Below are 56889 nucleotides of genomic sequence, written 5' to 3' on the forward strand. Positions count from 1 at the left end.
CCCTCGCGCCGGCTCACGTTCCTCCCGGATGCCGGGCCTCCGGCCCCTCCGCTCCCCACGCCCCCCGAAGGCTCCTTCAGCCCGGGCCTCACGCAGCAGGTCACGGCCGGGATGGCGCCTGTCCTGGCCCAGGCCCAGCAGCTCACCCGCGCCGCCGTGGCGCCGGGTGCGGCGCTCCCCGCCAACGAGGCCGCGCGCAACACGTTCAACGTCAACGTCCACCTGGAGCCGTCCAGCGCGTCCCCCGGGCTGGACCGGCACGCGCTGGAGGAGGCGCTCGTCGACCTCCTCCGCGACACCGCTCGCCGCCACGGGCTGGAGGTGTGAGCCGATGGCGGGGATCGCCTACGACGTGAGGATTGGCGCCTTCCAGGCCACCAGCCAGCCCCACCGGGGCAATGGCCAGGTGCGCTCCATCTCCTGCGCGCTGACCATGGATGGCGCCGGGGGCCACTGCTACCTGGAGCTGGTCGCCACGGGCACCTCGCAGCCCCAGCCCAGGCCCGGGGACGCGACGACCATCACCCTCGACGACGGCAACGGCGGCGCCACCGTCTTCACCGGCGAGGTGCAGGAGACCCGCGCCTCCTCCGACACCACCCTCGTCGTCGGCGTGGACGGGCTGACGAAGCTCGCCCGGCTCGACCTGGACGGGGCCTACGAGCAGATGTCGGCCGGCGCCATCGCGAAGGAGCTGGTGCAGAAGGCCGGGGCCACCGCGGGCACCATCGAGGACGGCCCCAAGTTCTCCAGCTATGTGCTCCACCGGGGGCCCCGCGCGCTCCACCACCTCCAGCGGTTGGCGGAGCAGTGCGGCTTCGACGTGTACACGGACGGCGATGGCAAGGTGCACTTCGCGGCACCGAAGCCGGGCGGAGCGGACCACGCCTTCACCTACGCGGAGCAGGTGCTGCGCACCGGGCTCCAGCAGGTCGCGACGGCCGTCGACGGCCTCCAGGTCTGGGGCGAAGGCGCGGCGAGCACCCAGGGCTCCGACAAGGCCCACTGGCTCGCCAAGGACCTGGCCCCGGTGAGCGGCAAGGCATCCATGGACGGCATGTTCACCGTGAAGCCCGCCAGCGCGGGCAAGCTCATGCGGGAGGTCCGGGACGGAGCGATGAGGACGGGCGAGGACGCGGCCACCCAGGCCCGTGCGCGGATGACGCTGCTGGCCTCCCGCCCCCTGCGGGGCTTCGTGGAGGTGCTGGGCAGTCCGAAGGTGAAGCCCGGCGACCGGGTGAAGCTCGACGCCATCCCCACCGCGCATCCGGTGAACGCGCTGGCCTCCGGCAAGGTGCTGCGCGTGCGCACGGTGCGGCACGTGCTGAGCATGAAGACGGGCTTCGTCACCCGGATGGAGTTCTGAGATGCCCGTACGCATTGGCAAGATCGAACTCGTCGGCCTGACGAACATCTACACCGAGGACACCCGCAACCTCGTGCAGCAGCGCGTCCCGGGACAGTCCGGCAGCGTCTTCCAGGACCTGGGCCGCGAGCCCGTCACCGTGGTGATGGAAGGCATCCTCCTGGGCGAGGACGCGCAGGCCAGCCTGGAGGAGCTGCGCGAGGCGCAGATGAAGGCGCGGCCACTGTCGTTCGCCGCGGACGCCATCGCCGGGACCGACCTCACCGAGGTCATCATCGCCGACTTCCAGGTGAAGCAGCTCGCCGGGCACCAGCACCGGTTCAGCTTCCATCTGAAGGTCCGCGAACATCAGGAGCCGCCCGAGCCCGCCAACGCGGGCGTCGCCGCCGTGAACGAGGCGGTGGCCAACGACGCCGCCGCGTGGGCCGGAGGCGCCGTGGATGCCGCCGGCGTGTTGCAGGATCCCGGCTCGCTGATGGCGGCCGTGGACAAGAACCCCGACCTGCTCGGGCACCTGAGCGCGGACGAGCTTGGCTCCGTCATCACCCAGGGCCAGGAGAAGCTGAGCGGGAAGAACTTCGGGTCGCTGCTCGGCGCGCTGGGCAAGGTGAACCCGCAGATCATCGGCGACCTGCTCAAGACCCTGCAGGATGGCGGCAACCTGGGGTCCTTCATCGAGAAGCTCGCCACCGAGGGCATCAACGTGCTGGAGGCGCTGACCGGCGTCGACCTGGGGGCGGCGCTCAGCATCGTGAAGGGCATCGCCGGGGCGAGCGACTTCCTCGCGAAGCTGAAGCAGGTGGTGGACGAGGCCCAGGCGCTGGGCATGCGGATCCAGGACCTGGATCCGCTGGCCCCCTTCCAGGACCTGGGGGTGAAGGGATGAGCAGCACGGCCGACGTCGTCGACGGCATCTCCCGGCTCATCCACGCGCTGGACGAGCTGTTCAAGACCCAGACCTTCGAGGCCCTGGTGGAGCTGGTCCAGCAGCTCGGCATCGGCGGACCGGTGAGCCAGGGCCTAAAGGCGATTGGCACGGTGCTGGAGCAGCTCGTCGAATGGATCGCCAAACTGGAGAAGGTGGCGGCCATCCCGAAGATGCTGGAGGCGCTGGCCCCCACGCTGGAGCAGGTCCAGGGCCTCACCACGACGCAGGAGCAGGACATGCGGGACGCCGGCCTGGATGCGCTCGTCCCCCTGACCGTCGCGGCCCGCGCCCTGTTCGACGTCCTGGACCGGATCCGCCGGGGCGCTGAAGCCATCTTGAAGGGGCTCTTCGACCCCGAAGCCCTGGCCCGGTTGCGACAGTCCGTCGTGGACTTCGCGGCCACGCTGAAAGCCTACGAGGTGCAACTCATGGCGAAGCCCACGAAGAAGGGGCTGCCCGCGGGCAAGGCCCCGGCCCTGGCGGGAGCGACGTCATGAGCGACCTGGTGACGCTGATGCGGGCCATCATCCGCGCCGAGCTCGCCTCGCTGCGCCTGGGCGACATCGGCGTGGTGACGGACACCTTCCCCCACGCCGAAGGCGACGCGCACAACCACGAGTGCAACGTGAAGCTGCGCGAGGGCGGGCTGGAGCTGCGCCGGGTGCCCATCACCACCCCGCACGTGGGCATGGTGAGCGCGCCGCGCGTGGGCGACCTGGTCCTCATCTCCTACGTCGGCGGGGACCCCCAGCGCCCCCTCGTGGTGGGCCGGCTCTATTCGGACGAAACCCACCCGCCCGAACACGCCGAGGACGAGTGGCGCGTCGTCTCGCCTCCGGGCGGAAAGACCTCCATCGCCATCGACAAGGACCAGTCGGTGGTCATCACCGCGGGCGAGACGGTGGTGACGGTGAAGCAGGACGACACCGTCTCCATCGTGGGCAAGAAGGACCTGAGCATCCAGGTCGACGGCAACGTGAAGCTCGAGTGCAAGGACTGCACGGTGGACGCGTCCGGCAACATCGACCTGGGGACGGGCGGCACCGGCGTCATCACCGAGGGCAGCCACAAGTGCTACTTCACCGGAGCCCCGCTCAAGGGCTCGCAGAAGGTGAAGGCCAAGGGCTGACCCATGCCGGCACTAAGCGCCTCCGAAATCGAGAACCTCGCCAGGAGCGCCCTCCAGTCGGCGGGCCTGCGGGGCGAGAACGCGCCCGACCTCGCCAAGGCCCTGGGACAGGTCTGCGGACAGGCGTTCACCCTCTTCGTCTCCATGGCCATGGTGGCCCCGGGAATCCCGGCCGCCGCGCCGCCTCCGCCCGGCGCGGGGAGCACCGCCGGGCCGGGCACGCTGCTGCCGCCGCCAGCAGGGGGCCCGGGCGCCGCGCAAATCGAACCCATGGCCCTGGGCGCGCTGTCCTCCAACACGCTCAACGGCGAGCAGAAGCCCGCGCTGGCGAAGGCCATCGCCCAATCCATCGCGCAGGCCCTCACCCTCTTCACCCTCCAGGTGAAGGTCGCGCCGGGGATGGCCATCGCGGGCTTCACCACGTCCTCCCCCGGCTCGCTGGTGGGGGCGGCGCCCGCGAAGCCGATGCTCCAACCCCTCATCCTGGGCTTCCTCCAGGCGGAGGGCCTGCGCGGAGAGAACATCCCGGACCTGGCCGGCGCCATGGCGGAGACGCTCTCCAACGCGCTCACGCAGATGATGTCGCGGCTCAAGGTCACGCCGGGCATCGCGTCCTCGCCCGGGGCCACCGCGGCCCCTGGGAGGTTGATGTGACGGCCGACGCGCTGAAAACGGACCTCCGGCTCGCCTTCAAGGACACCGGCGAGGTGGACCTGGACTGGTCCACCGACGCGGGCGGCGCCAAGACGGTGAGCGGCAAGGACAACCTCATCCAGGCCCTCACGCTGCGGCTGATGATCTACCGGGGGCACCTGGAGCCGCTGGGCCACACGCGCTACGGCAGCAAGGTGGCGGAGCTCATCGGCGAGCCGCTGGACCGCCAGAACCTGGAGCTCCTGCGCCGCTACGTGCGCCAGGCCCTCAAGGAAGACCCCCGCGTCGAGGACGTGACGGAGCTGACCGTGACCGCGCGGCCGGACCTGCCCGGCGCGGTGGACGTGCGGGCCCACATCCTCGCCGTCACGGGGGACGCGGTGGAGCTCGGGCTGGCGCTCGACCTCGGGTGAGCCCCTACCGCGACACGACAGGACTTCGGGAGAACACATGGACCTCAGGGAACAGCCGGGAGTGAAGGGGACGCTGACCATCGAGCTTCGCGACGGGAGCGGCGCGCTCGTGGAGCGCTACCGGCACCACAACCTGATCACCACCCGCGGCAAGCAGCTGCTGGCGGACCTGCTGTTGGGGAGGAAAAACGCGCTGCCCACGAGCTGGGCCATCGTGGTGGGCACCGGCACCGCCCCCGCCGACGTGGCGGACACCGGGCTGAAGGCGCCCATCGCCGAACAGGCGGAGGACCGCGCCCCGGACGTGGCGGTCGTGTCGCGCGGCACCACCACGGTCGTCCAGGGCACGGTGTCCGCCACGCTCCCCGCGCCCCCCGCGGGCACCGTGCAGCCGCTGACCGAGGCGGGCATCCAGATCACCGTGGGGACGGAGAAGATCCTCTTCAACCGCGTGCAGTTCCCGCCGGTCAACCGGGGGGCGAACATGGTCATGACGCTGAGCTGGGAGATCTCCTTTTGAGTCTCACGTCGCTCGACACGTCGTTCAGCGCCATCGTCGACCGGCTGCTCGGGAATCTGGGGCCGGACATCGACAAGAACGCGGGCAGCATGGCCCGCACGCTGGCGGAGTCCTACGGCCGGGAGATGGCCACCTTCTACGCGATGCTCGAACTGGCGCACCGCTCGGGCTACCTCGACACGGCCGAGGGCGCGGCGCTGGACAACGTCGTGGCCGTGCTGGGCATCTCGCGCGCCCGGGCGGGGCGGCTCACCGGCGAGGTGGAGTTCAGCCGCAACGCGCCCGCGCCGGAGGACATCGGCATCCCGGCGGGCCGGCGGGTGACGGGCATGCTCTCGGAGAGCGTGCCCCTGCCCTCCTTCGAGACGATGGAGGACGTGGTGCTGCGCCGGGGGGAGACCCGCGTCGTCGCCCCCGTGCAGCAGGTGCAGGACGACTCGGACGCGTCCCGCGACGCGCCCCCCACCATCGACCCCGGCAAGCTCAACGTGATGCCCCGCCCCGTGCTGGGCATCGAGGCCGTCACCAACCGCGCGCCCATCCGCCGCACCGGCCAGGACGAGACCGACGCCACCCTGCGGGCCCGGGCGAGCACCTCGCTGCGGGACGGGGAGATGGGCACGCTCGAAGCCATCGCCGCCGCCGTGCGCCAGCAGGGCGTCCAGCAGGTCACCGTGCGCGAGCCCCCGGACGCGCCTCCGGGCATCATCGAGGTGCTGGTGGGGGATCCGGACTTCGAGCACCAGCCGGACGGCGTGCAGCGGGTGGAGCGGGCCATCCGCGACGCCAAGGCCGCCGGCATCCGCGTCCGGCTGGGCTATTCACGCACCCTCTACCTGCGGCCCGCCTTCCAGGTGGAGCCCGTGGACACGGACATGGACGAGGCCGCGTTCGACCGGCTCCGCCGGGAGCTGCGGCAGGCCCTGGCCCTCTTCGTCGAGGGCGTGCCCGCCGGAGAGCTGCTGAGCCGGCGCAGGTTGGAGGCCGTCCTCTTCTCCAACCCGGCCGTGCGCCACGTCAGCGACATCACCGTGCGCACCTATGTGTGGGACGCCCAGGGCAAGGCGCTCGTGGACGGGCCGCGCCGCGAGCTGGGCGCGGACTGGAAGTTCAAGCCCGACGAGAAGCCCACCATCGACCTGGTGAAGGCGCCGCCGGACATCTCCCGCGCGCAGCCGCTCGTCTACCGGCTGGAGCTGGTCGTGTCGCTCCCGGGGTCGGACCTGCGCACGCCCGAACAGGTGCGCCAGTCGCTGCGCGGCGCGGTGGAGGTGTATTCGGCACGCATCACCACGGATGCGCAGGCGACGAAGCAGCCCCAGACGCAGGTGGCGTGGGATTCGCTCCGCGCGGCGCTGCGCAAGGAGGCCGGCGCGGAGGAGCTGCTGTCCGCGACGCTCATCACGGACAGCGGGCTGTCCCTCACCCTGGACAAGACCGGCCCGCTGTCCACCCGGGCCGTGAACCTGGGCGTGCAGCTCGCGCTCGGCGGCGTGGAGCTGGTGGGGCTCGGATGAACCCGTCCCAGCGCGCGCGCCGCATGGTGGGGTATCTGCCCCCGCTCCTCCAGAGCGGCGGGAGGATCCACCGCCTCTTCGACGTCCTCGCCCAGGAGCTGGGCGTGATGGAGGGCGGCCTCACCCGCCTCCTGCGCTCGCGCTGGTACACGCTCGCCGAGGGCTTCCGGGCGGACGACTCGCTCGCCGCGAAGGCCGCCTCCGAGCTGGGCCGCCTGGGCGCCCTCTACGGGCTCCAGCCCGGCCCGGACGAAGCGGACACCTACTTCCGGCAGCGGCTCGCCGCGCTGGTGGAGGTGCACCGCACGGGGCTGAGCACCGCCCCGGCCCTGCTCCGGCTGGTGTCGCTGGTGTACCGGGCCGAACAGCCCCCGGACCTCACCTGGGACGGCGACACGGCCGTGGGCCACTTCATCGTCCCGGAGCCGCCGGACGCGGCGGGCGTCCCGGGCCGCAGGAACCTCACCGTCGAGCTTCACGACAACCCGCCGACCCCGGCGATGGCGCGCTTCCAGGGCATGCCCGCGGACCAGCGGCTGCTCACCCTCAACCAGGGCCTGGACCCGGCCCTCCCGGAGGTCTCGCTGACCGCGCCCCCGGACGCGGACCTCCGCATCCCCATCCTGCACCACCACGAGTCCGGCCTGGACGTGCTCTTCCTGGGGAGCGTGCCCCGCGGCAAGACGCTCACCCTGCGCCACCAGCGCGTCCCCCTGATTGACGGCAACCCGGCGCCCGAGCCGGTGCTCCTCGCGCATCCCGCGCGCTTCGACGACAGCCCCCAGCCGCTGCGCTTCGACACGGACGCGGCGCGCTTCTCCGTGTTCGACCAGGACCAGGGACTGCCGGAGCTGGCCCTGGGGGAGAACCACTGGAGCCACGGCACGCTGAGCAAGAAGGACCTGGAGAACTACCTGCCTGGCGGGCGAAACCCCGCGCTGGAGCCGGCCCGGCGCAAGGCCCTGGAGCTGGCGCTCGAGCCCCGGCAGTCGCCGCCCGCCGACATCCTCTTCCGCTGGACCGAGGTCACCCCCGCGACGTTCGCCCTCCGCATCCCGGTGGACTACGTCCCGCCCCAGGCCGAGGGCCTGCCCGGCCTGGTCCGCGAGCTGACGGCGGCGCTGAACCACGGCCGGGCCTCGGGCGTCCGCGCGCGCATCGAGTTCATGCTGAAGCTGCCGGGCGAGGCGTTCGCCGTGCAGGACGGCCCGGCGAACGTGGCGCTCACCACCACCTTCGCGGAGCCCTCCAGCGTCGAGGACTCGCGGCTCTCCGACGCGCTGACGTCCTTCGGGCCCGCGCTCGAGTTCCAGGAGCAGCTCCCGGAGCCCCAGGACCGGCTCTCCTGGTCCGGCATCTTCGACACCACCCGCTTCGACTCCTCGAGGTTCGACAAGTGACCGACCCCTACATCAAGGCCAACCCCGGAGACCCCATCCTCTCCGAGCACTGGAACACCCTCCAGGTGCGCCTCATCGAAGAGATCCGCACGCACACCCACCTGGGGGGCACGGACGGCAAGCGGCTGGGAGGCAACGGAATCGACCCGGAGACCACGCTGACGGTGAAGCAGGTGGCGGTCTCCGCTGGCCTCACCGCGAAGCAGGTCGACGTGTCGACGGTGCTGACGGTGAAGGGCCTCAACGTGGCGGACCGGCTCACCGGCCTGGTCAGTGAGAAGTTCCCCGTCACGGGAGGCACGCTCTCCGGCCCGCTGTCGGTGACGGGCGACGTGGGATTTGGAACGACGACGCCCAACAAGCAGTTCACCCTCAACGCCACCCGGGGTGACGAACACGCGCCCATGGAGGTGCGGGCGACCGGGAACACCGCGTGGGGCATCGGGCTGGTGGTGCGCAACACGGGCGGCACGCATGGCTCCTCCATCCTGCTGCGCAGCCGCGAGAAGAGCTGGCAGGTGCGAGGCGAGACAGGCGCCTCCGCCACCGGGTTCCAGATCACGGAGGACGGCGGCGACGCCGAATACGGGAAGGGCTGGGGGACGGCCCGGCTCCACATCAGCGCGGGAGGCAACGTCGGCCTCGGGACGACGGCCCCCCAGTGCTCGCTCCACGTCGCTTCGACAGGCAATGCCCTGGCCCGCATCGAGGCGGGCGGCTCGGGAGGCTGGGCGGAGCTCGACTTCTACGGCACGTTCCCCGCCGCGAACCTGCGCAGGTGGAACCTGGCCGTGCGCGGCGGCGATGGCTGCTTCGCGATCCGCCAGCTCTCCGACGCGCGAGGAGAGCTGTCCTCGCCGCTGGTCATCAACCAGGCCGGCGTGGTGACGCTCAAGAGCCTCACGGTGCAGGGAAACATCGTCCCCTCGGCGGGCAACTCGGCGGGTTCGGGCATCCAGTTCCCCTCCGACCCGGGCGGCGGCTCCGGGGACCAGGCCTTCATCCGTTACTTCGTCACCGGCGGAGAGACAACCAAGCTGCGCATCGGCATCGACAACGACGCGGATGACTCGCTGGGCCTCTGGCAGATGGGCGACGAGCGGCTCACCGTCTACAACGGCAACGTCGGCATCGGGACGCCCACGCCCCAGACGGCGCTGAACATCCGGCAGCGCTACCCGGGGTACGGCATCCGGCTCGAGGACGGGACCACCGGCCGGTTCTTCCAGATCCACTACGAGAACAACAACGGAGTGGTCGTCTTCTACCACCAGAACGGCAGCGGGCATTACATGACGAGTGACGGCGCGTGGAACCGCAACTCGGACGCCGCCTTGAAGGAGAACCTCGCCGGCCTTGAGGGCACCCTGGACAAGGTCCTTCAGCTCAAGCCCTTGAGCTTCGACTGGAAGAACACCGGCACCCGGGACATCGGGTTCGTGGCGCAGGACATGGAGAAGCTCTTCCCGGAACTCGTGGGCACGGTGCACCTCGCGCAGGCTCCGGAGCCCCGGACCCTCAAGGGCATCACCTATTCCAGCCTGGGCGTCCTGGCCATCGCGGCGATCCAGGAGCTGAAGGCCCGCTACGATGAGACCTTGAAGGACCTCGAGGCGCGCATCCAGGCGCTCTCCACGCGCGGCGCTCCCTGAACACGCTCCTGACTCCCCAAGGAAACCCATCCATGAAAGACGCCATCGAACAGCGGCTGGCCTCGCTCCAATCCGAATACGAGGCCGGCCAGAAGATGCTCGCGGAGCTGGAGGCGAAGCGGAGCCAGCTCACCACCACGCTGCTGCGCATCGAGGGGGCGATGCAGGTCCTCCGCGAGGTGCTGACGCCGGAGCAGCCGGCGGCGGACAACGTGACGGACCTCCAGAAGGCGGCGCGCTGAAGCCATGGCCAGCCCGCGCGTCGGAGCCACGTTGAGACATGGCGGGAAGGCGGTGCCCGCGGGGCCCACGGCGCCGGTGGATGCCGCGGGGCTCACGGTGGCGCTCGACGTGCCCGCCAACGTGGAGCTGCTGCGCGCCTCGCTCACCGTGCAGGCGCCGGGGGACGACGTGATGGTGGATGCCCTGCTGGGAGCCACCGTCGCGTCCAGCCTGGGGCCGGGGCCGGTGCCCACGAACAAGTCCCTGCAGTGGTTCAGCGTGGACTGGGGCGCCCGCCGCCCCCTGATGTTCCTGCAGGTGAAGACCGTCGAGACCGCCGTGGAGGGGCGGCTCAGCATCGCCGATGGCGGCCCGTGGTATCCGCCCACGCCCGGCCTCACCGTTCCGCTCGGCGACAGGGACACCACGGCGCAGGCGCTGCCGGGCATCATGGCGAGCAGCCTGATGGTGGAGTTCTTCACGCCGCCCGCCAATCCCCTTCCCCCGGTCGCCAACCAGAAGACGGTCGCCACCACGGTGTCCTCCCTCGTGGTGAAGGCCGCGGCGAGGCCTCCGGACCTGACGGCCTCCGTCGAACTGGAGCCGCCCTTCTTCCGCCAGGGGATGCCCTTGCAGCCCCTCCAGGAGCTGACGCTGCGGGACGACCTGCGGGCGGCGCTCCAGCGCGCGTGGCCCCCCAACCTGAAGGGAGGTCCTGTCGCGTTCGGCCTCAAGGCCCCCGCGCCATCGCGGCTCCGAGCGCTCGTCCTCACGCTGGACACCGCCCTCATCACCCAGGTGTGGAGTCCCGGAGGAGACGCGCTCACGCTGACGCTCTTTCCGGACGAGGCAGGCGTGGGCCGCGTCGAAGTGCCACCGGACCGGCCCCTGCGGGAGGTCCGGTTCCTCGCGAGGTACCAACCCCGGAGCGAACGGGTGCCGCTCTCGTTTCCACCGCCCGAGCGTCCCGCGCAGGCCCACCGGTGCGGCGAGGGGTACGCGGCGGCGCAGGCCTTCTCCGCGCCAGAGCCCGGCGGGGAGCTGGCAGGGCTGGAGCTCCACCTGCGTCCCCTCACCCGCTCCGTCCGGGGCACGGTGACGCTCTTCCCGGATGAGTATGGCCGGCCGGGCACGGTGCCGCTGGCGCCCGGCGTGGACTTCTCCCTGGAGGAACAGGGCCCCGCGCCGTGGGACGCGCGCTGGGTGTCCTTCGAGTTTCCCAAGCCCCTCGGGCTCGACGCGAGGCGCAACTGGTGGGTGGTGCTCACCGTCGCCCAGGGGAGCGTGCTCTGGAGTCTTGGGGACGCGGCGGCCGTGACGGGGGAGGCGGGCCTGGCGCCACGTGCCGCGCTCTACCGGGCCGAGGACACGGGGCCCTGGCTGGAGCGCGTGGTGCCGTCCCTGGAAGGCCCGGGCGGTGGACCGTGGGCCTATTGCCGGCCACGGCTCTCCGCCTCGTCAGCGGAGCCGCCAGCGCCGCCAGAAGTGTCGCTGCGCTGGGGAGCGAGGCAGCTTCCCGTGAAGCTCGATGCCCAGGGCCGGGTCCGGCTGACCGAGCGGGAGCTCGCGGAGTTCCTGCCCCCCGGGCTCCCGGCGACGGGGGCCCCCGCGCCCATGCTCGAGGTCGTCGTGCGTTCGCGGGTCGCGGCGGAGCTCACGCTCCGCGAGCTTCGCGTGGCGAGTCCCCGAAGCGACACGTATCCGCTCTTCCAGCCGTCGTGAGGTTCGGTCCGCCATGCTGGTCTCCGTCGAAACCTTCTTCCATGACGCGCTCCTGTCCTCGCTGCCGGACGGCGTGACCGTGTCCACGGGGCCGTCACTGGGGCCCACGCCCGAGGTCGCGCAGCTCGTCGAAGTCATCGCGTCGGGCCTGAAGCTGGCGCTCCCCGGGTCCGAGGACCTGACGGTCCGCCGCGAGCCCGCGTTCCTGTTCGGGGTGCACCGCTGGAAGGCGAACGGGACGCAGTTGGACTTCGTGCTGCCGGACGATGTCGTGGGACAGGTGGTGGAGGTCGAATCCCCTCCCGGCTATCCGCTGCGGCGAGGCGACGAGTACGCGGTGGAGGGGCGCACCGTGCGTTTCTACCGTCCGCCCGCGCAGGCGGACGTCGCCGTGGTGGCGCGTCTGCGAGGAGCCCAGGCGTCCGGGTTCCTGGAGCGCGCGTCCTGCGACATCCCGCTCGTCCTCCGGGCCTGGAGCCAGGAACCCGGGGCGGCGGACAGGTTGCTGTCGAGCGCGCTGACCCCGGTCTTGATCGCCGCCACGGGGATGGGAAACCTGGACAACGCCGCCTCGGAGGACTCTGGGGTCCGGATCCGGTTGTTGAGGCCCAGCGTCGTGCTCGTCGGGCTGACGCGAGGAGCCGAGCTGCTCCAGGAGAAGCGCTTCTTCCGCGCCCAGGCCGAGTTCCTCATTCGCGGAGAGCTCGAGCAGCTCATCGCGGTGGGAGCGCCGGAGCCCACCGGCATCATCCGCGAGGTCCGGAAGGTCTAGCCCGGGTGTGCCGCCCCAGGAGCCGGTCGCTCCGCGAGGAGTCCCTCCCGTGAGGCATGCGCCCCTCGTGCGCACGCCGTGTCATGCGGCCAAGACCTTGTCGTCCCTACTCGCGCCGGATCTCGTCCTCGTGCCCCGCCACGCCCACGGGCGGCCGGCGCAGCACCACGGGTTGGGCGAGCCCTGGCAGGAAGCTCAGGTTGGAGGGAACGTTGTTCCCCTCCGCCAGCGTCGCGGCCGCATGACAGGACACGCACGAGCCCGTGTTGAAGGGGTTCTTGGGGTCGTAGAAGGTCTGCAGGTAGGTCTCCACCACGGAGTTGGAGAGATAGCTCGGCACGGCGTTGCTGGGCACGCGCGGGTTCGGGGTATCGGTGAGGCTCGCGCCCCACTGCGTGCCCACCAGCATGTAGTTCTGGAACACCGAGCCGATCCGCGCGAGCTGCGCGCGCCACTGCACGTTGAGCTGCTGCGTCAGGGGATAGACGTTCCAGCAGCGGGAGATCTGCGTGCCAACGGTGACCGTCTTCCCCTGGCTTTTGGCCGTGACCTGATAGGCCTTGGCGAAGGGCTGTGTGGGATTCCAGTAGAAGTGCCCGCCCGCCGAGGCCGTGGGCGGCTGGTTGGTCTTGCAGTCGGGTGACAGGCATTGCGGGTTGAAATACGAGTAGTTCGTTCCCGGCGGCGCCTGGAGCACCGGACAGTCGAGCTGGTTGAACGCCGCGCAGGTGCCCGGGGACGTCGGGTCGCACGGCTGGGAGGCCATCGGCACGTTGTCGACGTGCTCGAAGGTGGTCCAGAACCACTCGGGCTTCAGCGCGTTCTGGGTGACGGGGTTCTTCTGGATGATGTGCATGGCGACGAGCCCCAGGTCGACGGTGGCGCAGATGGGCGCGGACGCCGCCGCCCCGGAGCTGGCGCGCACCAGGTCGGGCGCCACGGTCAGCATCGCCGTGACGACATAGAAGCGCTTCTGGTTCTCCGCGTGCCGGGCCGGGTCGAGCACCCGCCACGCCGCCTTGATCTCAATGGCCCCCGTGGCGGCGCCCTGGTCACCCACGGCGGGGAAATCCACCGCGCCCCCTCCCTTGATGAGGTTCTGCTGGCCCTGCTGGGTGGTCAGGTTCCAGCTCGTGTTTCCGCCCGGCGCCTTGAGGTAGGTGACCTCCACGCCGTTGAGCCGCCGCTCGTAGATCGTCCAGTTGCCGGAGACGTCGATGGCGGGCTCGCCCGTGGCGGCCTGGATGTACTCCTCGTTGTGCGCTTCCGGGTTGCCCTGGCCGTCCGAGCCAATCACGAAGACAGGCATCCCCGCGGGCGTGTCGCAGGCCGCGACCACCGGTGCATTGCCAAACACGTCCGAGACCCGAGGCCAGCCCTGCCACACCCGGAGCCCGTTGCCCTGCAACCCCTGACCCGCTGGCGAGTTCTGCTGTCCCTGGGCCCAGTTCAGCGCGATGAAGGTCTGCCAGGAGAGGTTGTCGAACGGGGTCTGCGGGTCGTTCTTCGCGGAGGTCGGCAGCTGGCCGATGATGCCGTTGTACGCGACGGACTGGTCGATGGCCGGATCCGGTCCGATGTTGCCCGGGATGACCGGGCAGAGCGGCGAGCCCCCGGGTTGCGGCCCCGCCGCGGAACAATAGACGGCCTGCGGCACGTAGACCGCCGGCGGCACGCGCTCCACCGGGACCGTCCCACCCCTGGAGCAGGCAGTGAGCAACCCCAGGGCGACCATCGTGAGGAGGTGCTTGCCGCGTTCGATGCGAAACCCCTTGGGCGAGGCGGTCTTCTTCTGAGCCATGGCATTCCTCGGTTCGGGGCGTCGTGTCCCACCGCTCGGCATTGCACGACGCAAGCCACCCACCGAGGAAGCACGGCCTCCGCCTGCGATGCGCCACGTCACGCGGAGGAGTGCGTTCCCGCCGCAAGCTTTTGCGTCCGCTCAAGACGCGGAGGCGTGCTCCGGGTCATGCGGGCCGACATCAACATGTGGCACTCCTTTTCGCTGGTGAGGCCCCGCGCTCACTTCCCGGTGGGCACGCCGAGCTTCCCGAGGACCTTCACGGCATTGGCATTCCCGGCATCCAGCGCGAGCGATTTCCTGTAGCTCGCGATGGCCTCTTCCTTCAGGCCCAGTTGGAGCTGTGCTTCGCCCAGGCTGTCGTAGGCATTCGCATCCGTCGGGAAGAGCTTCACGTTCGTTTCGAACACCCGCACCGCGTCCGCGCCCTTGCTGTCCGCCAGCAGCCGGTAGCCGAGCTGATTCAGCTGCCCCGACTCCAGGCCCTTCAGGCCCTCGCGATGCTTCGCGATGTACCAGGCGAGCGCGGTGTCGACGCCCTTGAGCCGCATGAGCATATCCACCTGGGCGGACGGCGACACAGGCTCGGGCTTGAACCCGGTCCAGGCATACTCCGCCGCCACGCTGGCGATGAGACGGTCGAAGAGCAGGAAGCCGTTGTCGGAGTTGGCCATGACGACCACTCCACTGCCCGTGTCACTGAAGGCCATGAACGCGGCCTGGAAGCCTTCATCCGAGCCTCCATGACGGAATTGGCTGGTGCCCGGTTCCACCTGGAAGCCCAGCCCGAACCGCTCCGACTGCTGCGTCAGCATCTGCTTCGTCATCGCCTGTGACAGCACGCGCTTGGACTTCCCCGCCGTCGCACTGGACACCTCGAGCGCGACCCGCGCGAGGTCGGACGGCGTGGTCCACAGTCCGGCCGCGGCCATCTCCGGGTACACGTGCCAGCGCCCCGCGACGCTCTTCCCGCTGGCGTACGTCCCGGTCGCCGTCCTGGCGGCAAGGTCCGGAGGCAGGGGCTGCTCGTAGGAACTGCTGCTCATGCCGAGCGGCTTCAGCACCGTCTCGCGCATGAGCTGGGGGAACGGCTTCTGGAGCTGATCCACCATCATCAACTGGACGATGGACGTGCCGCCGCCGCTGTAGCGCGTCTTCGTGCCGGGAACGATATCGACGCGTACCGGGCCGGTGTTCGCGGGCGCCGCGCCGTCCAGCACCTGCACCAGCGTGGGCACGGGAGCGTCGACGGCGTACCCGGGGAAGCCATGCACGGTCGTCCCCGCGCTGTGGCTGAGCAGCCGGCGCAGGGTCACCTTCTGCTCCTTCGTGAAGTCGTTCTCGGGGAGCTTCCACGAGCGAAGCCTGTCGTTGATGTTCTCGTCGAGCGACCACCTGCCCGCCTCGACGAAGTGCAGCGCCGCCAGGGCCGTCACCGGCTTGCTGATGGAACCCGCCTGGAACAGCGTCTCCAGGGTGACGGGCTCCGTGCCGCCGGCCTCCTTCACGCCATAGGTCCTGGACCAGACGATGGCGTGCTTGTCGAAGACGGCGATGCTCAATCCGGGAATCCGGTACAGCGCCATCCACTGCGGGAGCGTCAGGCTCTGGGGCGCCTCGCCTTCGATGACGATCGGGGCCAGGCCCGCCTCCACTCGCGCCGCGCGGGCCGCCTGGGCGGGGCTCGCCAGCCATTGCGTGGCGGGCTTCTTCGTTCCTTCCGCCGCGAGGGCCACACCTCCCGAGCCGAACAGGACGGCCGCGAGCACGAGGCGGAACAGGGGACGACGCATGGATTCACCGATGGAAGAGAGTGGGACGCGAGGTGTACGACAGCCTCTCCTTTCGATTGCCGGTCCGCCCCCCTTCAAGGGCTTCGATGTCTGGAGGATCAAAGACCGCCATCCGCTTCACGCAAGATGGGAGCGGAGTCCATTCCCGCAGGAATTGTGCACTCCCTTCCCTATATCGCGTCTTTCATTCCCCTCGTGTTCTGACGGGACTCCGGGGACAACAGTGACTCCGCGTTAAGGACACATTGCGGAAAGTGCATGGTTGACGCGAGCATGCGGCCCACTGCTCGCCCCCAGGCGGGCGGTCATCACCCTCAAGGAGTGTTCAGCACATGCGAATCCCCCGGACTTCCGGCCGTAGGACGCTGCTCGGAACGCTGCTGTGTACCCTTTCCCTCGTGGCTTGCGGCCCGGCCCCGGAGGCTGAGCCCACTGACAACGCTCCCCTGGGCACGGAGAAGCAGCCCGTCGTCTACGGGACCGACAACCGCACGGACGTGTACGCGCACGCGAACGCCACGCTGCGCGCCCGCGCGCAGCAGTCCACCGTCGCGCTGATGAGCCCTTCGGACTTCAACGCGACCAACCCCAACAACGTCACCTTCAACGCGTCCACGCTGCGCTCCGCGTACAACCTCTGCACCTCCGAGCGCTTCCTGGACGACCTGACCCCGGCCTTCTGCTCCGGCACGCTCATCGACGACGACCTGGTGCTCACGGCGGGCCACTGCATCACCAGCGCGTCGGCCTGCGGCAGCACGCGCTTCGTCTTCAACTTCTACCGCCCCGCCGCTGGCAGCATGCAGACGGTGACGACCGCGGACATCTTCTCCTGCCAGGCGATTGTCGCGCGCCAGCAGGCCACGGTGGGCGGGCGCAACCTGGACTTCGCCATTGTCCGGCTGGACCGGCCGGCCACCCCGCGCTTCACGCCCGCTCCCATTCGCGCGGGCAACGCCGCGCTGGCCGTGGGCACCAACGTGACGGTCATCGGCTCGGGCAGCGGCATTCCCTTCAAGATCGACTCGGGCGGCTCGGTGCGTGACGCGCGCGCGGGCACGCTGGACTACTTCGTGGCCACCACGGACACGTTCGGCGGCAACTCGGGCTCGGGCGTGTACGAGAACAGCGGCTACACGGTGGCCGGCATCCTGGTGCGCGGCGAGACCGACTACAAGACCAACGGGAGCTGCAGCGTCGTCAACACCTGTACGGAGACGGGCTGCCGCGGCGAGGACATCACCTACGTGCGTCCGGCCATTGACGAGTACTGCTCGGTGGCGACCAGCACGCGCCTGTGCGCGGGCTACCCGCCGCCCCCGACGCCGGTGACGTTCACCTTCACCGCCACCAACACCAACAGCGCCAACCAGAACACCGTCAACCAGAACGTCACCCTGGCCGCCGGGCAGACCCTCAAGTTCGGAACCTGCACGGTGCCGGGCTCGTCCGGTACGGGTGACACATACCTGCGCCTGTACAACGGCACCACCCAGGTGACCTCGAACGACGACGCCTGCGGCACGCTGTCCTACGCGAGCTTCACGGCCACGACGGCAGGCACCTACCAGATCCGCGCCGGCTGCTACTCCACCGGGAGCTGCGGCGGCACGGTGTCGTACACCGTCCAGTAGTCCCAGAAGGACCGGCGCGGGCGGTGGTGCCCGTCACCGCCCGCGCCGGGCTCAAGTTCCTCGCAGGATGGCCGCGAAGGTCATTCGCGCGGGACCGGGCGCTGCACCTCGTGCTGCCGCGGCTCGACCTCCTCTCGGGCAGCTCTCGCCACTGCGCGCCTGTCTTCACGCGCCAGATGACGGCGTTGATGACAGGCACGCATCGGCTCAGCCGGTTGAGGTCGAGACGAACTCGATGCACGAGGTGGGCAGTCCGGAGTCGGGCCGAGGGGCGACCAGCCGTGTAGGAAGCTGTTCGGCCGCGCAGCAGCGTTCGAGATAGGCGACCACCCGCCTGCCTTCGTCACTGTCCGCGGACACGTGCATCGGCTCGTTGGCCGGATTGATGATCGCGGGCAGGAAGCCGGCGGAGATGCGCCCGGACGGTGCGATGTGGATCACCGCCGCGCCGGTCAGCCTGGAATCCGGGTGAAACGGCAGCAGTGGGTAGCCCTCCCGCGGGCGAATCATGTACTCGCCGAACTTGCGGGCCCATGCCGCCATCTCTTCCGGCCGTCCCACGCCCAGGTAACCGTCTCTCGCGAGGCGCTCAGCGAGGTTCGGCAGGTCGAACACATAGTGTCCCAGACCGTAGAAGATGGGTCTTCCGGAATGGAACTCGACACCGCGGAGCATGTGATGATGGTGGCCCACGACGACGTCGGCCCCGTGGTCGATGGCCAGCCTGGCCGTCCGTCGTTCGTGGTCGGTCAGCGAGAACGGCACGGTGGAGTCACCCCAGTGGAAGCTGACGACGACGATGTCTGCCTTCGCGCGTGCTTCGGTGAGGCTGTCGATGAACGCCTTCTGATCCTCGACCAGCGGCTCGGTGCTCACCACGGGGGCCATGCCCGGATTCCATGCGTTCAGATCCACGGGAGTGTATCGGGTGTGTGCACGGAAGGGAGCCAGGCCGGGGACACCCGGGCGCGCCTCATAGCCGTAGGGAAACACAGAGCTGAAAGCCAGAAAGGCCAGCCGTGTTCCATTGCGCTCGAGATACCCGGGCGCGGTGGCCTCCGCGAGATTCGCGCCCGCGCCCACCGTGGCGATGTCCAGGCCGGCCAGTGTCCGGCGCATGGACAGCAGCGCGGCATGTCCCCCGTCGAGACTGTGGTTGTTGGCCAATGACATGATGTCGAAGCCCGCCTTGGCCAAGGGGGCGGCGTTCGCCGCGGGCGCCGTGACCGTCGAGCCGGCGCTGGGGGCACGCTGGATGTCGTCGCTGAAGACGCCCTCGCAGTTGCCGAAGACGACGTCACCGGAGCGCAGGACGTCGCGGGCGGAGTGGAAGGCCGTCGCCGGGTCGTCGCGGTCCACGAAGACATCGCCCACAGCGAGGATCGACAGCCCGGATCCACCGGGCTGAGCGATGTTGTTCGAGGCCACGGTTCACCCCTGCATCCTGCTCGTAGGCGTTCCTCGTGCCTTCTACCAGAGGAGGGGGCCGCGGCTGCTCATCGTCTTGAACCTGGAGACTCCTGCAAGGCTCAGCGGACTCCGACGAAGTCGATCCCCGCCGAGGAGATCTGATCATTCCAGGGGCCTCCCGCGACGGAGTTGATGTCGCCCACGCTCTGGGTGGTGCTGAGGCACCTGCCCGTCCGCGAGGGGTGTTCGCAGAGGGTCGCGCGATAGGGGCCGAGGATCCTCACGGAGGACAGGATGTCATCGAAGCCCAGGTCGCCCAGGAAGCCGACGCCGGAGGTGAGATGCAGGATGTTGCCTTCGAACTGGCCGTGCTCGTAGAGGTACACCCCATCCGCGGCGGAGTAGGCCTGGACGGCGTATGTGTAATCCCCCTGCGTGACCTTGTGGCCGGTCCCGTAGTCCGAGTACGCCCAGTTGCTGAGTCCCCCGGGTGACCTCTTCACCACCACGCTCCAGAGCTGGAAGGGGAAGCGTGAGCTCACCCGGCCATGCAACTGCACGGCGCGGTCGCCCGTTCCACCCGAGAGGGCTCCGAGCTGGGAGTTCACGAAGCTGCCCAGGAAGCCGTTGCTCACCGCGCTCGTCACCGTCCGCGAGGTGAAGGCGAGGTGCGTGTAGTCATCCATGGTGTCGGATTGGACGTAGCTTCCATCCGTGTGCATCCAACCCGCCCAGCTTCCCTTCAATGCCAGGGCATGCCAGAGGCGCCCCGGGGCGGCATTCTGGAGAAACGCATGGATGCCATACCAGCGGGCCTGGGCGTCGCCGCCCAGGGTGTAGGAGATGTTCCGGAAGGCGGTGCCGAAATCGCCAGGCAGGATGCTGGCGGAGGGGAGCAGCCGGTAGTTGAGGGCCAGGATGGCGTCAATCAGCCCCGCTCCCGGGAAGTCCATCATCAAGACGCCCGCGCGCTGGACGTTGCCGCCCACCAGGTGGTCGATGGCGTAGTCATTGACGCCCCGGATGGCCATCCCATCGCCTCCGGCCACCACGTTGGGAAAGGCCGCCACGGAGGAGCCACTGAGGAAGTTCACATACAGCGTGGGAGGGGTCCCCGCGTTCGTCCGCCCCAGGTGGTCCCGGACCTTGTCCCACTTGTTGTCGATGTCGAAGATCGTGGACACGGTCCAGTCATCCTGGAGGGCCAGCGAACCCCAGTTCACGCCGTAGGCTCCACCGCCGAAGTTGTCCAGGATGACAATCTTGCCGCGCACCTCCCCGAGCGTGGGCACATGGGTGCCTCGCCAGACATAGGGGCTGTAGGCGGGCTGGTTGCGATACCACTCGAAGGTCTGCTGGAAGCTCCGGCTATTGCCGTCCGGGGTGTGCTCCTCCTTCACCCGCATGAGGATGGTTTCGCCGGGGTGGTCGCGCAGGAACTGGGTGGTGGTCGTCAACACGTCGTCGAAGTTGGCGTTCAGGTAGACGACGCCATGGTGGATGGCGAACCGGTCGCCAATGTGGCGGCACCGGATGTCCAAGGCCCGGAGCCCCGCGTCCAGCTGGGCCCTCAGGCTCAGGGATTGGGTCTGGGTGAGGTCTCCGCCCGTCGAGGTGAACGCCATGGAGTCATGGGTCCCCGGCAGCGACAGGGAAGCGAGGCTCGCCGAGCCGGGCATCCAGCTCAACCAGTCGGGATGACTCGTTTCGATGCTGCCGAAGTGGTTGTAGTAGCGCCCACGGGCGGCAGCGGGGGTGGTCACGAGCAGCGCGAGGAAGAGCACCGCCGCCGCGTTGCGCGGCCGGGGGGCAGGAAACGTCCGGTGGGACATGAGGCCTCGGGGGAGGATGATGCTTGGGGTGAAGGCAGCCACACGCGAAGTATGCACTGTTGTCCGGGACCTAAGCAGGAATGGACGCGGACCCCCAGTGGCTTCGTACTTCACGGAAAAGCCCGGCCAACCCTCGCGGGCGCCGGGCATTTCACTCCTCCAAAGCGATATCGCCCTTGTGTTCCGGCGACATGCGGGCGGTGGCAGAAATGGACCGCATGGTCTTCATTGGGTGAACCATAAGTGGGCTGGTTCAGATATCCGGGCGGGCAGGATGTCGTACCCGTTATGGGATTGGCATAGGCTCCGTTTGCGTGCCAGCCAAACATTCCTGCGAAATCCGCGATCGGTTCAGTGGTTCCATCCGCGAAGCGACCACAGAAGAACAGGGGATGATCGATGTAGGCAGTCCACAGCAGCTGGTATGGGGCATAGCCCGAGGGACAGGAGTCTGAACCTGTATAGGGGTTCACATAGGTTCCACCCTGGCGGTAGCCATACATGCCCCCGAAGAGCATGTGCACATCCGAGGAGATGTTGACTTTCGCTCCGCCGCAATAATTCCAATAGCCGTCGACGATGATGAACACCTTCTGTCCCGCGGACAGCTGGGTAGTGACCGAAGATTGGAGCATGCCATTCGAATCGTCGTTGCATCCGAACGACTGGATGGTGTTGTTGTAGGGACGGACTTCCAGGACGGTGTCGAAGTTCGAGCCCTGCGTGGTGAACGTGTAGTTGGCCGTCCACGGCGGCGTCCCAGGCCAGCAGGCCGCCCATAGGCAAGCTGCCGGTAGGGCGAATCATGCGCGGCGGCGGCCCCCCCAGGAGCAGGCCCACTAAAAAGACAGCCACGACTGGGATGATTTTCGACGGGTTGCGCATGGGGGAGCATTGCACCCGGAAGAGGGCTTCTTCAGAAGTCCCCTGCCCTGCAATCGATGCACGCGCCCGCGTCAGGTCCGCCGTGCCGTCAGCCCATCGGAACGGACGCTCGCGTCAGACCCGGGCACGACTTGTCTTCCGCAAAGCCTTGGCCAACTTCCCCCGCCAGTCACGACCGCGAAGGCCGCGGTCCGCATGCAAGGAGTTGGGGTCATGGGTAGACGCGTTCGCAGGATGTCAGTCCTTCTGGGGGCAACGGTGTCGGCGCTGGCGCTGACGGGATGCGGAGGGGCCCTGGTGGAGGAAGACTCCGCGACCCTGGAGGCCACGGCCTCGGAGGTCGTGGCGGCCGCGGACCCCTGGGTGCCCTGCGGAAATGCGGCGGATCGCGTGAAGGACATCCGCCCGGGGCCTGTGGGTTCGGCGCCGGCGGAGCTGACCAAGAGCACCAGCGTGCTCGTCTTCTCCGCGGACAACGGCGTGAATGGTCGCGAGCCCTGGTTCAGCTCGGGCGAGCGTTCAGGCACGAGGCTGGGGAAGGACATTCGCGCGGGGGCGCCGGGTTCGGATCCGATGTTCTTCACGCAGCTGGGCGGCACCACCTTCTTCACCGCGGACGACGGCGTGACCGGCCGCGAACTGTGGAAGACAGACGGGACGTCCGCTGGAACGACACGGGTGTTGGACCTGCGGCCGGGGGCCCTGGGCTCCTCACCCGACAACCTGACGGTATTCGGGGGGAAGCTCTACTTCACCGCGGACAACGGGGTGAACGGCGAGGACCTGTGGCGCACCGATGGGACGTCCGCTGGGACGGCACGGCTGGGCGGCCTGCTTCCGGCGGGCACGACGGGGTCCGGCTACGCGCTCGCCACGGCGGGCAACTTCCTCTACATCCGCTATTACTTCAGTGGAGATGACGAGTACGGCTTCTCCCTGGTGAGGACGGACGGGATGGCCAGTGGGTTCGTCCATCTGGTGGATGCTCCCGAGGACAACTCCATCAGCGATATGACGGCGGTAGGCAACCGGCTCTTCTTCGTCCAGAACAACGACGAGCCGGAGTCGAGCCTCAACGTGACGGATGGCACGCCCGCGGGCACGCGCGAGCTGCTCACGTTCCCCCAAGCACCGCATGACCTGGTCGCCTTCGGAGGGCGGCTCTACTTCGCCTCCGGGCCGGGCGCATACGAGCCTCCGGACTACGCGGGTGACGAGCTGTGGCGGAGCGACGGCACCGTGGCGGGCACGAAGCTCTTCAAGGACATCCGGCTGGGTGCCTTGGGTTCGGAGCCGCGAGAGCTGACCGTCTTCCAGGGCCGCCTGTTCTTCACCGCTGACAACGGGGTGAACGGCCGGGAGCTGTGGCGGAGCGACGGCACCACGACCGCCCTGATCCACGACGTCGCACCGGGAGCCAGGAGCTCCTCGCCGGAGGGCCTGATGGGCCACGGGACGCGGCTCTTCTTCAGCGCCAACACGACGGGCCGGGGGCGTGAGCCGTGGATGCACGACGAGGCCACCTCCTCCCCCACCGCCACGCCCCTGGTTGAAATCGCGCCAGGGCCGGCGTCCTCCTCGCCAGGCCGGTTCATCCGCTCGGGCTGGGACCTCTTCTTCGTGGCGAACGATGGCGCCACGGGCCCGGAGCTGTGGGCGCTGGCCTTCCGGCCACCGGAGGCGTGCCTCGCCGGAGTCCGGAGATAGCGGCAGGGCTTCCGGAGGTTTTGGCTTGGGCCTCCGGAGCCACGGGCAGGAATGGGTCGGGGCCTGATGACTCCAGACATCAGGCCCCCGACTCCAGTCACCAGGGCCGCGGCCCTCGCTTCGACGTAACCCCCTGGAATCCATGAAGGGCAGGCCGGCCAAGGGCCGTGAAATGGTGGGCACGCGGGGTGCAGTAGGGGTGGTCCGTCGCTGCACACCACTCCCGAGGCCCTCCCATGAAGCTGCGCTCCTCTTCGTTCTCCAAGCCTTCCTTCTCGTCCGGCCCCAGCTCCTCCACCTCCCGCCCGCGCAGCGACAGCCTGCCGGCCAGGCCGGAGACCGCGAAGCCGAAGCCCCTGGCGACGCCCGCGCAGTTGCAGGATGGCAAGAACAACCTCAAGCCCACCGACTACGGCGTGGTGGACCCCAAGCTCCAGGGCATCCGGACCCGCCGTGACAGCGGCCAGTCCGGCGCGCAGTTCGCGGACTTCACGCAGGACGTGCGCAACTCCACCAACCGCCTCACGAGCAAGCCCGTGGGCAACCAGATGCTGAACGACATCAACGGCCGCACCCAGGCCGTGAACCCCGGCGCCACGGGCACGCAGAGCAAGCCGCTGACGGCGATGGATGTCTACTCGGGCCGCAACTCAGCGCTGCCCAACTCGCATGTGCCCCGCAACGACGGCACCCTGTCGTCCACCCGCCCGGCGTACCGCTACGACGGCCAGCCCGGCGCCGGCACGGCCAGCGACGTGAAGTACAACGAGAACGGCGGCGGCCAGCGCTTCAACAGCCTGGGCCACGAGTCGGTCCACGCGTGGCGCGCGTCCAACGGCGTCCAGGTGAGCCCCCTGGCGGCCAGCAAGCACAGCGACGCGGATGTCTTCAAGAAGTACCCGTCGCACTCGACCGACATGAAGGAGACCGTCGACGACCGCCTGCGCCTGCGGGAGGAGTTCGAGACCATCGGCCTGCGCCCCACGCCGAACAAGACGAACAACCCGACCGAGAACGCCATCCGCGCCGAGCACGGCCTGCCGTCCCGCCAGGACTACTCGGGCCTGAAGCCCGACGGGAACAACAGCAACGACGTGGCCTTCAAGAACTACGACGAGGGCACCGACGCCCGGAACTTCTTCCAGAAGCTGTCCGGCCAGCCGTCGCCCTTCCAGAAGATCGTCGGCGACCTGGAGAAGTGAGCCCCCGGGGTTCAACCACGCGCACGCGGGCTGCGTGGCGATGAGCCTCGGGTCGAACCCGGCTGGCCACACCCATGTGCTCCGGGCGGCGCGGAGCTCACGCGAACCGCTCGCGGAAGGCCCGCAGGTTGGGCCCGTCCCCTCCCCGCTCCCACACCGCGAACACCACGCGCTCGAAGACGCCGGGGAACGCGTCCAGGGCGCGGGCGAAGGCGTCCGCCGCGTCGTGCGGGTCGTTGCGGAAGGCGCCGCAGCCCCACGCGCCCAGCACCAGGTGGCGGTACCCGTGGTGCGCCGCCACCTGGAGCACCTTGACGGCCCGCGCGTGCAGCACCTCGCGCATGCGGGGCAGCAGGTGCGGTGCGTTCTGTACCGCCGAGCCTGCGTTGGGCGCGGGCGCGGTGATGACGGACACGCCAAAGGGCTTCTCCAGCAGCGTGAGCCCCTCGTCGCGGAAGAACGGCACCCGTGGCGAATAGATGACGTGGTCCGTGTACAGCGGTGAGGACTCCGCGCGGTTGGCGGCGTAGTACTCGCGCTGCGTGAGCAGGCACGGGTAGAGCGCCGAGCAGCGCGCCAGGTCCTCCTCCTGCGCCTTCGCTCCGCCCAGGAAGCCGCCGCCTGGATTCTTCGCGGACGCGAAGTTGAGCGCGACGACGTCCGCCACCCCTTCCGCCTCCACCCACCGGCGCGACGCGGCGCCCGTCTTCTCTGGCGTGACCTCGATGCGAAGCGCGGCACCTCCCGCGCGAGGCTGGGGCCGGGGCAGCCGCGCGAAGTCGCCAGGCCGGTAGAGCACCGTCCCGTGCAGTGCGTACTCCACCTGCTCCCGGAACCGCACGGGCCGCCCGGATGGCGCCACGTACTCGCCCCGCTCCACGATTCCCACCGTCTCCTGCGCGACCCCCTTCAGCGACATGTCACTCTCCCTGGCTGGCTGTTGCCGGGATCTGCCCGGCCGCCTTCGTGTACATACAACACGAAGACTGACAGGTGGACCTGACATGCGGCCGGTGGCGACTCGCAGGGGGCAGCCGCCGGAGCATGCTTTCGCCGGCGCGCCGGGCTCGGCGCCAAGGCGGACATCCATGGGCCACCAGACGGCTCGGCGGTCGAACCGGTGAGTCTTTGTGCCCGGTGGCCCCACCCCCAACGTCCTGAGACAACGGCCGAAGACGTGTGGCGAAGCGGCCCGGCGTCCGGGGCATTTCTCGCGCCCCAGGAGGTGCTCATGACAGACACAGGTAGCAGCAGATGGCCGAGGAAAAGGTGGGGGGGGCCCCTGCTCGCCCTCCTCCTGGGAACGACCCCCCTGCTCGGGGGCGCGCAGCAGGCGAAAGCACCTACCGAGTCCACCGAGCCCGCCGCTCAAGTCGACCCCCAGGCGCGGCGCATCCTGCGCCAGATGAGCGACTTCCTGTCCGCGCAGCGTGAGTTCACCGTCCGCACCGAGGGGACGCTCGATGAAGTGCTCGGCTCGGGGCAGAAGGTCCAGATGCAGCGCTCGGGCGACGTGCGCCTGCAGCGGCCCAACCGGCTCCGCGTGGACCGCACCGGAGACCTGGCCAAACTTCACCTCTTCTACGACGGCCGGCAGTTCACCCTGCATGGCGAGCGCGCCAACGCCTATGCGACGACGCCAGCCCCCTCCACCCTGGATGCAACGATGGACATGGCCTCGCACCAGCTCGGATTGGATACGCCCGGGGCGGACCTCCTCGTCAGCAACCCCTACGCCGCCCTCACCGAGGACGTGTGCTCCGGGAGCTATCTCGGCCGCTCCATGGTGAACGGCGTGCCCGTGCACCACCTGGCGTTCCGCAACAGCGACGGTGTGGACTGGGAGTTGTGGGTCGAGGACGGCCCCCGGCCCCTGCCACGCAAGTACGTCATCACCTCCCGGGACCTGCCGGGATCGCCGCAGTACTCGGTGAGCCTGTCCGAATGGAACCTGGCGCCCCAGCTCACCCAGGAGCAGTTCCAGTTCACTCCCCCACGCGATGCAGTGCGCGTGTCGTTCGTCGCACCGGACTCGCAGGGCGGGGCGCAGCAAGGAGGCTCGAAATGAGGTTGCACGGGCGCAGGCCCCGCCAGCGGGCGGCGGCGATGTTGCTGGGGCTCTTCTTCCTGGGAGAGATGCTCCCGGAGGTGGCCCTGGCCCAGAATTACGGCACGTCGCGCCGGGTGGCGCGGCGCACCTCGCGACGCACGGCCACCCGTCATGACGCCTATTACGGCGGCACGAGCACGGCCGTGGTGGCGGCGGTGCCGGCGGGCGCGCAAACCGTCACGGCGCTCCCCGCGGGCTGCGTGGCCTCGGCGGTGAGCGGCATCACCTACCAGCAGTGCGGCGGCGTCCGCTACCGCCCCTACTACCAGGGGGAGAGCCTCGTCTACGTCGCCGAGTAGTCCCGGCGTTCAGGTGAGCACGCGGCCCGGGGGCTCCTCTTCGCGCCCCCCGGCCAAGCTGAACCTGACGCGCAAGGGACTCCAGCGCTTCGTTCCATTCTGGCAACAATGAAGTGTCCGGTCGCAGTCTGGTTGCGACAGGGCAACAACGGCATCTTGCGTTCCAGACCCCGGAGCCGCGCGGAACCAAGTTCGCGCCGCCCGCTGGAAGGAACGCACCATGAAGACCCTGACGCCGTCCTGGAAGTCCTCCTCCGTCCTCCGCACCGCCACCGCCTGGCTGGCCCTGGGACTGGGGGGCCCCATCGCCTGCTCCAGCGCGGAGGAGGAGCTGGAGCGCTACCAGCAGGAGGAAACGCAGGAGGCCGCGCACCTGGCCACGTTCGACACGCTGGACTTCGACGTGTTCACCCACCAGGACTGGGGCCGGCTCCAGCACAGCCACGCGCAGGACGTCATCGTCCACTGGCCGGACGGCCATCAGACGCAGGGCATCGACGTGCACATCGCGGACCTGAAGGCGATGTTCGTCTACGCGCCGGACACCCGCATCGAGGTGCACCCCATCAAGCTGGGCTCCGGCGAGTGGACCAGCGTCGTCGGCATCATGGAGGGCACCTTCACCCAGCCCATGCCTCTGCCGGACGGCTCCTCCATCGCCCCCACCGGCAAGTCCTTCAAGCTGATCATGAACACCGTCAGCCACTGGAAGGACGGCGTCATGACCGAGGAGTACCTCTTCTGGGACAACCAGTCGTACATGCAGCAGATCGGCCTGGCCCCCTGACGCGCTGACCGGGCGAAGCCGCCTCAATAGAGGCAGAAGCACTCGCCATACATGCACTTGTCGCTGGGCCGGCGCTGCGTCACCCAACAGCTCAGGTCGCACACAACCGAGTCGCATGGCAGCGAGGCGGTGTCGAACAGGAACACGTACACCAGCAGTCCCCCCAACACCAAGGCAACGCCGGCGGCGATGAAGAGCATGGCCCTCGCCGCCTTCTTTCGTGTCATGCGATCCAGCTCCCCTCCATGGGTGTGGCGGGACGGTAACGCCTCCGCGCGCCACTTCGGTGGAATTCCGGGGTGGAGCCGCAGTCACGCCCTGGGCCCTGCTCCACGGGGGTTCCCCCGTGATAGGGTTTGAAGTCCACCCGAAGGACTCCCAGGGATTTCCCCATGAAGCTTTCTCTTGCAGCGATGGTGACGTTGGTCGGCCTTTCCCTCCTGGGGTGCGGAGGCCCGGCCCTTGAAGACACGATGGGCCCCGAGGCCGAAGCGCGGACGGTGTCCCAGTTCGGCACCTGTACGGCGACCTGCGCCGGGGGATCGTCGGTCTCCTGTACGGGCACCACCTGCTCGTCGACCGACAACCAGGGCGTGACGTGCGACGGAGTGTTCAAAGGGTGCGCGTCCTCGTGCGGCGGACTGCCGTCGTGCAACCTGTACTCGAACCAGAAGTGCACGACCCCGAACGCGACCAAGGCCTGCTGCAACCCCACGACCCAGAGGCCGGACTCGCTGCTGTGCTCGGGCTCGGTGACCTCGGGCTACCGCTGGCTCTATTACTAGCGCCGCCTCAAGCCTCGGGTCCTCCCTGAATCAAGGGAGGACGCCGTGCTGGCGGTACCACGTCCTCACGCGCGAGAGCATCGTGGTGTCGAAGGGAATCTGGTCATGCGTGTAGCCCGCATAGACATACAGCGCGTTGGGCGTTCCGTTCGCGGCGAGGATGGACTTCAGCGTCTGGTCCTGGGAGAGGGGAACCACCGTGTCCGCGTCTCCATGGTGGAGCTGGTACGGCGTGGTGATGTTCCCAGCCGCGTCCGGCCGCGTGGAGTTGGGCCCCGCGCTCACCCCTCCCGCCGTGTGTGACGCGGCCCGGAAGTCCGCCGGGTGGGTCCCCAGCAACTGGCCCGTGACGAAGCCGCCCATGCTGTGGCCGTGCGCGGCCACCCGGGTGAAGTCGACGTTGCCCACGCAGGACAGCAGATCGCGCGCCTTGTGCGCCCGCAGCACGTTCTCCTCGGAGGCGCCCTCGTCCCCCTCGGGCAGGGTGCCCGCGGCGTCGGCCGCGTGCGTGTACGTCGTGCCCATGGCCACCAGTCCCCAGCCCACCATCGTCCGGGCCACGTTCGCCGAGTAGCCCCGCGCCGTGCCGCCCTTGCCGTGGCTGATCACCACCGCCGGGAAGGGCCCCGTCCCCGTCGCCGGCTTGAACACGATGCCCTTGAGCACGTAGTGCACGCCCTGGTCCACGGAGTCATAGGTCCAGGTCGCGCCCGTGCTGGCCGCCGGATTGCCGGCGACCTGGAACCTCGAACACACCGCCTCCGGCGTCGAGGGCGCGACCGCGGGCTTCAGCACCGCGTCCAGGAAGCCAGCGGTGGCGTCCTGCACCGGCGTGCTCACCCACCCTGCCCCGCCGTGGCCCGCGCCCACCACGTCACGCTGGACGACGCAGCGGCCCGCGGTCTCCATGGCGGACGCCAGCAGCAGGCTCTGCTCTCCAGGGACGGTGCAGTCCTGGTCCCCGTGCAGGACGAGCATGGGCGGATCCCCAGCGCCCACGTGGGTGACCGGACTGGCCAGCGCCACCGCCCCCTGGCAGCTGGCGTCTCCCACCGTGCAGCCTACGAGCTGGCTCTCCGGCGAGTCCGGTTGGCTGTGCCGCGCCGAGCCCGGGCCACAGCCTCGCGCCAGGAGCTGCGAGTCCATCCGCGCGAAGTCCGTGGGGCCGTACCAGTCCACCACCGCCTGCACCGCGCTGGACACGCCCGCATTGCCCTGCAATGGGTCTTCCAGCCCCGCGACGCCGCGGCTCGTTCCCGCCAGTGCCGCCAGGTGGCCGCCAGCCGAGCTGCCAAATGCGGCGAAGCGCGACGGGTCCAGGCCGTGGGCCGCCGCGTTGGCGCGCAGGAACCGGATGGCCGCCTTCACGTCGTGGAGCTGCGCCGGGAACACCGCGACGTCACTCAGCCGGTAGTCGATGGACGCCACCGCGTAGCCCCGGCACACCAGCCGCCGGGCCTGATTCACGTCCAGCCGCGACCCTCCGAGCCAGCCGCCGCCGTGGATCCACACCACCGTCGGGAACGGGCCGCTGCCTGTCGCCGGCCGGTACAGGTCCAGTTGGTGCCCCTCACCGCTGGCATACGTCAACGTCAGCGGGGTCGCCGTGGCGTCGGCGCAGGTGGACGCGGTCGTCCCGTCCGGCACCAGCGGCCCGCCAGGCAGCCCCGCCGGACAGGCCGAGGCCAGCCCGCGCGCGGAGGCCGCCGGGGCCGGAACCTCCACGTCCGAGCCACCTCCACACCCCGTGAGCCACGCCGCCACCACGCCGAAACCCCACGCGAAAACCCTCTGGGTACGCCCTGCCTTCATGCCGTCGCCTCCGTGCGGGGCCGAGCCGGTAGGACGACAGCCGGCTCGCCACGCGTTTCAGGCCTCACGCAAAATGCGTGAAATCCATGAATAGGAGCAACACCCGGCACGGCGGGAAGTTGCGGGGCAGCGCCTCAAGCCACCGCCGGCCCGTCCCAGGGAACGGACCGGCGCCAGGCCTGGCCCTCAGCGCCCGGAGTGCACGCTGACGGTGCGCCCGTTCAGCGGCTGCAGGGGGCGGTTGTTCGGGTTGAGGTGCGGCAGCCGCTCGAACGCGGCGATCTGCGCGTCGGACATCTGGATGGGCTGCTTCATCACGTACCACTGGAGCCCCTGGGTGCACGGGGGCGTGGTGAGTGAACCCGCGTACTGGAAGAACGCCTTGTCGTGCGGCAGCAGCGCGCTCGCGTTGAGCAGCGCCCCCGCGGGCGCGCTCTCCTCCCCCATGTGCCGAGGCAGGTTCCGGAAGGCCGTGAACAGCGCCGCGTTCACCGCGCCTTCCTCGATGAGGACCCCGACGACCAGGGCGGGCGTTCCGTTCGCGTCCGTGTGCACCAGGTGCAGTTCCAGCGGGTACTCCACGCCGTCCTTCGTGTGCTCGCTGGGCGTGTGGAAGTGGAACTGCGCCAGCTTGTACTCGTTGGCGCCCACCCGGACGGTGCTGCCGCTGTCGTAGGTGAACTGCACCGTGTGCCCCGTGTTGAGCATGCGCACGCGGCTGGTGGCGTAGTGGAAGCTGGGAGCGTCCAGGTGCGGGTGGGCGGCCCCCGCCGTCACCAGCGCGATGGGCGACTGCGCCACGCCCTGCGCGCAGACCGCGTCGCCCGGCAGCTCGCCCCAGTGCTCCGGGCTCAGGGTCTGGTCGTAGCCCCAGTGCGCCTCATCGCTGCTCGTCGCGATGGAGGCGCGGGCCCCCTCGTCGGCGAAGGCACTCGGGGCAAGCAACAGGGAGGACAGCAGCGCGCCCCGAAGGGCACGCACGGAGTCGGTGCGGGAGAGCAACATGGGTGTGGAGTCCTTTGATGCAGGCGTCAAACGCAAGCAGGGCATCCCTGGCATCCATCCAGGGACACCCCGCGGCTCACGCTCGGAGGGCCTCGGGCAGGGCCGGACGAACGCGGCGTACGTTGTGCCTTGAAAATTCCACAAAGTACAGATTTCTAATTATTTCTAATTAATCGGCTTTGTCACGGAGAAGCAACAACGCGACGGGCAATGGCAGACACCTCCGCCAGGAGAGCCCTCCACCTCACGCGGACCCATTCGGCGAAGACGGAACCGGCGGCAGGGCGCGCGTGTCCAACGCGCGACTTTTTCCCGAGCAGGAGCTCACGCCTGATGAAGCAGAACCTGAAGCAGTGGCTGGCCGTGGTGTGCATGGGAGTGGCCGGGGTGTCCGCGACCGCCTGGGCGGACGTGGGGACGCCGGTGGACTGCGGCACGGTGGAGTGCGAGGCCATCCGCGAGATGCGGTCCATCTACTCGGCGGAGTTGGGGTATTTCGGGGAGTACGATGTCTTCACCCTGACCCTCGCCAGCGCCGGTTTCGCGCCCGCGGCGTGTCCGAACGGCAGCCGCGCCCCCTCACCGGGAGCGGGCTGGGTGTCCGGGTGCAATTTCTCCTACAAGGTCACGGGCATCACGCCGCATCCGTCGCCGAGCTTCACGGCGGTGGCGCAGGGAGTGGCGGGGACGGCGTCCGCGGGCATCACGCTCCAGATTGGCACCCACCCCGTCTCCGGCCGCCTCTTCTGGCTGGAGCGCCAGGGGGTGCGCCGCTACGTGGACTCCGCGGAGTGCCAGTCGCAGCAGTCCTTCACCTGCGAGGCCCAGCTGCGGGAGGCCCGGTTCAACATGGGCTACATCCACGTGGTGGAGCAGTCGTACTTCGCGGAGAAGGACCAGTACTCCACCAACCTGACGGCGATCGGCTTCGTGCCGGAGGGCTGTCCGAATGGCACCCGCGCGTCCGTGCCGGACGCGTCCTGGGTGGGAGGCTGCCGGTTCATCTACAAGGTCACGCTGAACGGAACGACCGGCTTCACCGCCACGGCGAAGGCCGTGACGGGTGCCACGGAGGGCACCGTCCTGACCCTCACGCAGACGGGACAGACCGTCGTCACCCCGTCGTATCCGGCGTCGTGCCAGTAGGCTGATGGCTCAGGGGCCGTGGTCGGGATGACACGGCCCCGCCAGTCCTCAACGGCACCCGGCGGCTTCGCCGATCAGCTCCGTCACGACGTCCGGGTGGCTGATCATCGCGACGTGGGAGCTTGGGATTTCGACGTCCTGGGCGCCAGCGCGCTTGGCCATGACACGCTGGGCCTCGGGCGGGATGGTGTGGTCGTCGCTGGCGATCAGATACCAGGACGGGAGGTCCTTCCACGCGGGCGGGCCGGAGGGGTTCGCGAAGATGGCGGCGGCGGCCGGGCGTTGGCTGGCGGCGAGCACCGCCGCGTCCATCTCGGAGAGGTCGCCCGCGAAGAGCTGGCGGAAGAAGGCCGGGTCGATGTAGCCGTCGGCATCCCCGGTCGCGGCCCCGGGGAAGGGGCGCAGGACGAGGTGGTCGCCGAGCTCGGATTGGCCCCCGCCGAGCGCGTTGGCGGCCAGGAGGGTCTCTCCCTCGTCGAGCGCGTACGCGGCGACGTACACGAGCGCCTTCACGTTCGGGTTCCCGGTGGCCGCGTTCGTGATGACCGCGCCGCCATAGGAGTGGCCGACCAGCACGACGGGGCCGGTGAGGGTGCTCAGGAAGGACCGCAGGTACTCCGCGTCCCCGGCGATGCTGCGCAAGGGGTTCGCGAACGCGTAGACCGTGTAGCCCTCATGCTGCAGGTGCGCGATCACGCCAGCCCAACCGGATGCATCCGCGAATGCGCCGTGGACGAGGACGACCGTGGGCTTGTCACAAGCGTCGGCCGGCTGCTCGTCACTGCCGGCAACGGCGTTGGGTGAAGGCGTGCAAGCCACCAGCAGTGCCCCGAGGGCGCAGAGCAGGCCCCACCGGCGCAGGTTCCGTTGCGTGAAGCGCTGAGCATCCATGGGCCCCTCCGAGGATTCGAGTCGCCCTGAGGGTGGGCGGCGTCCCTGGACGTGCCAACGCGGACCGCGGTCCAAGCCCTGGTGGGCCGGCCGCGTGTCCTCGAATGCTCAAGAAAGGCGCGCTGGCGCCCGAGGCCTGGGGCCTAGGGCGCGCTCATGGGTGCCGAGTAGTGCACCGGCGGTGATTCACCTGGGAAGGTGGGGATCCGCTCGAGGAACTGCTCGTCCACGAAGCACCAGGCCCAGTCCTCCCCGGGCTCGAACGACTTCATGACCGGGTGGGCGCTGGCGTGGAAGTGCTGGGTCGCGTGACGTGACGGCGAGTCGTCGCAGCAGCCCACGTGCCCGCAGGACAGGCACATCCGGAGGTGGAGCCAGTCCCCTCCGTCCTTCAGACACTCCACGCATCCGTGGCCGCTGGGATGGACGGGAGCCGTCCGGCGATGCTCGGTCGCTTCCAGGTGGGAACAGACCTTCTTCATGGCTCGCGCTCCGTGTTGGGCCATCTGTCCGATGGCTTCATGGTGTCGAACATGGGGATGCGAGGGGGCCCGTGGCAACGCGCGTGGGGGCGGAGGCCAGACAGGCATGCAGCTGCGCCACCACGGCCGCGCCCTCGCCTATCGCCGCGCCCACCCGCTTGACGGAGTCCGAGCGCGCATCGCCGATGGCGAACACGCCAGGCAGGCTCGTCTCGAACGCGAACGGCGCCCGCCCGATGGCCTCCCAGGTCTCCGCATGGAGCGGCGCCTCGCCGAGCGTCGTGCCCGTGCGCACGAAACCCTTCGCGTCCAGCGCCACACCGCAGCCCTCGAGCCACTCCGTGGCTGGGTCCGCCCCGATGAAGAGGAAGAGGTGGTGCACGTCGTGCTCCTCCTCCCGCCCGCTGGGCCGGTGCCGCCAGCGCACGCGCCGCAGGCCGCGCTCGTCCGAGCCCGCCAGCTCCACCACCTCCGTCTCCATCACCTGCTCGATGCGAGGCGACGCGGCCAGGCGCTCGACGAGGTAGCTGGACATGCTCGCGGCGAGCTCCCGGCCGCGCACCAGCACGCGGACCCGACGCGCGTGGTTCGCGAGGAACACGGCGGCCTGGCCCGCGGAGTTGCCACCGCCGACGAGCACGACCTCCTCGCCGTCGCACATGCGCGCCTCGATGGGGCTGGCCCAGTAGAAGACCCCACGGCCCTCGAACCGGGCGAGGTTCGCGAGCGCGGGACGGCGGTAGCGGGCGCCGCTGGCCACCACCACGGTCCGCGTGCGCACCTTCCGCCCATCGGTCAGCTCCAGCGTGAGCGGCGCGCCAGGGGCCGCGCAGTGCAGGGAGGCAACCTCCGCCGGGATGGCCATCTCCACTCCGAACTTCTGCGCCTGCACATAGGCGCGCGCGGTCAGCGCCTGGCCGGTGATGCCCGTGGGGAAACCCAGATAGTTCTCGATGCGCGCGCTCGCGCCCGCCTGTCCGCCGAAGGCCCGTTGATCCAGGACGAGCACCCGCAGCCCCTCGGAGGCCGCGTACACGGCGGTGGCGAGCCCCGCGGGACCCGCGCCCACCACGGCGACATCATATTGCGTCTCGAAGGCCCCCTCCGGGAGCAGGCCGAGCGCTCGGGCCAGGGCGCTCTCCGAGGGGTTCTTCAGGACCGAGCCATCGGGGCACACCACGAGCGGGAGCTCCTCCGCGCGTGGCGAGTAGCGCTCGAGCAGCGAGACCGCCTCGCCCCCCTGCGCCGGATCCAGCGCGCGGTACGGGTGGCCATTGCGCGTGAGGAAGCCCTCCAGGCGAACCCTGCCCGCGCCCTCGGAAGGGCCCACCAGGACGGGTCCACCGGCGCCTGTCTCGAGCAGGCCCACGCGGCGCAGGATGAGGGCGCGCATGATGCGCTCGCCGAGGTCCGCCTCCGCCACGAGCAGCGCACGCAGCCGGTGCGGGGGGATGACCAGCGCCTCCACCTCCCCCACCGCGTGAGCGTCGACGAGCGAAGGGCGTCCGGAGAGCTGGGCCACCTCACCGAGGAACTGTCCCGGGCCCTCCTCCACGATGAGAATCGAGTTCCCCAGGCCATCGCGCCGGGAGAGGGCCACGCTGCCCTGGGTGAGCACGAGCATCCCGGGGCTCGGTTGCCCGGCGGCGAAGATGCACGCTCCATCGCCAAAGCGCCGGACCTCACCGAAGCGCTGCATGCGCTCGAGGTCCCGGGCGTCCAGCACGGGGAACATCTGAGAACGGCGCGACTCGAGGTTCGGAGGCAGGGGAGCGGGAATCATGACCGTGCCCAATGAATGGGCATGGGACACGCGGACGACATGAACCCGGCCGGGCGTTCCACCGGCCGGCCGCCCGCTCTCCACGACACCGCCGTCACCGGGGGAGCGACTCCAGGGACTGGATGGCCTCGAAGAGGACCGCGAGGAACTCGGGGTCCGCTTCCTCCGCGTCGAAGCCCTCCCGGTGCTCCAGGAGCAGCGGCAGCAACGACACGTCCTCCAGCGCCTGGGCCGCCTCCACGTCCAGCGTCGTGACCACGCCCCCCTCCAGCACGCGCCGCAGCGGCTCGAGGGCGCGCGCGTCCTTGCGCAAGGCCAGCCCCAGGAGCGCCTCCCCGCGAATCTTCGGGTGGGCTTCGGAGAGCCGGTCCACCAGCGCCTCGCGCAGCTCCGGCGTGTCCACCTCCCGCGCCTGGGAGCCGAGCGTGAACGTGGCCCACTCGCGCACGGTCTCGTCGGGATCGCGGGAGAGCTGGATCAATGCCTGGAGCGCCTGGGCGTCCCGGTGCTGCGACAGCCCCATGACGACGCCGAAGCGGACGTGGGCGTCCGGGTGGTCCTTCAGGGGAAGGAGCGCGGGCACCGAGCGGGGATCGCCCAGGTGGCCCAGGGCCGCGGCCATCGCCTCCAGCACGGCGGCGTCCTGCTCCTTCGCGAGCGCCGGCAGGAGGACATCCGTGAAGCGGGCGACGCGCTCCGGGAGCCGGTGCCGGAACTCCAGTTGTGACAGGACGTTCGCGCCGCGGCCCCGCTCCTTCGGGGAGGAGGACTGGAGCCACGCGGCGGCCCGCTGGAAGACGTCCTCCCCGCCGCGGTGGTGCAGTTGCCAGATGGCGCGCCACGCGCCCGGGTCTTCCTCATCACCCTGGAGCGTGAGGGCGAACAGCTCGTCGGTGGAGAGGTCATCGGTGGGGGTCACCATTCGGCCACGTATCTCGCCCAGCGCCAGGAGCTGATGGCGTCCGAGAGCAGGTACACCTTCTTCATGAGCGGGACGTATTCCCCATCCAGGCCCCAGGCCCTCACGATGTCCACCGAGGACATGGCGTCCACGCCTTTCACGAACGCGTTGTTCATCCGCGTCCGCAGCCGCATGAGGAGGTTTCCCGGTCCCTGGCGATAGACGAGGATTTCCCCGGACTGATAGCGGTCCAGCGGCCCTGTGTTGAACTTCAGGTTCGAGCGCAGGAAGACCACGTGCTGGACGCTCGCGTCCTTGAGCAGCGCGCAGGCCAGTTGCGCCAGGATGGGATAGAGCTGGCTGTTCGGCATCTCCCCGCCGAACTTGGTGAAGTCCACCACCAGCAGCATGGGGACGCTGTCGTCCACGCCCAGCGCGCCCAGGTACTGCGTCAGCATTCCGGCGATGACCGAGCCCGGGTTCGGCGCCTGGAGCCCCGGCTTCAGCAGCTTCGTGTGCAGGCTGTCCGACAGGTTCACCCAGACCTGCGTGCCCGCCACCATCCCCATGGGAACGTCGGGCTCGTTGAGGAAGCCCCCCATGTAGAACTCGAAGTAGGGAACGAAGGGGTCCAGGGTGTCCGGGCTCGGGGTGACCTCGTGGACCTGGTAGTTCATCTTCAGGAGGGTCTCGCTCAGGATCTTCCCGGCGCCCATGCCCGTGGGCGCGTAGATGCGGTTGAAGTCCTGGGGAAGCTCGCCCGTGGGAACGTTCTGGAGGACCTCGTGGAGGGCCGTCTCGTCGGTCCCCACGGAGGGCTTCCAGTGGCTCGCCAGCTCCGGCAGCGACCCCAGCGCGGCCTGGAGCTCCGTCAGGGTCAGGCAGGTCGCGCCCATGAAGGCCAGCTCCCACAGGGAGGACTCCAACACCCAGATGTAGTCGAAGGCGCTGAGGTCGCCGGACCGGGCCTTCAGGATGTCCAGCTTCATTGCCCGCCGGTGGATGCGGCCCTGCACGAAGCGGAAGAAGGCCGCCAGCCCCGCCTGGCCGTCCTGTCCCGCTTTCTTCCCCGCGGCATGGGCCAGCACGTTGGCGACCTCCGCCAGTTGCCGGACCCAGGCGAGGGCCAGCGCGTGGCCGCTCTTCTTCGCGACCGCCAGCAGCGCCTCCACGTGGCGGATCCGGACGCCGCCATATCCCTTGTAGCCCTTCCGGTGCTCCGACTCCGTCGCCAGCGCCTGCCTCAGCAGCCCCAGCAGGTGGAGGAGGTAGGTTTCATCCAGGGAATACGCGCCCAATGACAGACGGGTGCCGTCGTATTCGGGGCCGCCCCCTTCCGCCTTCCACGACGTATAGGACGGCTCGGAGAACCCGAATGAACCCATGTATGAGTATTTGATGCGCGAGTCCTGGGAGCCACCTCCTCCGCTGGGAAAGCGAGGGTCGCTGAGCGTGCGCAGCGGCGGGGATTCGTGGCTCTCCGTCAGGGTCAGCGGGAAGCTCGCCGTGAAGCGGCTCGGGGGGACGTACTTCCCGGAGGGGTCACCCGCCTGGAAGGCGAGCAGGTCCTGATTGCCCGGGAGCGCCAGGCCCCGGGTCTGGATGATTCCCAGCAGTCCCCGGAGGACGAACGGGAGCGGATCCTCGAAGGGCCGCAGGTACACGTCCGCCGTGCCTCCCCCGTCCTCCAGGCTCCGGAGCAGGTTGGACACCTTGCGGGCCCGCCCGCCACCCGAGGTCCGGTAACCGAGCATCGCCAGGTTGATGAGGAACTGGCCATGCTCCCCACCCAGCTCCTTGGTGAGCGCCTTGAGCAGGTCCTCGACCCGGCCCTTCTTGAGCGCCACCTCTTCCTTCGTCTTCGTGGGCAGGGCCCGGGATTCCCGCGCGAACTGCTTCCGGTCCGCCTCGAAGCCTTCCGACCCCACCTCCCGGCCCTTGTGGACGATGCACTCGTACGCGGCCCAGAGGATGCTGAACTGCTCCTGGTCCCCGTCCTTCTGCTTGTCATCGATGGCTGACCGGGGCACCCAGGGATTGCCTTCCACCGAAGGCTTCGGGGCGGCCAGGAGCGGCGCCTTGCAGTCCACGCATTTCCCGGGGAACGGACTCGAGAACTCCTTGCACTCCGGACAGGTGTACATGCGCGAACTATAGGAGGTCTGGAGGCCCGCTGTGGAGGGAGGCGGCGGGGCACGCCTACCCTCTCCCTTCAACCACGCAATGGCAGCCCGGCGGAGACCGTCTCCAACCGCAAGCGCCCGTCCTGGAGCTCCACCACGGCGTGGCCATCCGGTGCATCCGGGAGGTTGACGTGGAAGGTGCCCCGGTACCAGCGGGCCCTGCCCCCTCCCGACGCAGGCACGGGAAGCCGTTCCCTCAGTGCCTCGGGAAGCGAGGACGCGGCGGCGGCGAGGCGCGCCTCGGCTTCGGCGGGTTCGCGGATCGCGAAGTCATCCCATACACATCCGTAGGGCGACCCCATGTGCCCTGACACCGTGAGGTCCGCATCCAGGGCCGAGGCGAGCAACGCCACCAGCGGCGCCTTTCCGGGGCTCACGTGCGTCACGAGCACCCGGACCTCTCCTGGCACCCGGGGCTGAGCCGAGTCCAGCAGCGCGGTGATGTCGCGAGCCGTCGCGTGAATCTTCCCGCGGCCTCCGTCGATGGGGGCGTCTTCCGCGAGCAGCCCGGGAAGCAGGTTGCCCCCGAGCCCGAAGAAGCGGAGCGGTCCATGCGTCCCCGTTCCCAGCAGCGTCAGGTTGGGGACGTGCTGTCGCCCCGCGAGGAGCGAGGCGACGACGGCGCCATCCTCGTGATTCCCCCAGATGCCGAACGTGGGCAGCGTGAATCCCCTGCCGGCCCGCAACCATTCCGCGAGGTCCGACAGGGGCAACTCCTGGCGGATGAAGGCACGGAGGGCATCGCCCTTCAGCTTCTTGGCCCGCTTCTTCACGTCCGCGGGCAGGTTCGAATGAACCACGCGCAGGAAGAGCTCGCGGGACTCGACGCGGTCCGCGCTCCCATGGTCATAGAAGCCGAAGTCTCCCGCGTGCAAGACTGCGTCGGCCCGCGCTTCCTTCGCGAGCCGCTCGACGATGTCCAGGTGGCCGTGGGTGTCGGAGATGAGCAGCAAGCGCATGACGTGCGTCCTTTCGAGGAAACCACGATGGCATCAGGGCAGCCGCGCCAGAACGGACAGAAAACCGGACACCGCGCGACCGCGTCCCAGTCCCCCGTCGGCTACACGTGGTCCGACTACGTCGAAGCCCTGGTGACGGAGCACGGCTCCCTGGCCGCGGTCGCCTGGAAGCTCGTTGAACGGGGCCTGGCGGAAGACACCACCTCCGTGGAGCGAGCCCTCCGGCGCCTGCGGGGCCGGGTACAGCGGGACGGCGGACTCATTGGACAGCGGCTCCTGCGCGTCTTCGGGGTGCCCGCCACCGTCGAGGCCCAGGCCCGATGGATGGGCACGTACCACAGCCCCTTCGGCGACCTGCCCGTCCGGCTCTGTCTCGACCAGCTTCGCCTCTGGGAACGCCCACCGCTCTCCGAGTCGAGGGCGCGCGTCTGGATTCTCCTGGGACTGGCGGGTGTGGCGTTGCGCCAGCGGGCCTTCGACGATGCGCGCACCCTGCTCGACGGGGCCGCGGCGCTCGCGGACTCCCCGGCGGCGCGAATCGAACACCACCTGGCGACGAGCTATCTCCTGACGCGCCTCGATTCGAACGTGCAACGCGCGGAGGCCGCCGCGCGCCCCCACCTGGAGCGCGCCCGGAGTCTCCTCGACGCGTCACGGGCGGAGCTGGACCCCACGGATGCCGCCTGCTTCCAGGCCCGCCTGGTCGACCACGAAGCCTTCGACGCCAACCGCCGGGGGGACTCCGCCGCGGCGCTCGCGTTGTACCGCTCCCTGCCCACCGAGGACGTGCATCCCTTCGCCAGCTATCGCCGCGACGCCGGGCTCGCGTTCGGCCTCCATCGTCTGGGCGAGCATGGGGAAGCCCTCCGGCTCGCGCATCGCGCCTGTGAGCATGCGGGCGATGGGGGCTATGTCCGCTTGCGCGTGATGGGCCTGCTGATGGTCGCTCGCATCCAGGGCGCTCCGGATCATGCAGGCACGCTGGCCCGGGCCGCCGCCATCGCGCAGCGGCTCGAGGACCCCGAGCTGCGAGTCCGCATTGAACGTGCGCGGGAGCGGACGCCCCAGGCCGGCGTGAAATGAATCACCGGCCCCAGGGCATCGCGGGACGAGGCTACGGCGCGGTGAGGCTGGAATCAGGGAGGCAAGGATGAGGGGCTTTGGAAATCGGTCCGCGCTGGGTTCGGTGTTCATCGTGTTCCTGGGCGCGGTCGTGCCTCGGGTGAGCAGCGCCGCGCCTCCGGCTCAAGAGGGGCTCGAACTCAAGCGCTTCAAGGCGAGCGAAACGACCGATGCGATGTATGTCCTGCGCGCCACGGGCTGCCGCAAGGCGGGCGACACCTGCCAGCTCGAGCTCGAACTGAGCGAAGGGTCCGGCACGAAGCGCAAGGCGAGGCTGCCCGACGGCATGGCTCACGAGATCCAGCAGGAGTCCCAAGGGGCTGCCTCCTCCGAGAGCTGGACCTCGGGCGAGGAGGAGCGGAACGTCACGACCTCCGTCCAGCCGGTGCGGCTGGAGGCCGGGGCGTGGGGACTCCTCGTCACCCAGCAGGGCGGGTTCGAGCATGTCCATCGCCGGCACCGCCTCTACGCGGTCAAGGACGGAGGGGTCACGGAAGCCTGGAATGGGGATGAGAACTTCGCGGGTCCGGAGCAGTCCCACGTCGGCCCGTACCCGCTGGCACCGGGCTCACCGGTCGAGGGCTTCTACAGGGAGTATGCGTTTCTCTCCGCCGATCCCGAGAGCGGCGAGCCTGATCAGTGGAAGCTCGACGCCTACCGCTGGGATGCCGCTGACCGCAAAGCGGTGAAGGAGCTCCGGCGCCGGCCCGAGCGCTACGCGGCCATCATCGGAAGCTTCAAGACGGCCCGGGAAGCGATTGCGTATCGCGGCGGCGCGCAACTGGATCAGTTCTGCGCGAGCGGGTTCCTGGTCCTGGAGAGCACGCCGTTCAAACGCCTGACGCCGGGGCTGTTCATCGTGACGACAATCCAAGCGGAGAAGAAGGCAGCGGAGGCCGCGCTGAAGAAGGCATACACCTGCAATCCGAAAGTCTCGGGTTACGTCAAGGCGCTCTGACCCGGTAGATTGGTGGGATGACCTCTCGCCTCCTGTTGATTATGGCCGTTTGCGTTCCATTGCTTGCTTCGGCCCGGGAGCCGAAGCCGCGCACGTACGACATCATCATCGTCGGAGGCGGAAAGACCGAAGCGGAGGCCCAGGCCGCGCTCGACCGGCTGAAGGCCCAGGTGCTCTGGGTTCGCGTGGCGCAGCCGAGCGGGGGCTTCCTGGCCGTGGAGAAGTCCGACGACTACCCCGGGCTCAACAAGGGGCTGTACATCGCCGTGCTCGGACTCTGTGCCCGGGACGCGGAAGTGGTCGAGGACATCAAGCGCTTCATGAAGGCGCTCAAGGTGCATGCGCCCGGGGCGTACTCCAAGAGCATCAAGGGCCAATATGGCGACCCGTGTCCTCCATCAGGTGCCTTCACGCCGCCAGACGACGAAGAGAAGCCGTTCCTGGAGCGCATCGCGAAGGAGCCGAAGTCCGCGGAGGCCTTCTTCGCCTACGGCCTGTTCCTCAAGAATCAGGGCCGCCTGACCGAGGCCGACGCCATGGCCGGCCAGGCGTTGAAGCTCGACCCCAACCACGCGGAGGCCAAGGCCCTGGCCCATCTGCTGATGGTGTTGCTGACCGATTGAGACGTTGCCGCCGCCCCCGCAAGGCGAGGGCGGCCAGCCAGTGTCCGGAAGGCTCAGGGCACGGCGCTCACGTCCACATCGATGACGCGGGGCTCCTCGGTGCTCGTCGTGCCGGTGACCGAAGGCATCACCGCGGCCACCTGGAGCGTCAGCGCCCATTCACCCGTGGAGAGCTGGGAGGGCACGTACTTCCAGGAGAGGTGCACGGCCCCCGTGGTCTCCCCCTCGGCCGCCAGCGCCTCACGCGCCCGCTGCTCGATCTGCGCCGTGGTCAGCCGCGTCCGCAGCAGGTGGCCGGAGCGGGCCAGGGGCGGCCAGCTGATGAGCGCGCGCTGGAAGCTGCCATCCGGCCCGTGGGACACCACCGCGCGATGGCCCTCCACGCGGATGCCATTGATGGCGCGCATCACGAAGGTCTTGTGTCGGTGGAGCGCGGGCGCTTCGACGACGCCGTTGTCCTCGCTCTGGCTGAAGGACTTCACCTGCCGCACCGCCCCCAGCTCCGCCGTGGGGATGCCCCAGCGCTGCAGGCGTGCCAGGGCGATCCGCTGCAACACCGCGGGGTCCTGCGGTGTCTCCGGGCCAGCGCCCACCTTGTTCAGCACCAGCGCCTGGCCTTCGGACGGGTCGCGCTCGATCTTCCAGGTCTGGGACTCCATGTCCAGGCGGGTGCCCACCGGCACCTCCGCATGGGAGAAGGGCTCGGTCGTTCCCACCAGGGAGCCCTGCAATGCGGCGGCATCAAACGCCGTGCGGGGAAGCAGCGTGGTGGGGATTCCTCCGGTGGGAGGCGTGGCAAGCGCCGTGGAATCGAAGATGAAGCCGACGGTCGCGCGGGCCACCTGGGTGGTGGGGGCGGCGGCGGGCTCCATGACGGCGCCGCTGTCGCAGCCAGACGCGGCGGCGAGCGGGAGGACGGTCAGGAATCGGATCAGCAGATGGGTCTTCATGGCGGTTCGTTCTTTCTGGGCGAAGGCGATGGAGGCAGCGGTCACTCGGGCAGCTTCTGCCCGTTGTCGGGGTCGCAGCCCGCCACGTAGAAGTAGGTGGAGGCGACCTTGCTCCCGGTGTTCTTGCGGTCCCGCCAGCCGCCAGCCTCGAACATCGCCACGCGCGCCGCCTTGGTTTCACCGAAGACGATGGACACCGGGCAGTCGTCGTTGTTCTTGCCGATGTCCCAGTCGTAGGCCTCGTCGATCCAGTTCTCGCCCACGCCATCGCTCCGCGAGTCCGCCACGTAGCGCCTCACGTAGCGCTTCACGAAGTTGCCGCACGACGAGTCACCGTGAAAGGCGTTCCACATGCTGAAGCCGCTGGTGGGCGTCACGAGCTGCCGGTACCCGCCCTGCTTCCAGACCTCGAAGTCGCCAGACTGGCAGGCCTTCACGACGGCGATGTTCAGCTTGCCGTTGTTGCCCAGGCTCATGTGGGCGTCCGTGATGGCCGCGCACGAATCCACGTCGGTTCCCATCACGAGCCAGCTGCGCAGGAGCGACTCGTTGTGGCCGCCGTGGGTGTGCACGAAGAAGACGTCCGCGTCGTCCACACCGGCATTGGCCAGGGTGTCCTTCGCGTCGGCCGCGGACGCCTTCGAGGCGTCGGTCCAGAGGTCCGCGCGCGCGCTCGAGTTGTTGAGGGTCCGGACGTCCGACCAGAGTCCGGAGCTCACGAGCGAGTTGAAGTAGCCCGCGAACTCCGCCGCCGTCTTCGTATGCACGGAGTGCGAGGAGGCATCGCACTGCCCCGCGCCTCCGAAGTTGGCGATGCCGTAGACATGGGTTTCGTTCGCCAGCGCCGCCGCGGGCAGGAGCAGGGCCCCCGCGAGTGCCGCGCCCGTCCACTGTTGCGTTTGCTTCCGGAGTCTCATGGTCCGTCTCTCCCCCGTCCGGGGTGTTCGTGGTGGCCTCAAGGCCCGGGGAGCGCGCGGTGTTCGCCGTGCGTTCCCCGGCCCTGGCCCATCAACGAAACCCGGGGAGGATTTCCCTCACCCCCTTCGTGAGATTTTTCCGGACCGCCCCGGTGGAGCCGGAAGGTGGCCGTCCACCAGCAGCGCGGCCAGCACCTCCACCTGCTCTGGCGCTACCGCGTGACGTCGACGGTGTAGACGCCGTCGCCGGAGGTGGCGGTGCCCGTCACCCGGGTGCTGCCCGGCGTGCGGCGGACCTGGCCGGTGCCGTCGTCCTCGAGCTCCCCCGTGAGGGCGAGGTCCAGGGTGACGCTGCCCTCCAGGTCCCCGGTCATCTGGAAGGGCCCCTCGAGCGTCCCGGTGAAGGTGCCGTCCGGGATGTCGCGCAGCTGGAGGGTGAGTTCCGGCTGCGTCGTCGTGTCCGTGCCCGACGCGTAGGTGATGTTCACCGGGTCCTCGTCCTCGCCCAGGACGATCTCTCCGTCGGAGTACCCGGTCATGCCAATGCGCAGGCGCATGCCCTTGTTGGCCGAGCTGCCCTGGTCCACCTGCCCGGTGACGAGCAGCGTCCCGGAGACGCCGCCCGTCGTGGACTGGGGCGGGATGTTCGCGCTGGACGCGGCGTTGAAGCCGGCGAAGCCAAGCTGCAGGGCCTTGCTCACGGACGTGTCCAGCCCGAGGTACGCGCGCCGGGCCTGCTCGTCGGAGCTGATGTCGTCACCTCCGCAGGCCGTGAGGGACAGGAACAGGGAACACGCGACAGCAGTCACGGTACGCGGAAGGGATGAGTGCATGATGTCTGTGTATCGCAATTCCATGGACTCACACCACCCGCGGCGCGTCACTCCAAAACACATACCGCATGTGGCCGAATGACAGCACAGCGGGTCTATGCCCCTCACGCGTCCGTGTATTTCATTGCCTCCTGGCGCGGCGGCCAGGCTTCGAGTCCGCTGCCCTCGAAGCCCGCGCCACCGGCCCACATCCGGACTCAGCCGATCTCACTGTTGCACGTGCAGGGCGTCGTCCCGGTGCAGGCTTCCCCCGCGACCGTCTGGCAGTTGAGCCGCGGGCAGCACGGGCCGGTGGGCGAGCACGCCTGACCCGCGGCGGAGCAGGTCGAACCCGTCTGGCAGGTGCCGACGATGCTCCCACCCGGGATGTTGCAGCCGAGCCCGATGCAGCAGTCCGCGGGCGAGGTGCAGGCCTGGCCCTGGGGCTGACAGGCGCTGGGCGCCGCGCAGGCGCCATTGGTGCAGATGCCGGAGCAGCACGCGGCACCCGAGGCACAGGCATTCCCGTTCGCGGCGCACGTGCCCGCGTCCGTCCCGCCGTCCTGGGTGCCCGTGCCTCCGTCCGTGCCGCCACCGCCCGGCACGGTGCTGGGCCGGCAGGCGTAGGCGATTTCGGAGACGATCGAACAGGTGGTGCCAGCGCAGCACTTGGAGGCTTGCGGGTCACAGGGCGTGCCCACCGGATCGCACGTCACCTTCTGGCAGGTCAGTCCGCCATTCGCGCCGGGCAGGCAGCGCGCGCCGCCGCAGCACTGGTCGGAGAACTGGCACTGCTGATCCTGCGCGATGCAGCACGGCGCCTCGCCGGTGTAGCCCGTGGGGCATGCCGCCGGGCAGTTGTTGTTGGGGCAGCCGCCGAAGCAGCGCGGCACGCCGGCGGAGTCCACCTTGCACACGGCCTTCTGGCCGTCACAGCAGGCCTCGCGGGCGTTCACGTCGATGATGCCGCCGTCGGGCAGCTGGCCGCTGCCGCAGATGTTGCCCACCGGGTTGCAGCCATTCGGCTTGTCACAGCGGCTCTCGCGGCAGTCCACCGCGTTGGACAGCTTCTCACCGCCGCAGCACACGCCGTCGTCGGTGCAGTAGTTGCCCGTGGGACGGCAGCCGCCCACCGGCTGGCACACCGTGGTCCCGTAGCCCAGGTCCACGCACGTGCGCGAACAGCAGGTGCTGGAGCCCGAGCACGGGTTGCCGTCCTGCAGGCAGCCGCCCGCGCCGCCACCGCTGACCGCCACGCAGCGGCCCGGGGTGCCCGTGCTCTCCTGCGAACACACACCGCCGCAGCAGTCCGCGCCCTTCATGCACAGGTCATTGTTGGCCTGGCACGAGTACGCCTGCTTGCACGTCCCGCCCTGACAGTTGCTGGAGCAGCAGTCCCCCGCGCCGGTGCAGGCCTGGCCCGGCACCTTGCAACTGCTGGTGCCGCCGGAAGGCAGCGCCGCGCACTTGCCGTCCGCGCCGCAGAGCTTCGTGCAGCACGCCTCCGCGCTGGAGCACGTGCTGCCCACGTCCAGGCACTGCAGCGTGGAGCACTTGCCGTCCAGGCAGCTGTTCGTGCAGCACTCGATGCCGCTGGTGCAGGCTTCACCCGCGGCGGTGCACTGGGGATTGGGGGCCGGACAGACGCCCGTGTCCGAACAGAGGCCCGTACAGCACTGGGCGCCCGAGTCCCGGCTGCACGCCGTGCCCTCGTCGAGGCATTGGGAGCCCGGCCCCGCGTCCGGGAGGGGCTGCCCCGCGTCCGTTCCGGCATCCACGGTGACCGGCGGTTTGTCTGGCGGCTTGCCAATGTCTCCACTGCTACAAGCCATGACACCGAGGGCCACACCCAGGGCCCCAAGAAACAGCCAGCGGTTCGCCTTCATCCGGACGTTCCCTTCCCGGCCGCTGCCGCCATCCCTCCGGCGGGCCCGGCCTCCATGGGCGCCGCGATGTGGCGCGCCAGCCCAGGAGACCCGGGCCGGGGCCTGGCGGCCACGCAGGCCTGCTCGCCCCACGTCCATCCCCCTGGAAGCCGTGCCGGGCCCCGGGATGCGCGGAACCTGGGATTTCCACTACGCTCCCGGCACCGCCTCACGCCCGCCCCCACGGAGCCGACATGATGCTCTTCGCACCGAAGGTGTTCCCCAAGCTGTCCACGCTGAGCCACGCGGGACGTTCGATGTACGTCTGGGTCTACTACACCATCCCGCTCGCCTTCACGCTGCTGCTGGTGCCCGGGCTGTTCCTCAAGGTGATGGGCATCTCACCCGGGGCGGCGGATGGGGACCTGTTCTTCATGCGGCTTGCTGGCGCACTGCTGGTGTCCATGTCGTTCATGTCCCATCAGGCGGCCATCCTGGACATGCGCCAGTTCTTCGTCTGGGCGGTGATGGGGCGCACGTTCATCGTGGGGGTGCTCATCGTCTGCACGGCGCTGGGCCTGTGTAATCCCATCGTCACGTTCTTCGGCTGCATCGACTTCAGCGGCGCCATGTGGACGCTCATGGGCATTCGCCGCGACGAGGCCGAGGCGCGCGGACAGCAACCGGCCATCGCCCAGCCCACGCCCTGATTCCAGGCGACCTCCCTCCACCGCGCCCTTCGAACCCGCCATGACCACCGCGACGCCGCTGCCGGCCTCCCCTCCCCCTCCGGCCTGGAACCGGGCCTTCCGAAACATCTCCCGCCAGCACGGCTTCCAACCCCTGCGGGTGGAGGGCCACATCCCCGAGGGCCTCCGCGGGACGCTGTTCCGCCTGGGCGCGTGGACGTTCGACGTGCACGGGGCCCCGCTCCAGCACTGGTTCGATGGTGACGGCGGCGTGATGGGCGTGCGCTTCGGGCCCGACGGCGTCCAAGGCGCGGCCCGGCTCGTGGACTCGCGCACCATGGTCACGGAGCGCAAGGCGGGCCGGCAGCTCTACGGCAGCTACGCCATGCCCACGCCGCTGCGCAACAAGCTGCTCAACCCCCAGAAGAACAACGCCAACACGGCGCTGTTGCCGTGGAACGGCCGGCTGTACGCGCTGCACGAGCCGAACCTCCCCGTGGAGCTGTCCCTGGAGGACCTGACCACCCTGGGCGAGACGAACCTCGACGGCACCGTGCTGAAGTCGTTCTCCGCGCACCCCCACCGCGTCCCGTCGCGAGGGACGCGGTACAACTTCGGCCAGCACCACGGCCGGGTGAACACGCTGGAGCTGTACGCCCTGCCGGATGACGGCAAGGCGCGGCACATGGGGTCCGTGCCGCTGCCCGGCGCGACCATGGTCCATGACTTCACCGTCACCGACCGCTACCTCATCTTCTTCCTGCCGGCGATGCGCATCGACGTCTTGAAGATGCTGCTGCGCATCGGCGCGTTCGCGAACAACGTCTCCTTCCGGCCGGGCGCGGCGTCGGAGGTACTGGTGGTGCCCATCGACGACGTGGCGCACCCCATCCGCATCCCCGCCGACTCCTTCTTCAACTGGCACTTCTCCAACGCGTACGAGGACGGCGACACGCTGGTGGTGGACTACGTGCGCTACCCCGACTTCGCCTCCAACCAGTGGCTGGGGGACCTGCTGCGCGGCAACCCGTCCACCGACGCCGACGGCATGCTCCACCGCGCGCGCATCGACCTGAAGGCCCGCACGTTCCGCAGCGAGCCCCTGCTGGACCTGAGCTGCGAGTTCCCCCGCGTCGCCCCCAGCGTGGAGTGCCGGCCGTACCAGACGGTCTACCTGGGCGCGCACGGCACCCACGAGGCCCGCCGCGGCCTCTACGACGCGCTGGTGCGGCTGGACCTGGGCACCGGCCGCGTGACGCGGGCCGCGCTGGAAGCAGGCCAGTACCCCTCCGAGCCCGTCTTCGTGCCCCGCCCCGGCTCGCGGGCCGAGGACGACGGCTGGCTGCTCACCCAGGTCTTCGACACGAAGACAGACACCACCCACGTGGCCGTGCTGGACGCCGAGCGGCTGGACGCGGGTCCCGTGGCGCGCTGCCACTTCGAGCACGCCCTGCCCCCCACGTTCCACGGCACGTTCGTCCCCACCGGGAGCTGAGCCTCCGGCGGAGCGGGCTCAGAGGGTCCGCTCCAGCCGCTCCCGCGCCTTCACGATGGCGGCGGTGCGGGTCGTCACGTCCAGCTTCGCGAACACGTTGCGCAGGTGCCACTTCGTGGTGGAGAGCGCCACGTTGGAGCGCTCGCTGATCTCCTGGTTGCTCAGCCCCTGGGCCAGGAGCTTGAGCATCTGGAGCTCCCGCTCGGTGAGCGGCTCCAGCGGTGCGCTGGGCAAGGGCGCGAACGGTGTCTGTCCGACGGTGCCCAGGGACAGCAGGTCCTGGTAGCGCTCCGTGTAGCGGGCCGGCAGCACGTGGCTCAGCTTGCGCTGCGTGGCGGCCGCGACGATGACCTCCTGCAACCCCGGTGTCTCGTCGAACACGCCCCGGCTGAAGCCGAATCGGGGCACCAGCGCGAAGCCCCGGTTCACCGCGGCGAACGCCGCCGTGGGGTCTCCGGCGCGCCAATGACATACCGCCAGCGCGGCCAGCAGCGCTGTCTCCCGGGCCACGCAGCCCGCGTCATGCGCGCTGGCCCGCAGCGTCTCCAACAGCCCGTGTGCCCGGTCGTGCCGCCCGCGCGCCATCAACACCCAGGCCTGCGCCACCCCCAGGTGCTCCCAGGCCTCGTCGTAGAAGCGCCGCTCGCTCCACTCGCCCCGGCGCATGCGCTCGCCCAAGCCAAACTCCTGGGCCACCGCCTTCATCCGCGCGGGGGATTGCTCCACCAGGGACAGGCGGATCTTCTCCCCGCAGACATGGGCCAGGAAGCGCGTCTGATGTCCGCACTCGAGCACGCTGTGCAGGTAGTCCAGCAGCTGCCAGGCCTCCGCGTACTTGCCCCGAATCGTCTTGATGCGGGCCAGCACCAGGTAGGCCATCGCGAAGGTCTCGAACACCGCCGCCTGGGACAGCAGCGGGAGGACCTCGATGCAGAGCGCCTCGGCCTCGTCCAGCCGGTTCTGATCGTATCGGGTGTTGGCCAGCGCCGTCGCCGCGTTCACCCACACCGGGTTGCGCCGTCCCCGGCTCGCGCGCTCGAACGCCGCCTCGCACCGGTCCGACGCGTCCTTCAGGTTGCCCTGCGCCCGGTCCGCCAGGACGATGAGGACGTCCGTGTAGCCCACCATGTATGGGTTGTTCAGCCCCTGCAGCGTCTCGCGCGCGACGGACGCGAGCCGGCGCATCGCATCGAACCGGTTCAGCCGGAGCGCCTGGTACGCCTTCGCCGCCAGCACCGCGCCCGCCATGAAGACGTCCGGGTCTTCCTCCCCCGGTGACGCCTCCAGCTCCAGGCCGGAGCCCGCTGCCGAGTCCGACAGGACGGCGTGCAGCAGCGCGAGCCGGGAGAGCTGCCGCGACAGCCGCTCGCGCTCCGGATCCGCTGGCGCGGTCTGGAGCCGGCGCTGCGCGTCCTGCAGGGCCAGGGAGGCAGGCGTGAAGCCGCGGGACAGGATGAGGCACGCGATGCGCGCCACGCAGAGGGCCGGCGAACAGAAGGCCTCCTCCGGCGTCAGCTTCGCCGTCCAATGGAGCACGGAGGCAATCTCGCCCTCGCGCATCCACGCCTCCACGCAGCGGGCCGTGAGCGCCATGCACCAGCCCCGGTCTCCGGACGCGAACGCGTGCGTCAGGGCCTCGTCTGGCATCTCGTGCTCGGCGAACCACGCGCTGGCCGCGCGGTGCAGCCGGGGGATGCGGTCGCCGTACGTGCACGCGAGCTGGGTGCGCAGGAAGTCGAGGAACAGCGGGTGGTACCGGTACCACTGGTGCTGCGTGTCGAGCGACTGGATGAACAACTGCGCCCGCTCCAGCTCCGCCAGCAGCGCCGGCCCGTGGGTGATGCCCGGGAGCGCGTTGCACAGCTCGCCGTTGAGCCGGTCCACCACCGAGCTCAGCACCAGGAACGCGTGCACCTCTTCCGTCTGCTCGCGCAGCACCACGTCCGCGAGGTACCTCGCCACGTCGTGGTTGGAGCCGATGGCCTTGCGGAGCGCGTCGCTCACGCTGGCGTGCTCGCCCGCCGTCAGCAGGGCCAGCTTCACGCCGGCCACCCAGCCCTCGGTGCGCGCGCGCAGGTACTCGACGTCCTCGGGTTTCAGCGCGGCGCCGCACAGGCGCTGACCCAGCTCGTGGATGGCATTCCCATCCAGGCCCAGGTCGCGGCTGTCGAGCGTCACCAGCTGCTCGGTGAGCTTCAGCTTCGCCAGGTCCAGCTCGGGCGGGCCGCGCGACGAGACGATCCAGTGCACGTGCGGCGGAGCGTGATCCAACAGATACGAGAAGGCCCGCACCAGCGCGCGCTCCCGCAGGACGTGGAAGTCATCAATGACGACGACGAGCTCGCGCCCCAGGTTCCACAGGCTCCGCAGCACCACCGTCGTCGCATGGTCCAGCGGCAGCGCCACCTGCGCATCCAGCTGGCTGGCGATGTACGCGTCGAACTCCGGGGCCGCGCGGCGGATGGCCCCGACGAGGTACGAGAAGAAGCGCTCCGGAGCGTTGTCCCGCTCATCGAGCGACAGCCACGCGAGCAACCGCGCCCCGCGCACCTCGCGGTACCACTGCGTCAGCAGCGTCGTCTTGCCCGAGCCCAGCGGCGCGGTCACCAGCACGAGCTTGCCGCCAACACCCCGGTCGATCTTCCGGAGCGCCGCGCTCCGCGACACGAGCACCGACGCCGTCTGCGGCGGCGCGAGCTTCGTCGGCAGCAGGTGTGAGAGCGGGTCGCCCACCGGCGCTGGCGCGACAGGGCCCCCCAGCGCATTTCGAGAGCTCGGCATGGGCACGTTCCCCCGGTGACCGATTGCAATGCCAAGTAGACCACGGGCGCCCCCCCTGGGGACCGGGGCGCCTTCCCGCACAGCGTCAAACAGCGAACGCCGCGATGCGTCACCCTCTGGGGGCATGCGTTCCCCTCCCGCCCCCTCCCTTCGGAGGGGGCGATGTCCTGGCGGCGGCTGGTAATTCCGACTGTGCAGTTCTTCCCTGCTCCCCCAGGAGGTCCCCATGGTCCGCATCCCGCAAGTGGGCATGAGCAAGAACCGGTGGCGCGCCCGAGCCGGTCTGCTGTGCGCCGCCGTGTCGCTGTTCGCCTCATCCCGTGCCGCTGCCCAGGCGCCCTCGTTCATCGAGTTCGAGAGCGCGCACGTGCGTCCGTTGGCCCTCTCTCCCGACGGGACGAAGCTGTTCGCCGTCAACACGCCGGACAACCGCCTGGAGGTCTTCAACGTCACCAGCGGGGGCCTGTCGCTCGCCGCCGAGGTCCCGGTGGGGCTGGAGCCGGTGTCGGTCGCCGTGCGCGGCAACACCGAGGTCTGGGTGGTCAACCACCTGTCCGACAGCATCAGCGTGGTGAGCGTGAGCGGCACGCCGCACGTGGTGCGCACGCTGCTCGTGGGTGACGAGCCGCGCGACGTCGTGTTCGCCGGCGCCAACGGCTATGCGTTCATCTCCACCGCGCACCGGGGCCAGCAGCGCACGGATCCGTCCATCGCGTCCGTGCCCGGCGCGGGGGATCCGCAGCTCATCACGCCGGGCGTGGGCCGCGCGGACGTCTGGGTCTTCAACCCCGCCGCGCTGGGGACGACGCTGGGCGGGACGCCCGTCCGCATCCTGACGCTCTTCGGCGACACGCCGCGAGGCCTCGCCGTCAGCCCGGACAAGAAGACGGTCTACGCGGCCATCGCGCAGTCCGGCAACCGCACGACGACCATCAACATGGACAGCGTGTGTGACGGCTTCGGCAGCGCGGGCGTGTGTCTGGTCCAGCCGGACACGTTCCCGTGGGGCAACAACCTCTTCCTGGGCGGCCTGCCCGGTCCGTCCACGAACGCCGAGGGCGCGAAGGCGCCGGAGACGGGCCTCATCGTCAAGTGGAACAGCAGCCTCAGCCGCTGGGAGGACACGCTCGGCCGCAACTGGAACAACGGCGTGCGCTTCAACCTGCCGGACAAGGACGTCTTCGCCATCGACGCGGACGGCCTGCAGCAGAAGGCGTTCTACACGGGCGTGGGAACGACCGTCTTCAACCTGGCCACCAACCCGAAGACGGGCGTGGTGTACGCGACCAACAGCGACGCCAACAACCTCACCCGCTTCGAAGGTCCCGGCGCCTTCGGTGGCAGCACGGTGCAAGGCAACATCGCGAAGATGCGCATCACCGTCATCAAGGGGACGGCGGTGACGCCGCGCCACCTGAACAAGCACCTCGACTATTCGAAGCTGGCCGGCTCCCCCGGCTTCGACCCCACGGCCCGCAACCACAGCCTCTCCACCCCCACGGAGATGGCCATCTCGGGTGACGGCGCGAAGCTGTACGTGGCCGCGTTCAGCTCCAGCAAGGTCGGCGTCTTCGACACCGCGGCGCTGGAGGCGGACACCTTCAACCCCCGGACGGCGAGCGCCAACTACATCCCGGTGAGCGGCGGCGGTCCCAGCGGCCTGGTGCTGGACGAGGCGCGCAACCGGCTCTACGTGATGACCCGCTTCGACAACGCGGTGAAGGTCATCGACCTCGCCACGAAGAGCCAGGTGGCCTCGGCGGCGCTCTACAACCCCGAACCCGACTCCGTCGTGCAGGGCCGCCCGTTCCTCTACGACGCGAACTTCTCCTCGGCCAACGGCGAGGCCTCCTGCGCCAGCTGCCACATCTTCGGCGACAAGGACGAGCTCGCCTGGGACCTGGGCAATCCGGACGATGGGGTGACGACCAACGCCATCGACAAGCGCCTCGCGAGCAGCCTGGAGATTGGCGCGTTCCGTCTGCTCACCGGCCACCCGAGCTCGGACATCAACGGCACCGGCAACCAGAACTCCTTCCACCCGATGAAGGGGCCCATGACGACGCAGACCCTGCGCGGCATGTCCACCTCGGGCGCCATGCACTGGCGCGGAGACCGTTCCACGGGCTTCTTCGGCAGCGGTGCGTACGACGAGGCCCTGTCGTTCAAGAACTTCGTCGTCGCCTTCCCGGGGCTGCTGGGCCGCGCGGATCAGCCCACCGAGGCGGAGATGAACAAGTTCACGAACTTCCAGCTCCAGGTGCAGCTGCCGCCGAATCCCATCCGCAACCTGGACAACTCGCTCACCTCGACGCAGGCGGCCGGCCGCGACTTCTTCTTCGGAAGCCGCCGCGTGGACGGCCTGGCGATTGGCACCAACACCGGCTTCAACTGCAATGGCTGTCACACCATTGACGCCGCGCAGGGCTTCTTCGGCACCGACGGCCACTCCAGCTTCGAGGGAATCAGCCAGATCATGAAGATTCCCCACGTGCGCAACATGTACACGAAGGTCGGCATGTTCGGCTTCCCGGACAACAGCTTCTTCCAGCACCCGGACACCGGGCCCACGGGAGACCAGATCCGCGGCTTCGGCTTCACGCACGACGGCGCGGTGGACACGCTGTTCCGCTTCTTCAGCGCCATCGTCTTCTCCAACACCAGCATCGGTGGGCCGCTGGTGGGCTTCCGCAACGACACCGACCGCCGTGGCGTGGAGGCCTTCATGATGGCGGCGGACTCCGACCTGGCGCCCATCGTGGGTCAGCAGGTGACGCTCACGGCGACGAACGCCTCCGTGGTGGGAGCGCGCATCGACCTGCTGCTCGCGCGTGCGCAGGCGCCGTTCGTGTCGAAGGTGCTCGGCGGCTCCACGTATGAGGCCGACCTGGTGGCGAAGGCCGCCATCGGCACCCGCGTGAAGGGCTTCCTGTTCGACCGCGTGGCGGGCACGTGGAAGCCCGACGACGGCACCGCCAACCTCACCACCGCGGCCTTGCGCGCGCTGGCGAACACGCTGGGCCAGGAGGTGACCTTCACCGCGGTGCCTCCGGGCTCCGGCACGCGCATCGCGCTGGACCGGAACCTGGATGGCAGGCTCGACGGCCAGTAGCTGACAGCTGTTCGTGGCCCCCCTGCCCCGCTTCTCCGGTGACCCCGGGGAGGCGGGGCTTTTTCGCGCCGTGAAGCAGGAGCGCTACGGCTTGCGCTTCGGGGGAGGGGCAGCGGCGGCGGCGGCTTCGCGCAGCTTGTCCTTCTTGCTCTTGCGCCGGCCCTTCACGCCGCCGTTCGGATCCAGCGCCGGTGCGGCGGGCCCGGCCGTCTCCACCGGTTCGAATCCGGCCACCTGCTCTCGCGCGACGGTGAGGTGGTTCCGCTTCTCGATGAGACGGAAGTGGGCCTCGGTGTCCGCGCTGACGAAGCTGATCGCCACGCCCTGTTCGCCCGCGCGCCCCGTGCGGCCGATGCGATGCACGTAGTCCACGGTAGAACGGGGCAGGTCGTAGTTCACGACCGCGGGCAGTCCCACGATGTCCAGGCCGCGTGCGGCGACGTCGGTGGCAACGAGGACGCGCACGCGCTTCGCCTTGAAGTCCGCGAGCGCCTGCGTGCGGGCCCCCTGGCTGAGTTCTCCGTGCAGCGACGTCGCGGTGATGCCGGCGCGGTTGAGCTTCAACGCGACATGGTCCGCCGCGTAGCGGCTGGCGACGAAGGTGAGGACATGGGACCACGCGTGGGTTTCCAGCAGGTGCCTCAGGAGCATCGTGCGCCGGGGCACATCCACCTGGATGGCCCGCTGGGCGATGAGGTCCGCGGAGGGCAGCCCCCCGTCATCGACGTCGATGCGCGTGGGCTCATGCAGGAGCCGCTCCGCGAACGTGCTCACCGCGGGCGGGAACGTGGCGGAGAACAGCAGGTTCTGGCGGCGCGCGGGCAGGAGCGCGAGCAGGCGGTTGAGCTCGTCGGCGAAGCCCAGGGAGAACAACCGGTCGGCCTCGTCGAGCACCAGCGTCTCCACCTGGCCCAGCCGGAGTGCGTTCTGCTCCACGAGGTCCAGCGCGCGGCCCGGGGTGGCCACGACGACGTCCGCGCCGCCTCGGAGCGCCAGCATCTGCGGGTTCGCGGAGACGCCGCCGACCGCGAGGCAGGTCTTCAGCGGCTTCTTCAAGTGACGGCCATACCGCTGGAGGGAGTCGACGATCTGGGCGGCGAGTTCCCGCGTAGGGACCAGGATGAAGGCCCGCACCGGCCGGACCGCTCCACCCGGGCGCGCCCGCAGGGCCTCCAGGATGGGCAGCAGGAACGCGGCGGTCTTCCCCGAGCCGGTCTTCGCCGAAGCCTGGACGTCGCCGCCGCGCAGCACCACGGGAATGGTCGCGCGCTGCACCGGCGTGGGTTCGTCGTATCCGAGTTCGGCCACGGCGCGGGTGAGCGCGTCCGACAGGCCGAGCGAAGCAAAGGTCATGGGAGGGGAGCCTTGGGGTGGCACGACACGCCGGGAGCCTATCCTGCCCCGGCGCCACCCGCGCGGTCGCATGCGCGTGCAGGGCGGGTAGACCGAACGGCGCCCGCCCCGGGAACGCCCTGGAGCATCAACGTGAGGTCAGGGTCGCGCTCCATTGCTTGACCATCAGGTCGATGAAGCGCCGCACCTTCGCCGGCAGGTGCCGTTTGCTCGGGTAGATCGCCATGATCGGGACGAACTCCGTCTCGCAGGATGGCAGCAGCGCCTTGAGCCGCCCGCTCTCCAGGTCCTGGTCGACCAGGAAGCTGGGGAGGTAGGCGATGCCCAGTCCCGCGACGGCCGCGTCCCGGATGGCCTCACCACTGTCGAGCCGCAGGCGGCTTCGTCCCTCCACCTTCACCGGTGAGCCGCCCTTCTGGCGCAGATACCAGGGCTGTCGTCGCGTCCGGCTGCTGAAGACCAGGCACTCATGCGCCGCGAGCTCCTCCAGCGTGCGGGGTTCACCGCGCG

At 69.6% G+C, this 56889-nt stretch carries 49 protein-coding genes and 1 pseudogene (1 of these 50 only partly in view); 28 read left to right on the forward strand and 22 right to left on the reverse strand.

All coding sequences use genetic code 11. The annotated features are described in order from the left end of the window. The 14 genes and pseudogenes from D7X32_RS45350 to D7X32_RS06790 form a co-directional block, all read left to right on the forward strand. Window positions 1-327: pseudogene (locus D7X32_RS45350) on the forward strand (hypothetical protein); the annotation flags it as partial. 4 nt (window positions 328-331) lie between these two features. Continuing rightward, window positions 332-1366, forward strand: a complete 1035-nt coding sequence (locus D7X32_RS06730; protein WP_216617876.1) for a hypothetical protein — start codon at window positions 332-334, stop codon at window positions 1364-1366. A 1-nt stretch (window position 1367) separates the two neighbouring features. Beyond that, complete coding sequence (locus D7X32_RS06735) at window positions 1368-2252, forward strand: hypothetical protein (protein ID WP_120601674.1); 885 nt, start codon at window positions 1368-1370, stop codon at window positions 2250-2252. Then, entirely contained in the window at window positions 2249-2791 is a 543-nt protein-coding gene (locus tag D7X32_RS06740; RefSeq protein WP_120601675.1) for a hypothetical protein, read from the forward strand. The genes D7X32_RS06735 and D7X32_RS06740 overlap by 4 nt, the downstream gene beginning before the upstream one ends. Continuing rightward, window positions 2788-3423: a phage baseplate assembly protein V gene (locus tag D7X32_RS06745; RefSeq protein WP_120601676.1), complete on the forward strand. Its 636-nt coding sequence runs from the start codon at window positions 2788-2790 to the stop codon at window positions 3421-3423. The genes D7X32_RS06740 and D7X32_RS06745 overlap by 4 nt, the downstream gene beginning before the upstream one ends. Before the next feature lie 3 nt (window positions 3424-3426). Beyond that, window positions 3427-4077, forward strand: a complete 651-nt coding sequence (locus D7X32_RS06750) for a hypothetical protein (RefSeq protein ID WP_120601677.1) — start codon at window positions 3427-3429, stop codon at window positions 4075-4077. Beyond that, window positions 4074-4490 carry a DUF2634 domain-containing protein gene (locus D7X32_RS06755; RefSeq protein WP_120601678.1) on the forward strand — a complete coding sequence of 139 codons (417 nt, stop codon included), beginning with the start codon at window positions 4074-4076 and terminating at the stop codon, window positions 4488-4490. The genes D7X32_RS06750 and D7X32_RS06755 overlap by 4 nt, the downstream gene beginning before the upstream one ends. Window positions 4491-4527: 37 nt before the next feature. Then, entirely contained in the window at window positions 4528-5010 is a 483-nt protein-coding gene (locus D7X32_RS06760) for a hypothetical protein (RefSeq protein WP_120601679.1), read from the forward strand. Next, window positions 5007-6527: a hypothetical protein gene (locus D7X32_RS06765; protein ID WP_120601680.1), complete on the forward strand. Its 1521-nt coding sequence runs from the start codon at window positions 5007-5009 to the stop codon at window positions 6525-6527. The genes D7X32_RS06760 and D7X32_RS06765 overlap by 4 nt, the downstream gene beginning before the upstream one ends. Beyond that, a complete protein-coding gene (locus D7X32_RS06770) occupies window positions 6524-7927 on the forward strand; it encodes a hypothetical protein (protein ID WP_120601681.1) in 1404 nt (467 codons plus the stop codon). The genes D7X32_RS06765 and D7X32_RS06770 overlap by 4 nt, the downstream gene beginning before the upstream one ends. Next, the gene (locus D7X32_RS06775; RefSeq protein WP_120601682.1) at window positions 7924-9579 is read left to right on the forward strand and encodes a tail fiber domain-containing protein; all 1656 of its coding nucleotides are present in this window, start codon (window positions 7924-7926) and stop codon (window positions 9577-9579) included. Before D7X32_RS06770 ends, D7X32_RS06775 begins: the two co-directional genes overlap by 4 nt. A gap of 32 nt (window positions 9580-9611) precedes the next feature. Continuing rightward, window positions 9612-9821, forward strand: coding sequence for a hypothetical protein (locus D7X32_RS06780; RefSeq protein ID WP_120601683.1), 210 nt, complete (start codon window positions 9612-9614; stop codon window positions 9819-9821). A gap of 4 nt (window positions 9822-9825) precedes the next feature. Beyond that, entirely contained in the window at window positions 9826-11523 is a 1698-nt protein-coding gene (locus D7X32_RS06785) for a hypothetical protein (RefSeq protein WP_147450048.1), read from the forward strand. A 13-nt stretch (window positions 11524-11536) separates the two neighbouring features. Beyond that, window positions 11537-12295, forward strand: coding sequence for a hypothetical protein (locus D7X32_RS06790; protein ID WP_120601685.1), 759 nt, complete (start codon window positions 11537-11539; stop codon window positions 12293-12295). Window positions 12296-12401: 106 nt separating this feature from the next. On the opposite strand, the gene D7X32_RS06795 is transcribed toward D7X32_RS06790, so the two are convergent. Both D7X32_RS06795 and D7X32_RS06800 read right to left on the reverse strand, forming a co-directional pair. Next, window positions 12402-14096, reverse strand: a complete 1695-nt coding sequence (locus tag D7X32_RS06795) for a hypothetical protein (protein ID WP_208752339.1) — start codon at window positions 14094-14096, stop codon at window positions 12402-12404. A 221-nt stretch (window positions 14097-14317) separates the two neighbouring features. Continuing rightward, window positions 14318-15889: a serine hydrolase gene (locus tag D7X32_RS06800; RefSeq protein ID WP_120601686.1), complete on the reverse strand. Its 1572-nt coding sequence runs from the start codon at window positions 15887-15889 to the stop codon at window positions 14318-14320. A 332-nt stretch (window positions 15890-16221) separates the two neighbouring features. On the opposite strand from D7X32_RS06800, the gene D7X32_RS06805 reads away from it, so the two are divergent. After that, window positions 16222-17523, forward strand: a complete 1302-nt coding sequence (locus D7X32_RS06805; protein ID WP_120601687.1) for a serine protease — start codon at window positions 16222-16224, stop codon at window positions 17521-17523. Window positions 17524-17730: 207 nt separating this feature from the next. Here D7X32_RS06805 and D7X32_RS06815 read toward each other — a convergent pair whose 3' ends face one another. The 3 genes from D7X32_RS06815 to D7X32_RS44865 form a co-directional block, all read right to left on the reverse strand. Beyond that, window positions 17731-18951, reverse strand: a complete 1221-nt coding sequence (locus D7X32_RS06815; protein WP_208752340.1) for a CapA family protein — start codon at window positions 18949-18951, stop codon at window positions 17731-17733. 101 nt (window positions 18952-19052) lie between these two features. Continuing rightward, the gene (locus D7X32_RS06820; RefSeq protein WP_120601689.1) at window positions 19053-20765 is read right to left on the reverse strand and encodes a phosphatidylinositol-specific phospholipase C domain-containing protein; all 1713 of its coding nucleotides are present in this window, start codon (window positions 20763-20765) and stop codon (window positions 19053-19055) included. Window positions 20766-20875: 110 nt separating this feature from the next. Further along, complete coding sequence (locus tag D7X32_RS44865) at window positions 20876-21355, reverse strand: hypothetical protein (protein ID WP_147450049.1); 480 nt, start codon at window positions 21353-21355, stop codon at window positions 20876-20878. Window positions 21356-21884: 529 nt separating this feature from the next. Between D7X32_RS44865 and D7X32_RS06825 the strand changes: the two genes are divergently transcribed. Next, window positions 21885-23357, forward strand: a complete 1473-nt coding sequence (locus D7X32_RS06825; protein ID WP_147450050.1) for an ELWxxDGT repeat protein — start codon at window positions 21885-21887, stop codon at window positions 23355-23357. Window positions 23358-23593: 236 nt separating this feature from the next. Further along, a complete protein-coding gene (locus D7X32_RS06830) occupies window positions 23594-24559 on the forward strand; it encodes a M91 family zinc metallopeptidase (protein ID WP_120601691.1) in 966 nt (321 codons plus the stop codon). A gap of 97 nt (window positions 24560-24656) precedes the next feature. On the opposite strand, the gene D7X32_RS06835 is transcribed toward D7X32_RS06830, so the two are convergent. Further along, window positions 24657-25478, reverse strand: a complete 822-nt coding sequence (locus D7X32_RS06835) for a TIGR02452 family protein (protein ID WP_120601692.1) — start codon at window positions 25476-25478, stop codon at window positions 24657-24659. Between the two features lie 312 nt (window positions 25479-25790). On the opposite strand from D7X32_RS06835, the gene D7X32_RS06840 reads away from it, so the two are divergent. The 3 genes from D7X32_RS06840 (at window position 25791) to D7X32_RS06850 (ending at window position 27755) form a co-directional block, all read left to right on the forward strand. After that, window positions 25791-26627 carry a DUF2092 domain-containing protein gene (locus tag D7X32_RS06840; RefSeq protein ID WP_120601693.1) on the forward strand — a complete coding sequence of 279 codons (837 nt, stop codon included), beginning with the start codon at window positions 25791-25793 and terminating at the stop codon, window positions 26625-26627. Beyond that, a complete protein-coding gene (locus D7X32_RS06845; protein WP_120601694.1) occupies window positions 26624-26968 on the forward strand; it encodes a hypothetical protein in 345 nt (114 codons plus the stop codon). Before D7X32_RS06840 ends, D7X32_RS06845 begins: the two co-directional genes overlap by 4 nt. Window positions 26969-27188: 220 nt before the next feature. Beyond that, complete coding sequence (locus D7X32_RS06850) at window positions 27189-27755, forward strand: ester cyclase (RefSeq protein WP_120601695.1); 567 nt, start codon at window positions 27189-27191, stop codon at window positions 27753-27755. A gap of 23 nt (window positions 27756-27778) precedes the next feature. Here D7X32_RS06850 and D7X32_RS06855 read toward each other — a convergent pair whose 3' ends face one another. Then, on the reverse strand, window positions 27779-27982 hold the full coding sequence (locus D7X32_RS06855; RefSeq protein WP_120601696.1) for a hypothetical protein: 204 nt from the start codon (window positions 27980-27982) through the stop codon (window positions 27779-27781). 165 nt (window positions 27983-28147) lie between these two features. Between D7X32_RS06855 and D7X32_RS06860 the strand changes: the two genes are divergently transcribed. Beyond that, entirely contained in the window at window positions 28148-28540 is a 393-nt protein-coding gene (locus tag D7X32_RS06860) for a hypothetical protein (protein WP_120601697.1), read from the forward strand. Between the two features lie 30 nt (window positions 28541-28570). Here the strand turns inward: D7X32_RS06860 and D7X32_RS06865 are convergent, their stop codons facing one another. Further along, a complete protein-coding gene (locus D7X32_RS06865; protein ID WP_120601698.1) occupies window positions 28571-30352 on the reverse strand; it encodes a prolyl oligopeptidase family serine peptidase in 1782 nt (593 codons plus the stop codon). Between the two features lie 186 nt (window positions 30353-30538). Continuing rightward, window positions 30539-31357 carry a carbonic anhydrase gene (locus tag D7X32_RS06870; protein ID WP_120601699.1) on the reverse strand — a complete coding sequence of 273 codons (819 nt, stop codon included), beginning with the start codon at window positions 31355-31357 and terminating at the stop codon, window positions 30539-30541. A gap of 333 nt (window positions 31358-31690) precedes the next feature. Between D7X32_RS06870 and D7X32_RS06875 the strand changes: the two genes are divergently transcribed. Then, on the forward strand, window positions 31691-32503 hold the full coding sequence (locus D7X32_RS06875) for a hypothetical protein (protein ID WP_120601700.1): 813 nt from the start codon (window positions 31691-31693) through the stop codon (window positions 32501-32503). 48 nt (window positions 32504-32551) lie between these two features. Here D7X32_RS06875 and D7X32_RS06880 read toward each other — a convergent pair whose 3' ends face one another. The 6 genes from D7X32_RS06880 to D7X32_RS06905 all read right to left on the reverse strand — a co-directional run bounded on the left by D7X32_RS06880 (window position 32552) and on the right by D7X32_RS06905 (window position 39702). Next, entirely contained in the window at window positions 32552-33394 is an 843-nt protein-coding gene (locus D7X32_RS06880; protein ID WP_120601701.1) for an alpha/beta fold hydrolase, read from the reverse strand. A 143-nt stretch (window positions 33395-33537) separates the two neighbouring features. Next, complete coding sequence (locus D7X32_RS06885) at window positions 33538-33876, reverse strand: UBP-type zinc finger domain-containing protein (protein WP_120601702.1); 339 nt, start codon at window positions 33874-33876, stop codon at window positions 33538-33540. Between the two features lie 37 nt (window positions 33877-33913). Beyond that, on the reverse strand, window positions 33914-35659 hold the full coding sequence (locus D7X32_RS47470) for an FAD-dependent oxidoreductase (protein ID WP_120601742.1): 1746 nt from the start codon (window positions 35657-35659) through the stop codon (window positions 33914-33916). A gap of 94 nt (window positions 35660-35753) precedes the next feature. After that, complete coding sequence (locus tag D7X32_RS47475; protein ID WP_120601703.1) at window positions 35754-36581, reverse strand: HEAT repeat domain-containing protein; 828 nt, start codon at window positions 36579-36581, stop codon at window positions 35754-35756. Continuing rightward, window positions 36575-38704, reverse strand: coding sequence for a hypothetical protein (locus D7X32_RS06900; protein ID WP_147450051.1), 2130 nt, complete (start codon window positions 38702-38704; stop codon window positions 36575-36577). Before D7X32_RS06900 ends, D7X32_RS47475 begins: the two co-directional genes overlap by 7 nt. 68 nt (window positions 38705-38772) lie before the next feature. Next, window positions 38773-39702, reverse strand: coding sequence for a metallophosphoesterase (locus tag D7X32_RS06905; RefSeq protein WP_120601705.1), 930 nt, complete (start codon window positions 39700-39702; stop codon window positions 38773-38775). Between the two features lie 27 nt (window positions 39703-39729). Between D7X32_RS06905 and D7X32_RS06910 the strand changes: the two genes are divergently transcribed. The 3 genes from D7X32_RS06910 (at window position 39730) to D7X32_RS06920 (ending at window position 42405) form a co-directional block, all read left to right on the forward strand. Further along, the gene (locus tag D7X32_RS06910) at window positions 39730-40785 is read left to right on the forward strand and encodes a tetratricopeptide repeat protein (RefSeq protein ID WP_120601706.1); all 1056 of its coding nucleotides are present in this window, start codon (window positions 39730-39732) and stop codon (window positions 40783-40785) included. Between the two features lie 67 nt (window positions 40786-40852). Then, on the forward strand, window positions 40853-41782 hold the full coding sequence (locus D7X32_RS06915; RefSeq protein WP_147450052.1) for a hypothetical protein: 930 nt from the start codon (window positions 40853-40855) through the stop codon (window positions 41780-41782). Between the two features lie 17 nt (window positions 41783-41799). Then, window positions 41800-42405 (forward strand): hypothetical protein, encoded by a 606-nt coding sequence (locus D7X32_RS06920; RefSeq protein ID WP_147450053.1) that lies wholly within the window; start codon window positions 41800-41802, stop codon window positions 42403-42405. A gap of 53 nt (window positions 42406-42458) precedes the next feature. On the opposite strand, the gene D7X32_RS06925 is transcribed toward D7X32_RS06920, so the two are convergent. The 4 genes from D7X32_RS06925 to D7X32_RS06940 form a co-directional block, all read right to left on the reverse strand. Next, complete coding sequence (locus tag D7X32_RS06925) at window positions 42459-43355, reverse strand: hypothetical protein (RefSeq protein WP_120601709.1); 897 nt, start codon at window positions 43353-43355, stop codon at window positions 42459-42461. 41 nt (window positions 43356-43396) lie between these two features. Further along, on the reverse strand, window positions 43397-44272 hold the full coding sequence (locus D7X32_RS06930) for a caspase family protein (RefSeq protein WP_120601710.1): 876 nt from the start codon (window positions 44270-44272) through the stop codon (window positions 43397-43399). 212 nt (window positions 44273-44484) lie between these two features. Then, window positions 44485-45105 carry a hypothetical protein gene (locus D7X32_RS06935; RefSeq protein ID WP_120601711.1) on the reverse strand — a complete coding sequence of 207 codons (621 nt, stop codon included), beginning with the start codon at window positions 45103-45105 and terminating at the stop codon, window positions 44485-44487. A gap of 197 nt (window positions 45106-45302) precedes the next feature. Then, window positions 45303-46916 (reverse strand): hypothetical protein, encoded by a 1614-nt coding sequence (locus D7X32_RS06940; RefSeq protein ID WP_147450054.1) that lies wholly within the window; start codon window positions 46914-46916, stop codon window positions 45303-45305. 287 nt (window positions 46917-47203) lie between these two features. Between D7X32_RS06940 and D7X32_RS06945 the strand changes: the two genes are divergently transcribed. Both D7X32_RS06945 and D7X32_RS06950 read left to right on the forward strand, forming a co-directional pair. Continuing rightward, window positions 47204-47659 carry a hypothetical protein gene (locus tag D7X32_RS06945; protein ID WP_120601713.1) on the forward strand — a complete coding sequence of 152 codons (456 nt, stop codon included), beginning with the start codon at window positions 47204-47206 and terminating at the stop codon, window positions 47657-47659. 40 nt (window positions 47660-47699) lie between these two features. Further along, window positions 47700-49133 carry a carotenoid oxygenase family protein gene (locus tag D7X32_RS06950; protein WP_120601714.1) on the forward strand — a complete coding sequence of 478 codons (1434 nt, stop codon included), beginning with the start codon at window positions 47700-47702 and terminating at the stop codon, window positions 49131-49133. A gap of 18 nt (window positions 49134-49151) precedes the next feature. Here the strand turns inward: D7X32_RS06950 and D7X32_RS06955 are convergent, their stop codons facing one another. After that, the gene (locus D7X32_RS06955; protein WP_244238880.1) at window positions 49152-51914 is read right to left on the reverse strand and encodes a winged helix-turn-helix domain-containing protein; all 2763 of its coding nucleotides are present in this window, start codon (window positions 51912-51914) and stop codon (window positions 49152-49154) included. 226 nt (window positions 51915-52140) lie between these two features. Between D7X32_RS06955 and D7X32_RS06960 the strand changes: the two genes are divergently transcribed. After that, window positions 52141-55026, forward strand: a complete 2886-nt coding sequence (locus D7X32_RS06960) for a YncE family protein (protein WP_120601716.1) — start codon at window positions 52141-52143, stop codon at window positions 55024-55026. An 84-nt stretch (window positions 55027-55110) separates the two neighbouring features. Here D7X32_RS06960 and D7X32_RS06965 read toward each other — a convergent pair whose 3' ends face one another. After that, the gene (locus tag D7X32_RS06965; RefSeq protein WP_120601717.1) at window positions 55111-56379 is read right to left on the reverse strand and encodes a DEAD/DEAH box helicase; all 1269 of its coding nucleotides are present in this window, start codon (window positions 56377-56379) and stop codon (window positions 55111-55113) included. A 127-nt stretch (window positions 56380-56506) separates the two neighbouring features. Beyond that, window positions 56507-56889: the 3' end of a LysR family transcriptional regulator gene (locus D7X32_RS06970; RefSeq protein WP_120601718.1), read on the reverse strand. The gene runs 529 nt beyond the window's last position; 383 of the gene's 912 nt are visible here — the last part of the coding sequence; its start codon lies off the right edge, out of view — the gene reads right to left on this strand; it ends in the stop codon at window positions 56507-56509.

Origin of the sequence: Corallococcus carmarthensis (assembly GCF_003611695.1) — a bacterium.
Classification (GTDB): Bacteria; Myxococcota; Myxococcia; order Myxococcales; family Myxococcaceae; genus Corallococcus; species Corallococcus carmarthensis.

Coding starts and splice junctions, on each gene's coding strand:
- D7X32_RS06830 (WP_120601691.1), top strand. CDS start 23,594: ATGAAGCTGCGCTCCTCTTCGTTCTCCAAGCCTTCCTTCTCGTCCGGC.
- D7X32_RS47475 (WP_120601703.1), bottom strand. CDS start 36,581: ATGGTGACCCCCACCGATGACCTCTCCACCGACGAGCTGTTCGCCCTC.
- D7X32_RS06960 (WP_120601716.1), top strand. CDS start 52,141: ATGGTCCGCATCCCGCAAGTGGGCATGAGCAAGAACCGGTGGCGCGCC.
- D7X32_RS06945 (WP_120601713.1), top strand. CDS start 47,204: ATGATGCTCTTCGCACCGAAGGTGTTCCCCAAGCTGTCCACGCTGAGC.
- D7X32_RS06885 (WP_120601702.1), bottom strand. CDS start 33,876: ATGAAGAAGGTCTGTTCCCACCTGGAAGCGACCGAGCATCGCCGGACG.
- D7X32_RS06965 (WP_120601717.1), bottom strand. CDS start 56,379: ATGACCTTTGCTTCGCTCGGCCTGTCGGACGCGCTCACCCGCGCCGTG.
- D7X32_RS06860 (WP_120601697.1), top strand. CDS start 28,148: ATGAAGCTTTCTCTTGCAGCGATGGTGACGTTGGTCGGCCTTTCCCTC.
- D7X32_RS06840 (WP_120601693.1), top strand. CDS start 25,791: ATGACAGACACAGGTAGCAGCAGATGGCCGAGGAAAAGGTGGGGGGGG.
- D7X32_RS06805 (WP_120601687.1), top strand. CDS start 16,222: ATGCGAATCCCCCGGACTTCCGGCCGTAGGACGCTGCTCGGAACGCTG.
- D7X32_RS06865 (WP_120601698.1), bottom strand. CDS start 30,352: ATGAAGGCAGGGCGTACCCAGAGGGTTTTCGCGTGGGGTTTCGGCGTG.
- D7X32_RS06875 (WP_120601700.1), top strand. CDS start 31,691: ATGAAGCAGAACCTGAAGCAGTGGCTGGCCGTGGTGTGCATGGGAGTG.
- D7X32_RS47470 (WP_120601742.1), bottom strand. CDS start 35,659: ATGATTCCCGCTCCCCTGCCTCCGAACCTCGAGTCGCGCCGTTCTCAG.
- D7X32_RS06920 (WP_147450053.1), top strand. CDS start 41,800: ATGACCTCTCGCCTCCTGTTGATTATGGCCGTTTGCGTTCCATTGCTT.
- D7X32_RS06790 (WP_120601685.1), top strand. CDS start 11,537: ATGCTGGTCTCCGTCGAAACCTTCTTCCATGACGCGCTCCTGTCCTCG.
- D7X32_RS06950 (WP_120601714.1), top strand. CDS start 47,700: ATGACCACCGCGACGCCGCTGCCGGCCTCCCCTCCCCCTCCGGCCTGG.
- D7X32_RS06915 (WP_147450052.1), top strand. CDS start 40,853: ATGAGGGGCTTTGGAAATCGGTCCGCGCTGGGTTCGGTGTTCATCGTG.
- D7X32_RS06795 (WP_208752339.1), bottom strand. CDS start 14,096: ATGGCTCAGAAGAAGACCGCCTCGCCCAAGGGGTTTCGCATCGAACGC.
- D7X32_RS06825 (WP_147450050.1), top strand. CDS start 21,885: ATGTCAGTCCTTCTGGGGGCAACGGTGTCGGCGCTGGCGCTGACGGGA.
- D7X32_RS06855 (WP_120601696.1), bottom strand. CDS start 27,982: ATGACACGAAAGAAGGCGGCGAGGGCCATGCTCTTCATCGCCGCCGGC.
- D7X32_RS06935 (WP_120601711.1), bottom strand. CDS start 45,105: ATGCACTCATCCCTTCCGCGTACCGTGACTGCTGTCGCGTGTTCCCTG.
- D7X32_RS06900 (WP_147450051.1), bottom strand. CDS start 38,704: ATGTACACCTGTCCGGAGTGCAAGGAGTTCTCGAGTCCGTTCCCCGGG.
- D7X32_RS06820 (WP_120601689.1), bottom strand. CDS start 20,765: ATGTCCCACCGGACGTTTCCTGCCCCCCGGCCGCGCAACGCGGCGGCG.
- D7X32_RS06845 (WP_120601694.1), top strand. CDS start 26,624: ATGAGGTTGCACGGGCGCAGGCCCCGCCAGCGGGCGGCGGCGATGTTG.
- D7X32_RS06730 (WP_216617876.1), top strand. CDS start 332: ATGGCGGGGATCGCCTACGACGTGAGGATTGGCGCCTTCCAGGCCACC.
- D7X32_RS06760 (WP_120601679.1), top strand. CDS start 4,528: ATGGACCTCAGGGAACAGCCGGGAGTGAAGGGGACGCTGACCATCGAG.
- D7X32_RS06940 (WP_147450054.1), bottom strand. CDS start 46,916: ATGGCTTGTAGCAGTGGAGACATTGGCAAGCCGCCAGACAAACCGCCG.
- D7X32_RS06740 (WP_120601675.1), top strand. CDS start 2,249: ATGAGCAGCACGGCCGACGTCGTCGACGGCATCTCCCGGCTCATCCAC.
- D7X32_RS06880 (WP_120601701.1), bottom strand. CDS start 33,394: ATGGATGCTCAGCGCTTCACGCAACGGAACCTGCGCCGGTGGGGCCTG.
- D7X32_RS06930 (WP_120601710.1), bottom strand. CDS start 44,272: ATGAGACTCCGGAAGCAAACGCAACAGTGGACGGGCGCGGCACTCGCG.
- D7X32_RS06910 (WP_120601706.1), top strand. CDS start 39,730: ATGGCATCAGGGCAGCCGCGCCAGAACGGACAGAAAACCGGACACCGC.
- D7X32_RS06955 (WP_244238880.1), bottom strand. CDS start 51,914: ATGCCGAGCTCTCGAAATGCGCTGGGGGGCCCTGTCGCGCCAGCGCCG.
- D7X32_RS06835 (WP_120601692.1), bottom strand. CDS start 25,478: ATGTCGCTGAAGGGGGTCGCGCAGGAGACGGTGGGAATCGTGGAGCGG.
- D7X32_RS06850 (WP_120601695.1), top strand. CDS start 27,189: ATGAAGACCCTGACGCCGTCCTGGAAGTCCTCCTCCGTCCTCCGCACC.
- D7X32_RS06785 (WP_147450048.1), top strand. CDS start 9,826: ATGGCCAGCCCGCGCGTCGGAGCCACGTTGAGACATGGCGGGAAGGCG.
- D7X32_RS06905 (WP_120601705.1), bottom strand. CDS start 39,702: ATGCGCTTGCTGCTCATCTCCGACACCCACGGCCACCTGGACATCGTC.
- D7X32_RS06780 (WP_120601683.1), top strand. CDS start 9,612: ATGAAAGACGCCATCGAACAGCGGCTGGCCTCGCTCCAATCCGAATAC.
- D7X32_RS06750 (WP_120601677.1), top strand. CDS start 3,427: ATGCCGGCACTAAGCGCCTCCGAAATCGAGAACCTCGCCAGGAGCGCC.
- D7X32_RS06800 (WP_120601686.1), bottom strand. CDS start 15,889: ATGCGTCGTCCCCTGTTCCGCCTCGTGCTCGCGGCCGTCCTGTTCGGC.
- D7X32_RS06745 (WP_120601676.1), top strand. CDS start 2,788: ATGAGCGACCTGGTGACGCTGATGCGGGCCATCATCCGCGCCGAGCTC.
- D7X32_RS06735 (WP_120601674.1), top strand. CDS start 1,368: ATGCCCGTACGCATTGGCAAGATCGAACTCGTCGGCCTGACGAACATC.
- D7X32_RS06770 (WP_120601681.1), top strand. CDS start 6,524: ATGAACCCGTCCCAGCGCGCGCGCCGCATGGTGGGGTATCTGCCCCCG.
- D7X32_RS06925 (WP_120601709.1), bottom strand. CDS start 43,355: ATGAAGACCCATCTGCTGATCCGATTCCTGACCGTCCTCCCGCTCGCC.
- D7X32_RS06870 (WP_120601699.1), bottom strand. CDS start 31,357: ATGTTGCTCTCCCGCACCGACTCCGTGCGTGCCCTTCGGGGCGCGCTG.